This is a genomic window from Pseudomonas syringae, from assembly GCF_001698815.1.
Taxonomy (GTDB): domain Bacteria; phylum Pseudomonadota; class Gammaproteobacteria; order Pseudomonadales; family Pseudomonadaceae; genus Aquipseudomonas; species Aquipseudomonas syringae_A.
In genome coordinates this window covers 114,142-171,430 of sequence record NZ_LGSI01000005.1, presented here as the reverse complement: position 1 = coordinate 171,430, position 57,289 = coordinate 114,142, and the positions used below count along the sequence as shown (strand labels likewise).

Here is a 57,289-nt window from a genome sequence, read left to right as displayed (position 1 = left end):
CGTTTGCACCGGCGGCGGTATCTTTGGATATTGCGGTGTCTGAGCCATTGGATTCGGGGAGCCAATGCATTCGGGGACAAGCCCCCTCCTACCGGGTTCGCTTCGTTATATCTGCGCTTTCACCACCAACGGCGGTAACTTGGCCAGGCGCAATGCCACGGCCAGGGCCACCAGCAGCAGCGCGCCGATGAACAGGCCGATACCGTTCCAGCCCGCGTAATGCCAGAACACGCCTCCGCCGGTCCCGGCGACGCTCGATCCTACGTAATAACTGAACAGGTACAGCGATGATGCCTGGCCCTTGGCGGTGATCGCGCGGCGGCCGATCCAGCTGCTGGCCACCGAATGCGCGCCGAAGAAGCCGAATGTGAACAGCAGCACGCCGACAATCACCACCGGCAGCGGGGTGAACATGGTCAGGCTGACGCCGACCAGCATCATCACGATCACCGCCCATAACACCTGGCGACGGCCCAGCTTGTCCGCCAATGAGCCGATTTTCGCCGAGCTGTATATCCCTGACAGGTACACCACCGAAAACAACCCGACCACGGCCTGGCTCAGGTGATACGGCTCAGCCAGCAGGCGATAGCCGATGTAGTTGAACATGGTCACGAAGCTGCCCATCAGCAGGAAAGCTTCAAGAAACAGCAGCGGCAGGCCGGCGTCGCGAAACTGCACGACAAAACCTTCCAGCAGGCTGCGCGGATGCAGTGAGCGCGCACGGAAATTGCGCGACTCAGGAAGGATCCTCCAGAACACCGCCGCCGCAATCAACGCCAGCCCGCCAACTACCATGATCGCCGCGTGCCAGCTGACGTAATCGATCAGCACGCCGGTAATCACTCGACCGCTCATGCCACCGATGGCATTGCCGCCGATATACAGGCCCATCGCCAGGCCAATGTGATTGGGGTGAATCTCTTCGCTGAGGTAGGTCATCGCCACCGCTGCCAGCCCGCTCAGGGACAAACCCACCAGCGCCCGGGTAATCAGCACGCCTTCCCAGCTCGGCACCATGCCGCTGGCCAGGGTGAAGATCGCTGCGGAAAACAGCGACAGGACCATCACTGGCTTGCGCCCGAGTCGGTCGGAAATCGGTCCGGTGATCAGCAGGCCAAGGGCGAGCATCGCCGTCGAAACAGAGAGGATCAGGCTGCTCTGCGCGGCATTGATGGAAAACTCGCGGGACAATACCGGCATCATCGGTTGCACGCAGTACAGCAGCGCGAAGGTCGCGAAACCGCCGGAGAACAAGGCCAGCACCGTACGCATGAACATCGGCGTGTCTTTTTCGATGTAGGCGTCGCCCAGCGGAATGGCCGCTTGGATAGGTGTGGACGCAGTGTCGGATGGGGCAACAGCAGGATTCACAATGGACCTCGGAAACGATTGGGCAGGCGATGATGAAAAAGAATATAGCTCGCTAATGATTCTTTCCAATATATTGTTCGACCTGTTTGATATCTAAAACGACCTAATGGAAGGCTCATGGAATTACGCCATTTGCGCTACTTCATCGCCGTCGCCGAAGAGCTGCATTTCGGTCGCGCCGCGCAATTGCTGGGGATCTCGCAACCGCCGTTGAGTCAGCAGATTCAGGCGCTGGAACTGGAGTTGGGCGCGCGATTGTTCGACCGTACCAACCGGCGCGTTGAACTCAGTGAAGCGGGGCGTCTGTTCCTTGACGAAGCGCGTCTGGTGCTGGCGCAGGTGGACAAGGCCGCCGACGTCGCGCGGCGTGCGCAACTGGGCGAGCTGGGTGAACTGAAAATCGGCTTTACGGCTTCGGCGCCGTTCACGTCGAGCATCCCGCAGGCGATCTTTGCTTTTCGCCAGGCCTTCCCGGCAGTCCATCTCGCATTGCAGGAAATGAGCAGCAAGGAAGTCGCGGCGGGGCTTGAAGATGAGTCCATGCAAGTCGGCATCATGCGCCCGCTGCCGTTGCCCGAGTCGTTGATTGCCGTCGAGCTGATGCATGAGCCCTTAGTGGCGATCATTCGCGCCGATCATCCGTTGGCCCAAGGCAGCGAAAACGGCCTGCATCTGGCAGAACTGGCTGCCGAGCCATTTGTGTTCTTCCCGCGTTCCTATGGCAGCGGTTTATACGCCCAACTGCTCGACCTGGCACGGGCCGCAGGTTTCAGCCCGCTGATCACCCAGGAAGCGGGCGAAGCCATGACCATCATCGGCCTGGTTGCGGCAGGTCTGGGCGTCACTGTGCTGCCCGCCTCATACCGCCGCATGCGCATCGATGGCGTGGTCTACCGAACCCTGCTCGACCCTGCCGCCACCAGTGCGGTCTGGTTGGTGCAACGCAAAGACCAGCAGTCGCCCATGGCCAAGGCGTTTGTGGAGCTGGTGACGCGCAACGCGGGGAATCCAATGTAGGAGGGGACTTGTCCCCGAAGACGTCAGCTCAGGCGACGATAACGTCTGGCTTATCTCTTTTCCTGGCCAATCGCATTCGGGGACAAGTCCCCTCCTACCGATGTTTCGCTGTCTGGGTCGTGTGTCGCAGCGCCAACGAAAAACGCCCCGAACTGAAACCAGTCCGGGGCGTTTTGTTTGCTGCCTGCTTTGCTTAACCTTCGCGGTTGCGCGTCAGCAAGGCCGGCTTTTCACCGCGTGGGCGGCTTGGCAATTGATCGAGCTGTTCAGCGGACGGGAACCGATCGCTTTTCGACTCTTTGTGCATGATCTTCGGTGCTGGCTGACCGTCGCGAGGACCTGTGACTGCAGGTTCCTGGCGAGCTGGCTGGTCATCACGAGCCGGGCGGCGATTGCGGGGTTGCTCCTCGCGACGGGCCTGGCCGTCACGGGGTGCGCCGCTGCGCGGACCGTTACGCTTGGCCGGCGGAGTGCCGGTGGTTGCGCCAGCGCCGGTACGTGGACCACTTGGGCGTGGACCACGTGCGGCAGGTGCTGCGCCGGGTGTTGCTGCCGGAGCCGATGCCGGAGCACCAGGACGACGACCGCGACCCTGGTTTTTGCCCTGATAGGGACTGACGTAGTCAGCACGGTTGCCGAAGTTATCCACTTCGTCATCCAGAAACTCATCCGGAGCGCGATTGGCAGACTGCGGCTGCGCTGCGCGGGGCGTGGACGGCTGACGCTGTTCACGGGCCGGACCCGCTTCGCGAGGCTTTTGCTCACGGGCCGGACGCGGCGGGCGTTCGCCGGCAGTAGCCGTCGTGGACTTTTCCTTGCCCTTATCCTTGCCTTTGTCCTTGCGACCGCCACCGCCGCCATTCGGACCATCACCACGCGGGCCGCGCGGATTGCGTGGGTTACGCACGTCCGGACGTTCGCGAACTTCAGGCTTCTCGGCTTCGACTGCAGTGATGTCAAAACCCATCAAGTCGCCATCAGCAAGCTTCTGCTTGGTCATGCGCTCGATGCTTTTCAGCAGTTTTTCTTCGTCCGGCGCAACCAGCGAGATCGCTTCGCCGCTGCGGCCCGCACGGCCGGTACGGCCGATACGGTGCACGTAGTCTTCGTCGACGTTAGGCAGCTCGAAGTTGACCACGTGCGGCAACTGGTCGATATCCAGGCCGCGCGCGGCGATATCGGTAGCAACCATGATGCGAACGTCGCCAGCCTTGAAGTCGGCCAAGGCTTTGGTGCGCGCGTTCTGGCTCTTGTTACCGTGGATTGCCACAGCGCTGAGGCCGTGTTTGTCCAGGTATTCGGCCAGACGGTTGGCACCGTGCTTGGTGCGAGTGAAGACCAGAACCTGTTCCCAGGCGCCAGCGGTAATCAAGTGCGCCAGCAGCGAACGCTTGTGGTTCGAGGCCAGACGGAACACCCGTTGCTCGATACGCTCGACCGTGGTGTTCGGCGGCGTGACTTCGATGCGCTCGGGGTTGTGCAGCAGCTTGCCGGCCAAAGCCGTGATGTCGTTGGAGAACGTTGCCGAGAACAGCAGGTTCTGACGCTTGGCAGGCAGGCGCGCGAGGACTTTCTTCACGTCGTGGACGAAGCCCATGTCGAGCATCCGGTCGGCTTCATCGAGCACGAGGATTTCAACGTGGGACAGATCGACACTGCCTGAACCGGCCAGATCGAGCAGACGGCCAGGGCAGGCCACCAGCACGTCAACGCCTCTGGCCATGGCCTGGATCTGTGGATTGGTGCCGACGCCGCCAAAGATGCAGGCGCTGACGAACTTCAAGTCGCGGGCGTAGACCTTGAAGCTGTCATGCACCTGGGCGGCGAGTTCGCGGGTAGGGGTCAGGACCAGTACGCGCGGTTGGCGCGGGCCGTGACGCTGGGATTTGTCCGGATGACCACCGGGAAACAGCCGCTCCAGAATCGGAAGGGCGAAACCGCCGGTTTTACCAGTACCTGTCTGAGCCGCGACCATCAGGTCACGACCTTGCAACACGGCGGGAATTGCCCGCTGTTGCACCGGAGTAGGCTCGGTGTAGCCAGCTGCCTCGATGGCGCGGACTAAAGCCTCGGAGAGACCGAGGGAAGCAAAGGACATGAGTAATCCTGTTCTGGTTAGAGCTTTAGCTCAAAGGGATGATCTTGCCTGGCGCGAATGGCGGTCCGAATTGAACAGAAGCTGTCCGGGCGCCGATCATGCTGGTTGCCTGATCGCCGCTCGGTGACGTTTCGTTCGAATCCTGGAAGACGCAATCCCGTCCGGTCCTGCTGGTCTTTAGTACATCTCGTGACATGGGCGCGGGAAAAAGAAGTGCGCTGCTGACGTGATCGAGGTGCCTTCTGCAAGACCGAGCATCCGGGCGTAAGCCTGGCGGGAACGCGCAGTATAACAGAGCAATCGCCCTGCGCCGCGTTCCTGCTGCTCAACGGTGTCAGGACCGCGTTCACGCGCGGCTTCGGACAAGAATCAGCCGGCTTTGCGTTGCAGCAAATGCTCGTAGATGGCTCGGCGTCGGCGCCCCAGAATCTGCCGCACGACCCAGTGATTCAGCCAGTGTTCCAGCTGATGCGGTTCCAGGGGCTGATTCAGGCGTTGCTCGGCGTTATCCTGCGCTTTTTCCCACCACACCGTCGCGCAGGCACGGTCGAATTCATTGCTGTGCTGGCAGCAGCCGTAGAGGATTTCGCGCACGAACTGCCGCTGATGGGCCGGCACACCCAGGGTTGCGCCCTTGTACAGCATGCGTTGCCAGCTCGGAGGTCGCGGCAGGCGAGTGGTGACCTGCTGTGTGTCATCCAGCGCGTGTTCGCTTGTAGGATCGTCGCCATGCTTGCACAGCCAAGCACGAACCTTGGCGCGAAACAGCTGCTTGCGACTCCAATAATGGTGGATCAGATCCGGGCACTGACTGACGTTTTTGTTGCGATACGCCGCCACGCCGAGACAGAACTCTTCAAGGGTGTATGCACCTTTTGCCAGCGGATACAGCTCGTCCATCAGTGCAATCGACTGGTCCAGCAGATCTGCATCCTGGCGTTCCAGGCCGATGACACCGGAGTTTATGAGCGGCATGTCGTCATCTGCGAGCCCGCGCACCTTGAGGATCGGCGCGAGTTTGGTGTACAGCTCGGACTCCTGATACATGCCGTAGCGCAGGTTGAACGCATTGCAGAGCAACGTGCCGGGTTTGACCCGCTCGAACAGCTCCAGCGGCGAACCGTGGAAGAACGTATCGGTATCGATCAGCAAGGCGCGCTCGCATTCCTCCAGCACGGTGCGCAACGCGACGTGTTTGGTGCGGAAGTGATAACCGTGCGGGGCGCTCCAGGCTTTACGGGTCTGTTCGTCCAGCGTACGCACGCGAACCGGCAGATTTTCGTAAGGCTTCGGGTTGTCGCTGAAGACCTGGATGTCGAGGGCTTGATCGGGCGTCTTGCGCATGCCAGCCAAGGCGCTGGCGATGCTGAAGACAGCTTCCTGATGATAGGTCGGAGCGCCGAAGACCAGATAGACGAGTTGTGGGGTCGAAGTGAATGTAATGCGTGAAGTCAAAAATCTACACCGTTATCAGGGCAATGGCAGGTCTTCGGGTGAAGAAAACCTACCGGATGAACGTTGCCCGAATGTGACAGACCCGCTTCTACAAATAAACCCCGCGTTTATCGCGGCAGCTTGAGGTTATTCCAGATGGCAAGGCTAGGATCCGCCTGGTTCAAGGTGTAGAAGTGCAATCCGGGTGCGCCGCCTTGTAACAGCTGCTCACACATCTGCGTGATGACCTGCTCGCCGAACGCCTGAATGCTTTGCACGTCGTCGCCGTAGGCTTCCAGCTGTTTACGGATCCAGCGTGGGATTTCTGCACCGCAAGCGTCGGAAAAACGCGCCAGCTTGCTGTAGTTGGTGATCGGCATGATGCCCGGCACGACAGGAATGTTCACGCCCAGTTTGCGCACGCGCTCGACGAAGTAGAAATAGCTGTCGGCGTTGAAGAAATACTGGGTGATCGCGCTGTCGGCACCGGCCTGAGCCTTGTGCACGAAGTTCTTGATATCGTCTTCGAAGTTGCGCGCTTGCGGGTGCATCTCCGGGTAAGCGGCGACTTCGATGTGGAAGTGGCTACCGGTTTCTTCACGAATGAACGACACCAGATCGCTGGCGTAGCGCAGCTCACCGCTGGCCATGCCCATACCGGACGGCAAGTCACCGCGCAGGGCAACGATGCGTTTGATTCCGGCATCCTTGTATTGGGTCAGCAGGGCGCGCAGATCGGCCTTGCTGTCGCCAACGCAGGACAAATGCGGGGCCGCAGGAATCTTTACTTCACTCTCCAGCTGCAGCACGGTGTTGATCGTGCGGTCGCGGGTCGAGCCACCGGCACCGTAGGTGCAGGAGAAAAAATCGGGGTTGTAGCTGGCTAGCTGACGAGCAACATTCAGCAGCTTTTCATGGCCAGCATCGGTCTTCGTCGGGAAGAATTCGAAGCTGTAGCGACGGTCGAGGGACATGGACGCCGATCTCATTGTAGGAGCGAACTTGTTCGCGATAAGGTCGGAACGACCTTCAGATACTGAAGATCACCGGAGTGTCAGCCACTGCCGGTGAAGCTGGTTGCGACCGCTGCGCGCTCGATCGCGGACAAGTCCGCTCCTACAGGAGAAACGGACGTGCCTTGCTCAATCAGTAGCGATAAGCGTGCGGCTTGAACGGACCTTCGACGGTCACGCCGATGTAGTCGGCCTGAGTCTTGGTCAGTTGAGTCACAACGCCGCCGAAGCCGCGGACCATTTCCAGGGCCACTTCTTCGTCGAGTTTCTTCGGCAGTACTTCAACAGTCAGGCGCTCGGCTTTTTGAGCTGGCGACAGATCGGCGTACTTCTGACCGAACAGGAAGATTTGCGCCAGAACCTGGTTGGCAAACGAACCGTCCATGATGCGGCTTGGGTGACCTGTGGCATTGCCCAGGTTTACCAGACGGCCTTCGGCCAGCAGGATCAGGTAGTCGTCGTTCTGTGGGTCGAAAGCGCCAGCGCCGGTACGGTGAATCTTGTGAACCTGCGGCTTCACTTCTTCCCATGCCCAGTTCTTGCGCATGAAAGCCGTGTCGATTTCATTGTCGAAGTGACCGATGTTGCACACTACAGCGCGTTTTTTCAGCGCCTTGAGCATGTTCGAATCGCAAACGTTGACGTTACCGGTGGTGGTCACGATCAGGTCGATCTTGCCCAGCAGCGCTTTGTCGATGCTTGCTTCGCTGCCATCGTTGATGCCGTCGATGAAAGGCGAAACCAGTTCGAAGCCGTCCATGCAGGCTTGCATGGCGCAGATCGGATCGACTTCGGAAACCTTGACGATCATGCCTTCCTGACGCAGCGACTGAGCCGAGCCCTTGCCCACGTCACCGTAGCCGATTACCAGAGCCTGCTTGCCGGACAGCAAGTGGTCGGTACCGCGCTTGATGGCGTCGTTCAGGCTGTGACGGCAGCCGTATTTGTTGTCGTTCTTGCTCTTGGTCACCGAGTCATTGACGTTGATGGCCGGGATTTTCAGCTCGCCCTTGGCCAGCATGTCCAGCAGGCGGTGAACGCCGGTGGTGGTCTCTTCGGTAACGCCGTGGACGCGGTCCAGGATGGCCGGGTACTTCTTGTGCAGCAGCTCGGTCAGGTCGCCGCCGTCGTCGAGGATCATGTTGGCATCCCAAGGCGCGCCATCTTTCAGGATGGTTTGCTCAAGGCACCACTCGTATTCTTCTTCGGTTTCGCCTTTCCAGGCATAAACCGCGATACCGGCAGCAGCGATGGCCGCAGCAGCCTGGTCCTGAGTGGAGAAAATGTTGCACGACGACCAGCGAACTTCGGCACCCAGGGCAACCAGGGTTTCGATCAGCACAGCAGTCTGGATGGTCATGTGGATGCAGCCGAGGATCTTCGCGCCCTTGAGCGGTTGTTCGCCAGCGTATTTGCGGCGCAGACCCATCAGGGCAGGCATTTCGGATTCAGCGATGATGGTTTCGCGACGGCCCCAGGCAGCCAGGGACATGTCGGCTACTTTGTAGTCGGAAAAATCTGCGGGCGTGATTACAGCACTCATTGAGAGTCTCCATTCGTAGTGTGCGAATGGGCGCCGTTGTGCGTTTAAGGCCCGACGGAACAATCCGGTCGAACAACGCCCCATCCGAGCCTGACAGGAAAACCTGCTGCAGCGCCCCTCGGACAGGTGGCGGGAAAACGGTATCAAGGGAAGATGACCGTTGTGAAGCGGGGGGCATTATAGCCAAGCTGACGACGTAGCCCAAGGCTTTCCATCGAATAAATGGCGCTTGGTCAATCGATGTCATAGCCCATGGTCAATAGAGCTGAAGCTCGGGGTCTGCCATTATGGACGGCATCAATCGGCACAACGGTCAGGAGTGAGCATGAATTTCCACACCCGCAAGTGGGTTAAACCCGAAGACCTCAATCCAAACGGCACCTTGTTCGGCGGCAGCCTGCTGCGCTGGATCGATGAAGAAGCGGCGATCTACGCCATCGTGCAACTGGGCAACCAGCGTGTGGTGACCAAGTACATTTCCGAGATCAACTTCGTCAGCGCTTCGCGGCAGGGCGACATCATTGAGCTGGGCATCACCGCCACCGAGTTCGGCCGCACCTCCATCACCCTGACCTGCGAAGTGCGCAACAAAATCACGCGCAAGAGCATTTTGACGGTGGAGAAGATGGTGTTCGTCAACCTGGGCGAAGACGGATTGCCCGCGCCCCATGGCCGCACCGAGATTCTGTACGTGAAGGATCAGTTCAAGGAAGAAGCGATTAACGAGTAATAAAACACCGGATACAGCTCGTTGGAGCGAGGCTTGCCCGCGAAGGCTTCTTTCAGGCATCCAAACATCTGTTGGATGTACTGACCTCTTCGCGGGCAAGCCTCGCTCCAACGATGCGAATTTACGCTTTGGCCGCGCGCCAATCCCGCAACCACTGCAAACCTTCGCTGGTGTCACCCTTCGGCCGGTATTCGCAACCGATCCAGCCGGTGTAACCCAGCCGGTCGATTTCCTCGAACAACCATGTGTAGTTGAGTTCGCCCATGTCCGGTTCGTGGCGATCCGGCACACCTGCGATCTGGATATGACCCACACCGGCGAAATCCCGGCGCAGTTTGGAGATCACGTCGCCTTCGACAATCTGGCAGTGATAGAAGTCGAATTGCACCTTGAGGTTGGCTGCACCGACTTCCTTGCAGATCGCCTGCGCCTGATCCTGACGATTAAGGAAGAAGCCCGGCATGTCGCGGGTGTTGATCGGTTCGATCAAGACCGTGATCCCGGCCTTGGCCGCCTGCTCTGCGGCGTAACCGAGGTTCTCCAGATACACCGCCTGATGACGCTCACGCAGCGCTTCGCTTGGCAACAGGCCAGCCATGACATGTATCCGGTCATTGCCCAGCACGCTGGCGTAATCAAGGGCGCGTTCGATGCCGATGCGGAATTCGCTTTCGCGCCCCGGCAACGAAGCAATGCCGCGTTCGTCCGCCGCCCAGTCACCCGGCGGCGCATTGAACAGCGCCTGGACCAGACCGTTATCGCTCAGGTGTTGCTTGAGCTCCTGCGCGCTGAAGTCATAAGGGAACAGATACTCGACCGCTTCGAAACCATCAGCCGCGGCTGCAGCGAAGCGCCCGAGAAAATCGTGTTGCGGATAAAGCATGCTGAGGTTGGCAGCGAAACGAGGCATGTGAACTCCAGTCTTTATAAGATCAGACGAATGGCCAGATCACCAGGGTGGTCAGGAAGCCCAGCGTGCCCAGCACCGTTACCAGAACGGTCCAGGTGCGCAGGCCATCGCCGACGTTGAGTCCGGCCAGTTTGGTGAACATCCAGTAACCGGCATCGTTGATGTGCGACATCGCCAGACCGCCACCGCCCATGGCCAGACACAGCAGCGCCAGGTGGTTCGGGGTCAGGTTCAGGGTGGCAATCAATGGGCTGAGAATACCAGCGGTAGTCACCAGCGCAACGGTGGTGGAACCTTGCACTGCACGCAACAACAGGGTCAGCAGAAAGCCCAGGGCCAGCACTGGCAAGCCAGTAGTACGCAACGCTTCGGAGACCACCGCGCCGATACCGGTATCCACCAGCACCTTGCCGAACACGCCGCCCGCACCGGCGATCAGGATCACCATGGCGACACCCGGCAGCGCCGAACCGATCACGTCGGAAACCTGCGTGCGACTCCAGCCGCGACGCGAACCCAGCAACCAGGCGCACAGCAATGTGTCGAGCAACAGCGCCACCAGCGGTGCGCCCAGTACCGTCAGAATGCTGCGCAGGGTCGATTCAACCGGCAGCATGGTGGTGGCCAGCGTACCAAGCAGAATCAATACGATAGGCAGCAGAATCAGAGCAACGATCAGCCCGAAACCCGGTGCAGGCGCTGGCGGAAGGCTTGCGGCCAGGCTGCTGGCGCTTTCTTCCAGACCCAGTTTTTGCGCGTGAGCTGCTTCGCTGGTGTTGGAATAGTCATCACGTGCCCAGGCTTGCAGATCCTGATTGGTGATGTGCGGGCCGTAGACTTCGGCACGAATGTCGTCGGTCATCGGATAGGTGGTGCGCGTCATGCGCCCGGCGATGAAGTAACCGATCAGGCTCAATACGGCGACCATTGGAATGCCGAACATCAATACGCGACCCAGATCCGCACCCAGTTGACCGGCTGCTGCAACGGCGCCCGGATGTGGCGGCAGGAAGGCATGCACCGACAGCAATGCCGCACACATCGGCAGGGCGAAGATCAGCAGCGGTTTGCGCGCCGCGCGGGCCACACCATAGGCCAGCGGCATGAGAATGATCACGCCGACTTCGAAGAACACCGGAATTCCGACAATGAAACCCGCGACGGTCAGCGCCAGTGGCGTGCGCTTGTTGCCGAAGCGATTGATCAGGGTCTTGGCCAGCGCTTCAGCGCCGCCGGACAGCTCGATGATGCGTCCGATCATCGCGCCTAGGGCAATGATGATCGCAATGTGGCCGAGGGTCTTACCCATGCCGCCTTCAATGGTGGCAACCAGATCGGCCGGTTTCACACCCGCCACCAGCGCGACGATGATACTCACCAGCATCAATGCCACGAACGGCTGGAATTTGTACTTGAGGACCAGAAACAACAGCACTGCGATGCCGGCTCCGGCAATCAACATCAGCATTAATGGAGTCATGCCTGAGCACTCCCGCGCAGGTTGGGCGAGGCGGGGCGCAAGCAGATCCTGAAAGTGACGCGGTGTGGGTAAGTCATGCTCTAGTCCTGTTGTTATTGTTGTTGCCGAGCGTCGTCGGGCGACGCTCGATCACTTGTTGCGAATTACCATTTCGCCCCGAAAACCTGACGCAACTCTTCCAGTGCCGCTGCATCCAGCGGCTCAGGTTTGGGATCGGTCATCAGCCACAAACGTGCGGTCTCTTCCAGTTCTTCCAGGGCATAGGCGGCCTTGGCCACCGAACTTTCCCAGATCACCGGGCCGAGGCGTTCGAGCATCACGCCGCGCACGCTGTTGGCCAGTTGCGCGACGCGCTCGGCGACCTTCGGCGAACCCGGACGCTCGTAGCCGATCAGCGGAATCTGGCCGACTTTCATGACCTGATACGGGGTCAAGGGCGGCAGGATGTTGTCCTGCTGCCAGACGCCAGCCAGCGTCAGCGCCACCAGATGCGTCGAATGGGTATGCACCACGCCGCCCACGCCGGGATTGCGGTCATAGACTTCGCGGTGCAGCGCCAACGTCTTGGAAGGCTTGGCGCCGGAAACCCATTCACCGGCCAGATTGACCTTGGCGATTTGCGTCGGGTCCAGGCGACCAAGGCAGGCGTCGGTCGGCGTGATCAGCCAGCCGTCATCCAGCCGTGCGCTGATATTCCCGGCACTGCCGACGGTGTAACCGCGACCATAAAGCAGGCGGCCGATGTCACAGATCTCGTCGCGCAGGGCGTTTTCGGCACTCATGGCGCTTCCCCCGCCAGTTGCTTGAGGGCCTTGCTGAAGAAGTCGCGGCCACCGAAGTTGCCGGATTTGAGCGCCAGTGCCAGCGGTTGCGAGCCGCTGCTCACCGTGGCCGGAACACCCGGATCGATCTGCGCGCCGATGTGCAGCAAGTGCACGCCGAGGGCCTGAACTACCGCGCCGGAAGTTTCGCCACCGGCCACCACGAAACGACGCACGCCAGCGTTGAGCAAACCTTTGGCGATCTGCCCCAAGGCATCCTCGACCATGGCTCCGGCGCGTTCGACGCCCAGTTGTTGCTGCACGGCTTTGACTTCATCCGGCGTGCTGGTCGCGTAGATCAGCACGGTTTCGACTGATTTTCGGGCGAACTCCAGCGCTTGCTCGACAACGGGACGGCCCGCGGCGAGTTCCAGCGGATCAATGCGCAGGGCAGGGCGTTTGGCTTCCAGCCAGGCCGCAACCTGACCGTTGGTCGCCACCGAAGCGCTACCGGCCAGAACCACTTCACCGCCGCTGACTGATTCGAGCTGCGACGCGTCGATGTCGCGCAACTTGCCAGCCTTGCGGAAATTCCCCGGCAGACCCAGAGCCAGGCCCGAGCCGCCGGTCAGCAACGGCAAGTCAGCACAGGCTTCGCCCAGCGTGTACAGGTCGGCATCGGACAGCACATCGGCAATTGCCATGCTCACGCCATCGGCGCGCAACTCGGCAATCTTGCTGCGCACGCCTTCAACGCCCTTGGCGATGCTGTCGTAACGCAGCAGGCCGACTTTCAGTTCGGTTTGCGATTGCAGCACGCGCACCAGATTGGCATCGGTCATCGGCGTCAGCGGGTGATGCTGCATGCCGCATTCATTGAGCAGTTGATCCTGTACGAACAGATGCCCGCGAAAGATCGTCCGGCCGTTTTCCGGGAATGCCGGGCAAGCCAGGGTGAAGTCGCTGCCGAGTTGCTTCAGCAATGCCTCGCTGACCTGGCCAATATTGCCGGCGGCAGTGGAATCGAAGGTCGAGCAATACTTGAAGAAAATCTGCTCGCAACCGCGTTCGCGCAGCCATTCCAGCGCGGCCATTGATTCGGCGACGGCTTCGGCGGCAGGCGTGGTGCGGGATTTCAGGGCGATGACAATGGCGTCGGCGTCCAGGCCAGCGGCCATTTCCGCCGTGGGAATACCGATGCTTTGCACCGTGCGCATGCCGCCGCGCACCAGCATGTTGGCCAGATCGGTGGCGCCGGTGAAGTCGTCGGCAATGCAGCCCAGCAAAGGGCGCACAGGAGAATTACTCATCTAACGCTCCTCAGGCTTGATCAGGCTTGGCTTTAGGCAGTTCGATGCCTGGGAAAATCTTGATTACTGCGGAATCGTCTTCGCGACCGAAACCGGCGCTGGAAGCCTGCATGAACATCTGGTGCGCGGTGGCCGACAGCGGCAGCGGGAATTTGCTGGCGCGGGCGGTATCCAGGACCAGGCCCAGATCCTTGACGAAAATGTCCACGGCCGACAGCGGGGTGTAATCCGCCTTGAGAATGTGCGGCACGCGGTTTTCAAACATCCACGAGTTGCCGGCGCTGTTGGTGATCACTTCGTAAAGCGCGTCGGCGTCGACGCCTTCACGCAGGCCCAACGCCATGGCTTCGGCACTGGCGGCAATGTGTACGCCAGCCAGCAACTGATTGATGATTTTTACTTTCGAGCCCAGACCGTGAACATCGCCCAGGCGATAGACCTTGCCGGCCATGCCATCAAGGATGGCCTGCGCCTTGGCGTAGGATTCAGCCGGGCCGGAAGTCATCATGGTCATCTGGCCAGCAGCAGCCTTGGCTGCGCCGCCGGAGATAGGCGCGTCGAGATACAGCAGATTCTGCTCGGCCAGGCGTTCGCCCAGCTCAATGGCGAAAGTCGGCGCGACGGTGGCGCAACCGATTACCAGACTGCCGGGACGCAGCGCAGCAATGGCGCCGTTCTCACCGAACAGGACGGTTTCGGTCTGCTCGGCGTTGACCACCACAGTGATGATCACATCGCAATCCGCCGCCATCGCCGCCGGGGAAGCGCACGCGACGCCGCCTTCGCTGGCGAACTGCTCGGTCACGCTGGTACGCACGTCACAGGCATGCACGTTGAAGCCACTGCGCAGCAACGAGCGGGCAATGCCCAAACCCATCGCACCCAAGCCAATAACGCCGACATTCTTGTTATTCATGCTGTATTCCTCGGTGTGTGCCGATGCTCGTGGTGCCAGCAATCGGTCAGTATTGTTCTGTGCTGTGAACAGATAGTGAATCAGTGAGCAAATAATGTGAAGTATTTTTTGTTGTTCACATGGATTCACATCGATAGGTTTTTTGGATCACGGAAAATATCTCGCGCAGCCAAGCGCCGTCCCTGTAGGACCGGATTTATCCGGGAGAGCGGTGGGGCAGTCGATAAGGGTGTTGATAGTGCCGAAGTCTCGCGGATGAATCCGCTCCTACAAGAGCTCGCGCGGATCCCGGCCCGTTGGAGCGAGGCTTGCCCGCGAAGGCGTCAGGTCAGTCAATTGAGGTGTCGATGGGTAAACGATTCGCGGGCAAGCCTCGCTCTAACGGGTTTATTGCTCTACTCGACCGCCGCCAACAACAACTCCACCCGCTGCTTGCGAATCCCGTCGGCAGCCGCTTCCGCCAGGGCGGCGTCGCTGATGATGATGTCGAACTGTTCCAGCGCGGAGATTTTGTACATGCCGAAGGTGCCGTATTTGGAGCTGGTGGCGACCAGTACGGTTTGCGATGCGGACTGCATGGCCGCTTGCTTGACCTCGACCTTGAGCGCTGACGGCGTGGTGGTGCCGCGTTGCAGGTCCCAGGAACTGGTGGACATGAAGGCGATGTCGGTGGCCAGTTGGCGCAAGGTGGCTGCCGCGAGGCCTCCGACGCAGGAGCGGTTCGGGTGGTCGAGCAGGCCGCCGGTGTGGATCACGTCGACATGGCCGGCGTCAGCCAGGGCGCTGACGATGCCGAAGTCGTTGGTCACCACGGTCATGCCGGGCAGCGCGACGATGTGCGGGACAATTTCCAGCGTGCTGGTGCCTGCGTCGAGGTAGACCGTCATGTCCGGGTGCAGCAAGCCGGCCGCGAGGCGTGCCATGCCTTGTTTTTGCGGCAGTTCGACTACGGCCTTGGACTGATGGCTGGGTTCGCTGTGCAATTGACTGGCAATGCGCACCCCGCCAGTGACGGAATAGGCGCGGCCTTCCTGTTCCAGCAGGGCGATATCCCGGCGAATGGTCATGTGCGAGCAGTCGAACATTTCCACCAGTTGATGCACGCTGAGCACCTGCTGCTTGCGCAACTGGCGCAGCATCAACTCCCGGCGCTGGGCGGGAATCATGGGTGCGCCGCCGACAACGGCGGTCTCCTCTTCGCGGGACATGGGTGCTCCTGAGCATCAATAGAACCAACAGCGTGGGCTGGCGGTCGTGGCATCTTAGCCAATCGCAAGGGTCATGACAGCAATCGCAGAATCAGTGCCCGGCATTCTGCTCTTGCGGCTGGTCGCGGGTCACGGCCTTGACCAGTTTGCCAATCGTCAAACCCTGCAACAGGATCGACGACAGCACCACGATATACGTGATGCTCAGCAGCAGGTCGCGCTCCGGCCCCAAAGGCAGCGCCAAAGCCAGCGCCACGGAAACCCCACCGCGCAGGCCGCCCCAGGTCAGGATGCGGATCGTGCCTTTGGGCACGGTTTTCCAGCGGCGCAACAACAGGATAGCGGGCGCGACGGTGACGAAACGCGACAGCAGAATCGCCACCGCCAGCAGCCGGGCCGCCAGCAAGTGCGACCAGGAGAACGGCAACAGCAACAGCTCCATGCCGATCAGTGCGAACAGCAGGGCGTTGAGCATGTCATCGAGCAATTCCCAGAAACCGTCCATGTAGCGGCGAGTCATGTCGTTCATCGCCAGATTACGGCCCAGATTGCCGATGATCAAACCGGCGACGACCATCGCGATAGGGCCGGACACATGCAATTCGGTGGACATCGCCGAGCCGCCGATCACCAGCGCCAGGGTCAGCATGACTTCGATCTGGTACTGCTCGATGCTCTTGATCATCAAGTACACGGCGTAACCGATCAGGCCGCCGAACAGCGCGCCGCCCACAGCTTCGTGAACGAACAACATGGCGGTTTCGCCGACGGTCGGGGTTTCGCCCAGTTGCGCGATGCCCAGCAATACCGTGAAGACCACCACGGCGGTGCCGTCATTGAACAGCGATTCGCCAACGATGGTGGTTTTCAGCGGTTTGGACGCGTTGGCGGTACGCAGCACGCCGAGCACCGCGATGGGATCGGTAGGAGAAATCAGTGCACCGAACAGCAGGCAGTACAGGAAACTCACGTGCCAGCCGAACCAGCCAAAGATCCAGTACGCCAGCGCGCCGATCACGGTCGTGGCGATCAATACGCCAAAGGTCGCCAGCAACCCGATGGGCCAGCGATAGCTTTTCAAGTCGCCAAGGTTGACGTGCAGCGCCCCGGCGAACAGCAGGAACGACAGCATCCAGTTCATCAGCAGATCGCCAAAATCAATCTGGCCGATCAACTGTTGCACGTGCTCTTCCAGACCCGGATAACCCAAAAAACTCAGGCCTTGCAGGATCAGCGAGAACAGCAGCGCGGTGACCATGACGCCAATGGTGGGCGGCAGGCCGATAAATCGAAAGTTCACATAGGTGAGCAGCGAGGTGAGGCAGATAAAGCCAGCAGCGAGTTCAAGCATCGGTATTCCCGTCATTACGATTCAAAGCGTGCCCGCCTGACGTTGCACGTCAGCAGGCAAAGGTTTGATGGACCTGCGGCGGATGCAGGCACATTGCTTTCCCGGTAAAACCAGTCAGGCATTGACCCCGGCTGGGCGCGGACGTTGCACCGTGCGTTGCAAAGGATGCCGTGAACAAAGCGATCGGCTATGACCGCCGCTGTTAATGGAATCTTCCGCAGGCGAGATCGCCCTCCATCTGTAGGAGCCAACTTGTTGGCGATAGGCCGAGCGTTCGATCGTCAGGAACACCGCCTCGCGAACAAGTTCGCTCCTGCCAGGGACATATCTTCGCCCCATCCTTTATCCTCTGCGCTCAGGTACAAGGCGGATGTCGTCGGAACAGGGAGAGTGTTTTGCTGGCTACGGGTTTGGTGTTGATCGCGGCGTTTCTGCACGCGACGTGGAATACCCTGATCAAGTTCAGCGGTGAGCGTTTGCTGGTGATTGCCAGCATGGATCTGGTGGCATTGCTCTTCGCGATAGTGGCCGTGGCGTTTGTTGAACCGCCGCCTAGTCAGGTCTGGCCGTGGATAATTGCCTCAGCACTGTTCGAGCTGCTGTATCGCTATCTGCTGATCAAGGCGTATCGGGTCGGCGATCTCGGGCTGGTCTATCCATTGATGCGCGGTCTTTCGCCATTGGTGGTATTGGCCCTGACGCTTGTTTTTGCTGGCGAACAGCTGAGCACCCAGCAGATCCTCGGCATTTTGCTGATTCCCTGTGGCATGGCGTGCCTGTTGTGGCAGGGCGGTGGCGGCGATCGGCTACCCTGGTCGTTGCTGCCGGTGGTTGGATTGATCGGGCTGTGCATCGGCTGTTACACCTGGATCGACGGCCAGGCGCTGCAACTGGGCGCGCATCCGTTGGATTACCTGATCTGGCTGACGCTGATCAGCGCCTGGCCTTTCCCCTTGCTGGCGGTGGTCTACAAACGTTCGGCCTTCAGCCTGTTCTGGCGCGAACAATGGCGGCTGGGTCTGAGCGTCGGTCTGTGCGTGTTGCTCAGTTACGCGCTGGTGCTTTGGGCGATGCAACTGGGCTCGGTGGCGGAAGCGGCTGCGTTGCGTGAAGTCAGCGTGATTCTGGTGGTGTTGTTCGGGATGCGTTACCTGAAAGAACCTTTCGGCCGGCCTCGGCTCTTAGCTTGTGGGCTGGTTTTGCTCGGCATGCTTCTGATGAAGCTCAAACTCTAAGGATTCTGTTATGACGGTTGCTTTCTGGTGTGTGTTGATCGCGATTTTCCTGCCGATTGTGTGCGCAGGTATCGCGAAGTTTTCCAGCGGCAAGTTCAACGCCAAGCACAACCACAATCCGCGCAACTTCCTGAATAACCTCGAAGGCCTGCCCGCGCGGGCGCATGCGGCGCAGCTCAACAGTTTCGAGATCCTGCCGGGCTTTATTGCTGCGGTGGTCATTGCGCACATTGCGGGCAACGCGCAATTGGTCACCATCGATGTGGTCGCGGTGTTATTCATTACCAGCCGCCTGCTGTACATCATTTTCTACCTGGCTGACTGGGCCGCATTGCGCTCGCTGGCCTGGATCATTGGCATGGGCTTGATCGTCGGGCTGTTCGTGGCTTCGGCGACACCAATGCCTGCGTAACCCGGCGCAGTCACTGCGGCAACACAGCGCTTGGTCTTTGCCGGATGGCCGAGGATACTGGCCGCCGTTTCTCTCGGCCTATGTTGATCATGACTTTGAAAAGACTGTGCGTTGTAGTGCTGGCCTGCGCGACCTTGAGCGCCTGCGGTGGTCTGGACCCGAATTCACCCTTGGGTCAGCGCAAGGCGATCTTCAAGCAGATGCTCAAGACCAGTGAAGATCTGGGCGGCATGTTGCGTGGTCGCGTGGCGTTTGACGGGCAGCGCTTCACCGAGGGAGCGGTCAAGCTCGATAGCTTGTCCCACGAACCCTGGAAACACTTCCCACAAGTCAAGGAAGAAGAGCACACCAGCGCCAAGGACGATGTCTGGCAGAAGCAGGCGCGTTTTCAGGAGTTGGCCCGCTCGCTGGAATCAGCCACCGGCGCACTGGTGATCGCCACCAATGAAAGGCCGTTCAAATCCAGCAACCTGACGCCTGCAATGAGCAAGGTAGAAGGCGCTTGCGAGGCTTGCCATAAAGAGTTTCGGGATCATTAGGTTGACTCATTGTAGGAGGGAATTCATTCCCGAAGAGGCCAATACAACCGATACATATTCATCAGCCGGAATACCGCCTTCGGGAATAAATTCCCTCCTACAGAAACTTACGCTGACCTGTTAATCCTCCGGCTGCACCGTCTCCAGCTCGGTCTGAGCGTCCTGCAATTCCTTGCGGGACTCGGCGAGTTTGTCCTTGCGCTTGTTGATCTTCTCCGGATCACCCTTGGTCATCGCCTTGTTCAAATCCGCCTGACGACGGCTGACTTCGCGCTTGGCATCCAGCACTTTCTGCTCGTGTTGTTTGACCAGCGTGGCCTCGCTGCAGTTGGCGTTCACTTCGCTCAGGGCTTTTTCCAGTTCAGCCTGCTGTTGTTTGTTGCCTTCGGCCTTGGCCTCTTCGAGCTTGGTGCTGATTTCCTGACTCTTGGCCACACATCCAGAGGCTTGCGGCGGCAGTTCAGCGGCAAAAATCGGCGTGGCGAACAGGCCGACCAAGGCCAGCAGGGCCCGTGGTGACAAAAACTTCATATGAACTCCTTTTGAAAAAAAGATGGCGGCCGAGCGTGACGATGAAATCCCCGGCGCTGCAGTAATTAATTAAATCTAAAAGCCTTCGACGCCATAAACCCGAAGCTGTTCGCTCAGCGCCTGCACCTCTGGGTGCTGAAAAAAAGCCACCAGTTGCAGCGCGCGTCCCGGACCTACGCCCGGCTCTGCTTGCCACCGCTCAGCGCTGCGCGTCGCCAGCTCCTGCCAGTCAGGCCCCAATTGCGCGTTACCGGCGGGCGGCAGACCGATAGCCGTAAGCCATGTTGAGAACGATCGTTGCCGCGCGCTGCGCAGACTGTCGAGCAGTTTAGCGCTGCTGCGCTCGCCGAGGCCGGGAATGTTAACAAGCTGATCACGATCAAGGGCCATCCAGTCGAGCAGACCGTTGATCTGGCCGGCATTTATCAGCTTGTCCCAGCTGCCGGGGCCGACGCCACTCAAGGCCAGGCCTTTTTTGCCGCTGAGCCAGACCAGTCGCGCCCGGAACTGGTTTTCGCAGCCTGCCGTGGGTTGAAAGCAACTAAGGCCGTGAAACGCATCGGGGTTGGGTATCTTCAGTTGCGCGCGCTCGAGGTTGCGCGAGACGACGCTGTCCAGCCGTGGAATGGTCAGGCCGGCCAGGCTTACCGCGATCTGATCGCCGGGACGAACATCCAGTTCCTGCCAGCGTTGCAGGGAGCCGACGCTGACCCGACTGATCTTTCGGTCGTCCAGCTGCACCGGCTTCAATTCCAGCACCGGCGTGATTCGACCGCTTCGACCAATGTTGAAGTTGACCTTGCGCACCTCAGTCAGCGCCTGGGCATAAGGATATTTCCAGGCAGCGATCCAATACGGAGCCTTGGCCTGCCAGCGCTGGGCCGGCGGCCGTTGACCCTGTCGGATGACCACGCCGTCGGTGGCGAACGGCAGCGGTTGGCGATACCAGTGATCGCGCCATTGTTGCGCCTGGGCAAAGTTCGCCAGCGGCTCGCTGTAATGCGCGCTGGACTCGAACCCCAGAGCTTTTAGGCCTGCCATGCGCTCGGTCATGCCTGCGGGGCCATCTGGCCAGTCCCAGACGAACAGGCCAAGCGCCCCGGCTTCGTCGGCGCTGATGACATTGCGCGCCAACAGCCCGGCCACTTTGCTGCGTGCGTTCAGGCTGCCTCGTGTGGCCTGCACATGATTCTCCAGCCGCCAGTACAACTCGCCCTGCAACACCAGGGTTTCTTCCCACGGCAGATGCGCCGGTATCGCCGGAATCAGTCGCCCATGAGCCGTCCAATCCTGGCCTCGAACACCATCGCCGCGACTGATCACCCGCGCCAGCACGCCTCGCTCATACACCAGCGTCACAGCCACGCCGTCGACTTTCGGCTGAATCCACAGATCGCTGCGTCCGTTGAGCCAGGCCCGCACGGCGTTTTCGTCCGCCAGTTTATTCAGGCCGGTATGCGGTATTGGATGGAGGATCGGGCCGCTGGCGGTCTTGAGCGGGTTGTCGTCGAGTGGCGCCGCTTGCGCGAAACAGGTGCGCAAGAAGTGCAGGCGCTGGCGGGATTGGTCGTACAGCTCGTCCTTGATCAGCGCAACGCCCTGGCGATGGTAACTTTCGTCCCATCGCTCGATCTGGCCTTGCAGGTCGATGATCTGGCTTCGCGCCTTTGTAGGCGTCCAGCCGGGGCATTTGATCGCTTGGGCGTTGACGGCGAACAGGGCAAAAACCACGCAAATTACGGCACGCAGGAGAGGCAGCATCGAAGCATCCTTGCTTGAAGAGGTGGCTCACAGGCTAGCCGCTGCGCTTCAAGGATGACGCGTGGCGTGGTTACCGGGTTTTTCTGCTGGGTGTGATTGGCGTGCCTGACACACCGTATTCGCGAATGAATTCGCTACAAGAGCTCGCGCGGATTCCGGCCAGTTGGAGTGCGGTCAACCTGTAGGACCGGATTTATCCGGGAGGGCGATGGGTTAGTCGATAAAGGTATCGAGGGTGCCGACGCCTCGCGGATGAACTCCTACTCGTCATTCCCACATAGATGATGGTGGATGTGCGGACGGATTCCCGGATGAATCCGGTCCTACAAAAAAAACGTATGTGCATGAACCAAAAAGCCCCTGACGACCACAGTCGCCAGGGGCTTTTCTTACGCCTGAAGCTTAAGGCGTATTACAGGCCGGCAGCGGCGCGCAGGGCGTCGGCACGGTCGGTTTTTTCCCAGGTGAAGGCGGTGAAGGTGTCATCGCCAACCGTCATTTCAACCGGGGTACGACCGAAGTGGCCGTAGGCCGCAGTGGCTTGGTACATCGGGTGCAGCAAGTCGAGCATGGTGGTGATTGCGTATGGACGCAGGTCGAAGTTATCGCGAACCAGCTTGATGATCTTGTCATCGGACAGCTTGCCGGTGCCGAAGGTGTTCAAAGAGATCGAAGTCGGTTGCGCGACGCCGATTGCGTAGGAAACCTGAATCTCGCAACGCTCGGCCAGGCCGGCAGCTACGATGTTCTTGGCAACATAACGACCGGCGTAAGCCGCAGAACGGTCAACCTTGGATGGATCCTTGCCGGAGAACGCGCCGCCGCCGTGACGAGCCATGCCGCCGTAGGTGTCGACGATGATCTTGCGACCGGTCAGGCCGCAGTCGCCAACCGGGCCACCGATGATGAAGTTGCCGGTCGGGTTGATGTGGAACTGGGTGTCTTTGTGCAGCAGTTCAGCTGGCAGCACGTGCTTGACGATCAGCTCCATCACGCCTTCGCGCAGGTCTTTGTAGGAAACTTCCGGGTTGTGTTGGGTCGACAGAACGATTGCGTCGATGCCAACAACCTTGCCGTTTTCGTAACGGCAAGTGACCTGGGATTTCGCGTCCGGGCGCAACCAAGGCAGCAGGCCGGATTTACGGGCTTCAGCCTGGCGATGCACCAGTTGATGCGCGAACGTGATCGGTGCAGGCATCAGCACGTCGGTTTCGTTGCTGGCGTAGCCGAACATCAGGCCCTGGTCGCCAGCGCCCTGATCTTCAGGCTTGCTGCGGTCAACGCCCTGGGCGATGTCCACGGACTGCTTGCCGATGATGTTCATCACGCCGCAGGTCGCGCCGTCGAAGCCGACGTCGGAGCTGTTGTAGCCGATGTCGAGAATGACTTTGCGAACGATGTCTTCCAGATCGACCCAAGCCGATGTGGACACTTCGCCAGCAATGATCGCCACGCCGGTCTTGACCAGCGTTTCGCACGCTACACGGGCGAATTTGTCTTCAGCGATGATTGCGTCCAGAACCGCGTCGGAAATCTGGTCGGCGATTTTGTCTGGATGCCCTTCGGACACGGACTCGGAGGTGAAAAGGGAGTATTCGCTCATCTCTACGGGTTTCCTGAATTTTACCGATGGTGAGTGTTGCCAGCCGGTCGCTGAAAGTGGCGAACCTGGATCTGGAAACCATTACGTAAGCCTACATAGAGGCTTTCCCCGGGAACTAGCCCCGCAGCGATGGCCCAACGGGCCAGATCATCCTGTTCAAAACCCAACCAGAGATCGCCACAGGCTTCCTTTGCCCAGCTCTGGTCGTGGCTACATAACTCTGTCACCAACAGGCTACCGCCTGGTTGCACCAGGTTGGCCAGTTGTTTGAGTGCTTCGGCCGGTGCGGCGAAGTGGTGAAGCACCATGTTCAAGACCACGCAATCGGCGCACACATTGGCGGCGCTTAATGCATCGGCCAGTTTCAGCTCGACGTTAGCCAGTTGCTCGCGCGAACAGACCTGACGGGCCAGTTCGAGCATTGCCGGGCTGTTGTCCAGTGCCGTCACATGCTTGAAGCGCCGCGCCAGTTCCGGCAGAAAACCGCCATCGCCGGGGCCGACTTCCAGCGCTGTGGCTTCAGGGCCGAAGCTTAGTTTGTCGAGCAGCGACAGCAAGCTGTCGCGGTACTGCGCCAGGCCGGCGATCAAATCCTGCTGGGCGCGAAATTTCTCGGCGGTGCGAGCGAAAAAATCCTGGCTGGCACTGGCCCGTTGCCGATGTACCAGACCGATACGGGCCTGAACATCATCCGGCAGCGCCAGCGAGTCCACTTCATCAAGCAGCGCCGCGTGCAACCGGCCGCCGGTCTGGTCGGTGTGGGGCAGCGCGCGACGATAGAAAATCGCATTGCCTTCGCGACGAGTCGCCACCAGATCGGCCTGGGCCAGCACTTTAAGGTGATGACTCATGCCGGATTGGCCGATGGCGAAGATCTGCGCCAGCTCCAGCACGCCGAACGAATCGTTGGCCAGGGCGCGCAAGACGTTCAGCCGCAGTGGATCGCCGCCGGCCTTGCACAAGGCAGAAAGGTCGTCGCAATCGTCGTGGCGAATGGCTGGTACGCGAAGGTTCATATGGCTGGCAGTCTAGTTAGCGACCTCGCTTGTCGCAAGAGCAATATCAAAAAGTTTTGATATTGGGTGATGGGTGGCAGTTCTCAGGCGTCATGAATCCGCGATTGGCACTAGCAGAAAGCCATAGGTGAACAAATAACGAACAGCCAGCAGGAAAAACAACCACAAGCCGTTATCTTCCATTGCCCCCAGGCAGTGCCTGAGGGAAAATGCTCGCCTTTTTCAGATCCATTCTTTTCCCAGTTCCCAGGAGATCAGCGATGCCCAGCCGTCGTGAGCGTGCCAACGCCATTCGTGCACTCAGCATGGATGCCGTGCAAAAAGCCAACAGCGGCCATCCCGGTGCCCCTATGGGCATGGCGGATATCGCCGAAGTACTTTGGCGCGACTATCTGAAACACAACCCTGCCAATCCGGCATTCGCCGACCGCGACCGCTTCATCATGTCCAACGGTCACGGCTCGATGCTGGTTTATTCGTTGTTGCACCTGACCGGCTACGACCTGTCTATCGACGACCTGAAAAACTTCCGCCAGCTGCACAGCCGCACGCCGGGTCACCCGGAATACGGTTACACCCCTGGCGTCGAGACCACCACCGGTCCATTGGGCCAAGGCTTGGCCAACGCCGTTGGTTTTGCCATCGCCGAAAAAACCCTGGCCGCCCAGTTCAACCGTCCTGGCCATAACATCGTTGATCACCACACCTACGTTTTCCTGGGTGATGGCTGCATGATGGAAGGCATTTCCCACGAAGTCGGCTCTTTGGCCGGCACGTTGAACCTGAACAAGCTGATCGCCTTCTACGACGACAACGGCATCTCCATCGATGGCGAAGTCGAAGGCTGGTTCACCGATGACACGCCAAAGCGCTTCGAAGCCTACGGCTGGCTGGTGATCCGCAACGTCGACGGCCATGACGCCGACGAAATCAAGACCGCTATCGACACCGCTCGCAAGAGCGACCAGCCGACGCTGATCTGCTGCAAGACCACCATCGGTTTCGGTTCGCCGAACAAGCAAGGCAAGGAAGAATCCCACGGCGCGCCACTGGGTGCCGATGAAATCGCCTTGACCCGCGCAGCCCTGAAATGGACCCACGGTCCGTTCGAAATCCCGGCTGACATCTATGCCGAGTGGAGCGCGAAAGAAAAAGGCCTGGCGGTTGAAGCCGAGTGGGATCAGCGTTTCGCTGCCTATTCTGCTGCGCACCCTGAGCTGGCCAACGAGCTGATCCGTCGCATGAGCGGCGAGTTGCCAGCTGACTTCGCCGAGAAATCCGCAGCGTATGTTGCTGAAGTCAACGCCAAGGGCGAAACCATCGCCAGCCGTAAAGCCAGCCAGAACGCCTTGAGCGCTTTCGGCCCGCTGCTGCCGGAAATCCTCGGCGGTTCCGCTGACCTTGCCGGTTCCAACCTGACCATCTGGAAGGGCTGCAAGAGCATCACCGGCGAAGACGCCAGCGGCAACTACCTGCATTACGGTGTGCGTGAGTTCGGCATGGGCGCCATGATGAACGGCATCGCCCTGCACGGCGGGTTCGTGCCTTACGGCGCGACCTTCCTGATCTTCATGGAATACGCCCGTAACGCGGTGCGCATGTCCTCGTTGATGAAGAAGCGTGTGATCTACGTGTTCACCCACGACTCCATCGGTCTGGGCGAAGACGGTCCGACTCACCAGCCAATCGAGCAACTGACCAGCCTGCGCACCACGCCGAACCTTGATACATGGCGTCCAGCGGATGCGGTGGAGTCGGCGATTGCCTGGAAATACGCCCTTGAGCGTAACGACGGCCCATCGGCGTTGATCTTCTCGCGTCAGAACCTGACTCACCAAGCGCGCAACGCAATCCAGCTGGCGGATGTCGCCCGTGGTGGTTACGTGCTGCGTGATTGCGTCGGCGAGCCTGAGCTGATCCTGATCGCTACCGGTTCGGAAGTCGGTCTGGCCGTGCAGGCGTTCGACGCGCTCAGCGCGCAAGGTCGCAACGTGCGTGTGGTTTCCATGCCATGCACCAGCGTGTTCGATGCCCAGGACGCGATGTACAAGCAAACCGTTCTGCCGTTGCAGGTCAGTGCGCGTATCGCCATCGAAGCTGCGCATGCGGACTTCTGGTACAAGTACGTCGGTCTGGAAGGTCGCGTCATCGGCATGACCACGTTCGGCGAATCGGCGCCTGCGCCGGCCTTGTTCGAAGAGTTCGGCTTCACCCTGGAAAACATCCTGGGTACGGCTGAAGAGTTGCTGGAAGACTGATAGCGATCTGTTGGAGCGAGGCTTGCCCGCGAAATTGGGCGATACGGTTTGTCTGACAGACCGTATTGCTGCCTTCGCGGGCAAGCCTCGCTCCAACGCGTCTTGGTGACTTGCCCACGAGAACCCCATGCCCCAGCACCGTCCTTATAAAGTTGCACTCAACGGCTACGGCCGTATCGGTCGTTGCGTCGTTCGCGCGCTTTGCGAGCGGGGGGCGAAGGCCGGGTTCGAAGTGGTTGCCATCAACGATCTGGCCGACATGGCCAGTCTCGAATACCTCACGCGCTTTGACTCCACACATGGCCGGTTCCCCGGCGAAGTGCGGGTTGAAGGGCAATACCTGCACATCAATGATCACAAGATCAAAGTATTGCGCAGTGCAACTCCCGAAGGCATTGACTGGGCCGCGCTGGACATTGATCTGGTGCTGGAGTGTTCCGGGGTCTACAACACCCGCGAAGACGGCCAGCGCTTTCTCGATGCCGGCGCGCCGCGTGTGCTGTTTTCCCAGCCCATGGCCAGCGAAGCCGATGTCGACGCCACCATCGTGTTCGGCATCAATCAGCAGAACCTGACCGGCAATGAGCTGCTGGTTTCGGCGGCGTCCTGCACCACCAACTGCAGCGTGCCATTGCTGCGCCTGCTGGATCAGGCCATCGGTCTGGAATACGTGACCATCACCACGATCCACTCGGCGATGAACGACCAGCCGGTGATTGACGCCTATCATCATGAAGACCTGCGCCGCACGCGCTCGGCCTTTCAGTCGATCATTCCGGTGTCCACTGGTCTGGCACGTGGCATCGAGCGGCTGCTTCCGGAACTTGCCGGCCGAATTCAGGCCAAAGCAGTGCGTGTGCCGACCGTCAATGTGTCGTGCCTGGATATCACGCTGCAAAGCGCGCGCGATACCGACGCCGTTGAAATCAACCGCATTCTTCGCGAGGCCGCCACGGGCGGACCGTTGAAAGGGTTGCTGGCCTATACCGAACTGCCGCACGCCAGTTGTGATTTCAACCATGACCCTCATTCGGCCATCGTCGATGCGAGTCAGACCCGCGTATCCGGCCCACGGCTGGTCAATCTGCTGGCCTGGTTCGATAACGAATGGGGTTTTGCCAATCGAATGCTTGACGTCGCTGATCATTTTTTGCGCGTCGCAGACCAACAACAGTAAAAACAGGGATTCACTCATGACCGTGTTGAAGATGACCGACCTCGACCTGCAAGGTAAGCGCGTATTGATCCGCGAAGACCTCAACGTCCCGATCAAGGACGGCGCAGTCAGCAGTGATGCACGTATTCTCGCGTCGTTGCCGACCATCAAGCTGGCACTGGAAAAGGGCGCGGCCGTGATGGTCTGCTCGCACCTTGGGCGCCCGACTGAAGGCGAATTCTCCGCTGAAAACAGCCTCAAGCCAGTCGCCGAATACCTGAGCAAAGCCCTGGGCCGCGACGTGCCGCTGGTGGCTGATTACCTGGACGGCGTTGACGTCAAGCCCGGCGATATCGTGCTGTTCGAGAACGTGCGCTTCAACAAGGGCGAGAAAAAAAACGCTGACGAGCTGGCGCAGAAATACGCGGCCTTGTGCGACGTGTTCGTGATGGACGCTTTCGGCACCGCGCACCGCGCTGAAGGTTCGACCCACGGCGTGGCCAAGTTCGCCAAAATCGCTGCGGCAGGTCCGCTGCTGGCTGCCGAGCTGGATGCCTTGGGCAAAGCCCTCGGCGCTCCGGCCCAACCAATGGCGGCCATTGTTGCCGGCTCCAAGGTTTCCACCAAACTCGACGTACTCAACAGCCTGAGCGCCATCTGCAATCAGCTGATCGTCGGCGGCGGCATCGCCAACACCTTCCTGGCCGCAGCCGGTCACAACGTCGGCAAGTCGCTGTACGAACCTGATCTGCTGGACACTGCCCGGGAGATCGCCGCCAAGGTCAGCGTGCCTTTGCCGGTCGACGTGGTGGTCGCCAAGCAATTCGCCGAAAGCGCCGTAGCGACTGTCAAACTGGTCGGCGACGTTGCCGATGACGACATGATCCTGGATATCGGCCCGCAAACTGCAGCGCACTTCGCCGAACTACTGAAATCTTCCAAGACTATTCTGTGGAACGGCCCGGTTGGCGTGTTCGAGTTCGACCAGTTTGGCGAAGGTACCAAGACCCTGGCCAAGGCCATCGCAGAAAGCTCGGCATTCTCCATCGCGGGCGGCGGCGACACTCTGGCGGCAATCGACAAATATGGCATTGCCGATCAAATCTCCTACATTTCAACCGGTGGTGGTGCGTTTCTGGAGTTTGTCGAAGGCAAAGTCCTGCCGGCCGTAGAAATACTGGAACAGCGCGCCAAGGCTTGAGAGCCGGCTTTGGACAAAGGGAATTCACATGCTTAAGCCGATACCGCTGTTGATTGTCGCGGGTTTGCTCAGCGGATGCGCCAGCGAGCCGGAAGCCGGCGAGGTGGATCGTGCGCCTGATGTGCTGCAAGTCAGCTGCTATCAGGCTCACTGGCAGGCTGAAACCGTGCCGATCCTCTACAAGAGGGGCGGCGAAACGGCGCTGGATAAATACGAATTCATGCCGACCGTCGGGCCGGTGGGCTGTCGGTAAAAGCTCTTCCGGCAATTGATTTGGCAACAACCGGGTACAAAAGTGGTCATTAGCAGGTGGATAACTTTTCTGAATAAGGAACTTCACCATGAAAATCTCCGCTCTGGCCCTGGTCAGTTGTTTGGTATTGGCCGGTTGCAGCGGGTCTGGAGCTCACTCCAAGGCCTGTGAAGTATTTACTCCGGCGGCCGTGAATGTGCCGACGACCCAGAACGAACAACGGGTCGAAGCGCAGGCAACGGGTGAGCCGGCCGATGATCGGAATCAGGAACAGAACTGCCCCTGATAGAACGAAGCAACTGGCATCTGCCGTGCTTCACGGGGCAGGCCAGGAGATGTAATGAAAGGCGTGATTGCTCTTGCGACACTTGCAGTGCTTGGTGGTTGCGCCAGCATGAAGGCACCGGAACAAGGCGACACCTGGACCCATTGGGTGTGCGACAGCAAAGCCCAGGTTCACTGGCGTTTTGTGGGTCAGGCCAAGGCCGAGGTTGATGTCCGGCTCAATGAGAGCGATCAGGTTTTCAGGCTCAAGGCCGAGCCGGGTACGCCGTCGTTGTACAGCAACGGTGTGCTGGCGTTTAACGACAAAGGTGATGAAGGCCTGGTTTACTGGGAAGCCACCAATGATTTGATCGGTCGCGGCTGCAAGGCCCGATAAACACCGGGTTACACCTGCGCCGATGATCGAGCGCACGGCCTTCGGGCCGGAGCTTAGAACTTGAACAGCAGCCGCCGCTACGGCAGGTTTGCACGATTAACGACCCTACCGGGAGAGACACATACAATGGCACTTATCAGCATGCGCCAGATGTTGGACCACGCAGCCGAATTCGGTTACGGCGTTCCAGCTTTCAACGTCAACAACCTGGAACAAATGCGCGCCATTATGGAAGCGGCCGACAAGACCGATTCCCCGGTGATCGTTCAGGCTTCGGCCGGCGCTCGCAAATACGCCGGCGCCCCGTTCCTGCGTCACCTGATCCTTGCTGCGGTGGAAGAATTCCCGCACATCCCGGTGGTCATGCACCAGGACCACGGCACCAGCCCTGACATCTGCCAGCGTTCGATCCAGCTGGGCTTCAGCTCGGTGATGATGGACGGCTCGCTGGGTGTCGACGGCAAGACGCCGACTACCTACGAATACAACGTTGAAGTGACGCGCCGGGTTGTTGCCTTCGCTCACGCGTGCGGTGTTTCGGTCGAGGGTGAGCTGGGTGTTCTGGGCTCGCTGGAAACCGGCATGGCTGGCGAAGAAGACGGCGTTGGCGCAGAAGGCATGCTGGATCACAGCCAGATGTTGACCGATCCGGAAGAAGCCGCTGACTTCGTGAAGAAGACCCAGGTCGATGCCCTGGCCATCGCCATCGGCACCAGCCACGGCGCATACAAGTTCACCAAGCCGCCTACCGGTGACATCCTGGCGATTGATCGCATCAAGGAAATCCACAAGCGCATTCCGAACACGCATCTGGTCATGCACGGTTCGTCTTCGGTGCCGCAAGAGTGGCTGAAAATCATCAACGAGTTCGGCGGTGACATCAAAGAAACCTACGGCGTACCGGTCGAAGAAATCGTTGAAGGCATCAAGCACGGCGTGCGCAAGATCAACATCGACACCGACTTGCGTCTGGCGTCCACTGGCGCAATCCGCGAGTTCATGGCCAAAAACCCAAGCGAATTCGACCCGCGTAAATACCTGGCCAAGACCGTAACGGCCATGCGTGACGTGTGTATCGCTCGCTACGAAGCATTCGGCACCGCCGGCAATGCCTCGAAGATCAAGCCAGTGTCCCTGGATGTGATGTTCGAGCGTTACGCCCGAGGCGAGCTGGATGCCAAGATCAACTGAGTCCGGTTGATCCAGCAATGAAAAAGCCCGCAGCGATGCGGGCTTTTTTGTGGGTTTTTCGCGGGTATTTGTAGGAGGGGATTTATCCCCGAATGCGGAGCATCAGACGATGTAAAAGATCCGGTGGTTCTCTAGCACCGGTTGGCCTCTTCCCGGATAAATCCGGTCCCACAGATTTCACGCTTCAGGCTTGGCTTGGCAACCCAATCACCCGCCCCACATACCTCGGCACCGGCAAGTCCTTCTGGTTTTCCACGATCCCCAGCAACGCATTCAACACCGCCTCATCGAACGGCGCGGAACGTGGCCCGGCTGCCAGATCCACATGCAGCAGCATTTGCTCACTGGCCGCCAGCGGCTCGTCGATGTCGACCTTGTGCAGGCTGTGGTAGAGGTGCACGCGCTTGTGATCATGGGCGACGATTTGCGTGCGGACTTCGACCAACTCGCGCAGCTTCACTTCGTTCAGGTAATTGATATGCGCTTCCAGGGTAAACAGCGAATGGCCGCTGGCGTCGCGGTTGTCGCAGGTCAGGCCGATGCGGTCCATGAAGGCGTCCGTGGCGTAGCTGAAAATCAGCAGGTAAAAGGCATCGCGCAGATGCCCGTTGTAGTCGACCCAATCGGCGAGAATCGGGGTTTTGTAGGTGATGAGGTTGGGCATTTGGATGTTCCTTGGAAATGCTTGGTCTACCTCGATCCTGTGGGAACCGAGCTTGCTCGCGAAAGCAGTCGCAACGTTAAATCTGGCACACCGCGTTATCGTTCTTCGCGAACAAGCTCGCTCCCACAGGGTCTTGATGTTGGTTCTGGTTTGGCGCTAGTCGTTGAACGGCATTCCATGCTTGAGCTTGGTCACGCGCACCGCTTCCATCACCGCCAGCAGGCAGTCATCGCGATAACGTTCCAGCGCGGCGATGCTGTGGTTGCCCAGTTGATCGCTGGTGCCATCGACCACATCGTCGATCAGCTTGTCGGTGAGTTCCGGTGCAGGCAGGTAAGTCCACGGCAGCTTCAGGGCCGGGCCGAACTGGTTCATGAAATGCCGCATCCCGGCGTCGCCGCCCGCCAGTGTGTAGGTCAGGAACGTGCCCATGAACGACCAGCGCAGACCGGCGCCAAAGCGAATCGCATCGTCGATTTCACCCGTCGTCGCCACGCCGTCGTTGACCAGATGCAACGCCTCGCGCCACAGCGCTTCCAGCAAGCGGTCGGCGATGAATCCGGGGACTTCCTTGCGCACATGCAGCGGACGCATGCCGAGCGACTCATACACTTTGATCGCCGCCTGCACCGCTTCCGGCGCGGTATTGCGGCCGCCGACCACTTCCACCAGCGGCAGCAGATAAACCGGGTTGAACGGATGACCGACCACGCAGCGTTCCGGATGCGTCGCGCCTTCGTAGAACTCGCTGGGCAACAGGCCCGACGTGCTGGAGCCAATCAGCGCATTGGGCTTGGCCGACGCGCTGATCTTGCCGTGCAGCTCAAGCTTGAGATCAAGGCGTTCCGGGGCGCTTTCCTGAATGAAATCGGCATCGCGCACGCATTCCTCGATGGTCGCGACAAAGCGTAGGCGATCCTGCGATGCCCCGGACGCCAGGCCTTTTTGTTCAAGCGCGGGCCAGGCAGTGGCAACACGTTTGCGCAAGGCGGCTTCAGCGCCCGGAGCCGGATCCCAGGCGATAACGTCCAGGCCGTGGGCCAGCGCGCGCGCAACCCAGCCGCTGCCAATGACGCCGCTGCCCAGGGCCGCGAAGGTTTTGATGTCGGTGATGAAGGTCATGGGTATTCCTGAATTGAATAGAATGCTGGGGGCGCCGTTATGCCTTGACGCTGCGCAGGCTCCGTAGGACCGGCTTCAGCCGGGAGAGCGCCCTCCCGGCTGAAGCCGGTCCTACGGAAACAAGACAGTCAGTGGCTCAACCGCGCTTGGTCAAACCCATCTTCACGCGGCCTTCTGCCGGGGTCATGACGCGGGCGCCGAGGCGGCTGAGGATTTCGCTGGCGCGTTCCACCAGCGCACCATTGCTGGCCAGCACGCCACGGTCGAGCCAGATGTTGTCTTCCAGCCCGACCCGCACGTTGCCGCCCAGCAGCACCGCTTGCGCCGCCATGGGCATTTGCATGCGGCCGATGCCAAAGCCAGCCCACACCGCATCGGCGGGCAAATTGTCGACCATGGCTTTCATGGTGGTGGTGTCTGCTGGCGCGCCCCACGGAATACCCAGGCACAGCTGGAACAGCGGGTTGTCGAGCAGGCCTTCCTTGATCATCTGCTTGGCGAACCACAGATGACCGGTGTCGAAGATTTCCAGCTCCGCCTTCACGCCCAGCTCCTGAATGCGCTTGGCGCCAGCGCGCAGCTGGGCGGGCGTGGACACATAAATGGTGTCGCCATCGCCGAAATTCAGCGTGCCGCAATCCAGGGTGCAGATTTCCGGCAGCAACTCTTCGACATGCGCCAGGCGGGTCAGCGGGCCGACCAGATCGGTATTCGGGCCGAACTCCAGTGGGCGCTCGCCGGGGCCGATTTCCAGATCGCCGCCCATGCCAGCGGTGAGGTTGACGATGATGTCGATGTCCGCCTCGCGAATGCGCTCCATCACCTCGCGATACAGCGCCACGTCGCGGCTGAACTTGCCGGTTTGCGGGTCACGGACGTGGCAGTGGACAACCGTCGCGCCGGCTTTGGCGGCTTCAACCGCTGCCGCTGCGATCTGTTTGGGCGTGACCGGAACAAGATGGCTTCTTCCGGTGGTGTCGCCAGCACCGGTGAGTGCGCAGGTGATGATGACGTCATGGTTCATTGATCAGGTTCCTTGCAGGCTTGGCGTGATTTGTTTTGATGGTGCAAAACTACGCAGCCAACGCCCCGCAAAAGCGCACAGCGGCGACCCGCTCTTGCACAGCAGCGACCTGTGCTATTGCCATGCTCGTGCAACCGGCGTATCTCAATGCGCACTGCCCGGCGATATCGTAGGAGCGGCTTTAGCCGCGAGCCGCAAAAGCGTCCTCCCGGCTGAAGCCGGTCCTACGGTTTTGCGCTCTTCATCAAACGGAAACCATGAATGTCCCAGGATTTCTACTTTCTGCTCATGCCCGGTTTCTCCGTGATGGGTTTTGTGTCGGCGGTGGAGCCGTTGCGGGTCGCCAATCGGTTTGGTGGCGAGCTGTACCGCTGGCATGTATTGAGCGTGGATGGCGGCGCGGTGATAGCCAGCAACGGCATGTCGGTCAATGCCGATGCGGCGCTGGAGCCGCTGAAAAAAGGCGCAATGGTGTGGGTCGTGGCTGGGTTCGAGCCGTTGAAGTTCTGCACGCCGGCACTCGAACACTGGCTGCGGCGCCTGGACAACGAAGGCGTGACCCTGGGGGCAATCGATTCGGGGAGTTTTGTGCTGGCCCAGGCCGGGCTGCTGGATAACCATCGGCTGACCATGCATTGGGAAGCCATCGATGCCTTCAAGGAGTCATGGCCGAAGCTGCAGGTTACCCAGGAATTGTTTGAGATCGACCGGCGACGCATCACCTGTGCGGGCGGCACCGCGTCCATCGACATGATGCTCGACCTGATTGGCCAGGCCCACGGCCCGGAACTGGCGATCAAGGTGTCGGAGCAATTCGTGCTCGGGCGCATTCGTCCGCGCAAGGATCACCAGCGCATGCAGATCGCCACGCGTTATGGCATCAGCAGCAAAAAACTGGTGCAGGTGATTGGTGAAATGGAGCAACACACCGAACCGCCATTAAGCACGCTGCAACTGGCCGAAGGCATTCAGGTCACGCGACGCCAACTGGAGCGGCTGTTCCGTTTGCATCTCAACGACACACCGAGCAATTTCTATCTCGGCCTGCGCCTGGAAAAAGCCCGGCAGTTGCTGCGTCAGAGTGACATGAGCGTGCTGGAAGTGAGCATCGCCTGCGGCTTTGAGTCGCCGTCGTATTTCACCCGCAGTTACCGGGCGCGATTTGCCCAATGCCCGAGGGAAGACCGGCGCGCAATCAAACTCTCGTAGGAGCGAATTTATTCGCGAATAGGCCAGCACATCCAATACATTTTTCGCGGCTGAAATCGCGCTCCCGGATGAATCCGGTCCTACGATTACCTCTTCATCAACCCCGAACACGCCGCCTTGTACGCCTCATGCTGATATTTATTCAGCGACGCGGGCAGAGCGAAGTCGTGTTTCTTGTTTTGCGCATTGATGGTCTGCGGCGACATCAGCGTCACCTCGCAATCGGACAACAGCTGAAAAATCGTTTCGATCTTGAATGTGGTCGGTCCGCCAGCGAACTCGCCTTTCTTGCTGCGCTTCTTGATCACGATATGGCTGATGCCGTTCTGACGCACAAAGCTGGCGATCTGCGTCGCGAAGGCTTTGACGCTGGCTGACTCGTCGTCGTCTTCCAGGGCGATCTTCTTGATCGCCAGCGGCAAGTGTTCGATGCCGCCATGCTGCAGGGTCGCGAGGGCGAAAATAGCCTCGCTGCCTTTGATTTCCACGCCGCAAATAATCATGAGAAAGCCTTAACTACACAGTCCGAAATTTATAAGGCCGACACGATAGCCCATCGAAAAACGTTATTCCTGGGCGATCGACTCCAGGTATTCCGAGCGCTCATCGCTCATGCGCGCCAGGCAGTCATTCTCGGCGATGGTGAATGCCTTGCTGCCAGCGGCGGCCGGGAAGACTTCCACGGCGCAGTCAGCGTCGCGCAGTTTTTGCCAGGCTTGCTGGGCGGTCTTGAGCTTACCGGTGAAATAGTCGAATTGCGCCTTGTTGGCACCGAATTGGGTCTGCACCCGCTGCAACAGGTTCTGGAAATTCTCGTTGAGCAGCTGCTCGGCGGTTTCGCGGCTGTATTTCGAGCACTCAAGGGTCTGCTTATCCTCGTCTACGCCGTCGCAAGGCGTTGCATCGGGGTTTTGTGCAGCGTGAGCGCCAGTAATGCCGGTCGCCAGAAGAGCCAAAGTCAGGAAAACGGTTTTCATCGAGTCGCTCCGATCCATTGATGCGTTGAATTCTGGCCCATGCGCGAGGCAAAGAACAGGTTTGCGACACAGACGGCAGCGGCGTCCTGTCGCCCTTTGTCGTTTCTTGACGCTTTCGGCAAACCCCCTGTCGTTTTTGCACCCGGCTCGCCTGACCCTCCGGCATATGCTGGCCTCAATAGCGCCGACACACGTTTCGGCGCGCAAGCACCTATAAGGGGACAGCCTGATGAGCCCAGCCGAACTGCACGCCGACAGCATCGTTATTGACGGGCTGATCATTGCCAAGTGGAACCGTGAGCTGTTTGAAGACATGCGCAAAGGCGGCCTGACCATGGCCAACTGCACAGTCTCGGTATGGGAAGGTTTCCAGGCCACCATCAACAGCATCTGCACCAGCCAGAAACTGATGCGCGAAAACAGCGACCTGGTTATGCCGGTGCGCACCACTGCTGACATCCGCAAGGCCAAGGAGCAGGGCAAGACCGGCATCCTCTTCGGTTTCCAGAATGCCCATGCGTATGAAGACCAGATCGGCTACGTCGAGATCTTCAAGCAGCTGGGCGTCGGTATTGTGCAGATGTGCTACAACACCCAGAACCTGGTCGGCACCGGTTGCTACGAGCGTGACGGCGGATTGTCCGGCTTCGGTCGCGAAATCGTCGCCGAAATGAACCGCGTCGGCGTCATGTGCGACCTGTCCCACGTGGGTTCCAAGACTTCCGAAGAAGTTATCCTCGAATCGAAAAAACCGGTCTGCTATTCGCACTGCCTGCCGTCCGGCCTGAAAGAGCACCCGCGCAACAAGTCTGACGAAGAGCTGAAGTTCATCGCCGATCACGGCGGGTTCGTCGGCGTGACCATGTTCGCGCCGTTCCTCGCCAAAGGCATCGACTCCACCATTGACGATTACGCCGAAGCCATCGAATACGTGATGAACATCGTCGGCGAAGACTCCATCGGCATCGGCACCGACTTCACCCAGGGTCACGGCCAGGACTTCTTCGAATACCTGACCCACGACAAAGGCTACGCGCGCCGCCTGACCAGCTTCGGCAAGATCATCAACCCGCTGGGTATCCGCACCGTGGGCGAGTTCCCGAACCTGACCGAAACCCTGCTCAAACGCGGCCATCCCGAGCGCGTAGTGCGCAAGATCATGGGCGAAAACTGGGTGAACGTGCTTTCCGACGTCTGGGGCGAATAAGCCGCCGACGCAAGACCGCAACCCTCAATGAATTGAATATCCCACTGCCATTTTCGCAGTGGGCGACCCCCGAATTTCTGGAGTTTGACCCCATGGCTAAAATCGCCCCGCAACTGCCTATCGAAGTCGACAGCGAAACCGGTGTCTGGACCTCCGACGCATTGCCGATGCTGTATGTGCCGCGCCACTTTTTCGTCAATAACCACATGGGCATCGAAGAGGTGCTGGGCGCTGATGCCTACGCCGAGATTCTCTACAAGGCCGGCTACAAATCCGCCTGGCACTGGTGTGAAAAAGAAGCCGAATGCCATGGTCTGGAAGGCGTTGCGGTGTTCGAGCACTACATGAAGCGTCTGTCGCAGCGCGGCTGGGGCCTGTTCAAGATCCAGGACATCGACCTGGAAAAAGGCACCGCCAGCATCAAGCTTGAGCACTCGTGCTTTGTGTACGTCTACGGCAAGGTCGGTCGCAAGGTCGATTACATGTTCACCGGCTGGTTTGCCGGTGCCATGGACCAGATTCTCGCCGCCAAGGGCAGTTCGATCCGCACCGTGGCCGAGCAGGTTTACGGCGGCTCGGAAGAAGGTCACGACGACGGCCTGTTTATCGTCAAGCCGTTGTAAGTCGAGGTACGCAAAATGGCTTTCGAAGCGATGTTCCAGCCGATTCAGATCGGCAAGCTCACAATCCGCAACCGCGTATTGAGCACGGCCCATGCCGAGGTCTACGCGACCGATGGCGGCATGACCACTGACCGCTACGTGAAGTACTACGAAGAGAAAGCCAAGGGCGGCATCGGCCTGGCGATCTGTGGCGGCTCGTCAAGCGTCGCTATCGATAGCCCGCAAGGCTGGTGGAAATCGGTCAATCTGGCGACTGACAACATCATCCCGCACTTCCAGAATCTCGCTGACGCCATGCACAAGCACGGCGCCAAGATCATGATCCAGATTACCCACATGGGTCGCCGTTCCCGCTGGGATGGCGATCACTGGCCGACTTTGCTGTCGCCGTCGGGCATCCGCGAGCCAGTGCACCGCGCGACATGCAAAACCATCGAGCCGGAAGAAATCTGGCGTGTGATCGGCAACTATGCCAGCGCCGCTGGGCGTGCCAAGGCCGGTGGCCTGGATGGTGTTGAGTTGTCCGCCGTGCACCAGCACATGATCGACCAGTTCTGGAGCCCGCGCGTCAACAAGCGTACCGACGAATGGGGCGGCAGCTTCGAAAACCGCATGCGTTTTGGTATGGAAGTGATCAAGGCCGTGCGCAAGGAAGTCGGCCCCGATTTCTGCGTCGGCCTGCGTCTGTGCGGCGACGAGTTCCATCCCGATGGCTTGAGCCACGAAGACATGAAGGAAATCGCCAAGTACTACGACGATACCGGCATGATCGACTTCATTGGCGTCGTAGGTTCGGGTTGCGATACCCACAACACCCTGGCCAACGTTATCCCGAACATGAGTTATCCACCGGAGCCGTTCCTGCATTTGGCTGCGGGTATTAAAGAGGTGGTCAAGTCCCCGGTACTGCACGCGCAGAACATCAAGGACCCGAACCAGGCAACGCGGATTCTCGAAGGCGGCTACGTGGACATGGTCGGCATGACCCGCGCCCACATCGCCGACCCGCACTTGATCGCCAAGATCAAGATGGGCCAGATCGACCAGATCAAACAATGCGTCGGCGCCAACTACTGCATCGACCGCCAGTATCAGGGCCTGGACGTGCTGTGCATCCAGAACGCTGCAACCTCCCGTGAATACATGGGCGTGCCGCACATCATCGAGAAATCCACCGGCGTGAAACGCAAGGTCGTGGTGGTCGGTGCCGGTCCGGCGGGCATGGAAGCGGCGCGGGTTTCGGCCGAGCGCGGGCATGACGTGACGCTGTTCGAGAAGAAGGAATTCATCGGCGGGCAAATCACCACGGCCTCGAAAGCGCCGCAGCGTGACCAGATCGCCGGCATCACCCGCTGGTTCCAGCTGGAACTGGCGCGCCTGAAAGTTGATTTGCGTCTGGGCACGGCCGCCGACGCGGCGACCATCCTCGACCTGCGCCCGGATATCGTGGTGCTGGCGGTGGGCGGTCATCCGTTCCTGGAGCAGAACGAACACTGGGGCGCGGCGGAAGGTCTGGTTGTCAGCAGCTGGGACATCCTCGACGGCAAGGTTGCGCCGGGCAAGAACGTGCTGGTCTACGACACCATTTGCGAATTCACCGGGATGTCCACTGCCGACTTCCTCGCGGACAAGGGTTGCCAGGTCGAGATCGTCACTGACGACATCAAGCCGGGCGTTGCCGTCGGCGGCACGTCGTTCCCGACGTACTACCGCAGCATGTACCCCAAGGAAGTGATCATGACCGGCGACATGATGCTGGATAAGGTCTACCGCGAAGGCGACAAGCTGGTGGCGGTGCTGGAGAACGAATACACCGGCGCCAAAGAGGAGCGGGTGGTGGATCAGGTGGTCGTCGAAAACGGCGTGCGCCCTGATGAAGAAATCTACTACGCCCTCAAGGAAGCCTCGCGCAACAAAGGCCAGATCGACATCGAAGCCTTGTTCGCCATCCAGCCGCAGCCATGCTTGAGCGAGCCGGGTGATGGGTACTTGCTGTTCCGCATCGGTGACTGTGTGGCGCAGCGCAATACCCACGCGGCGATCTATGACGGCTTGCGTCTCTGCAAGGATTTTTGAGTCCGGCCTCCGCGCCGTCGGACTTATCGCGGGGTCTGGTTTGACGCCTTCGCGAGCAGCTCGCTCCCACGGGATTGTGGGAGCGAGCTTGCTCGCGAATGAGGCACCTCGATTTCGTTGAGGCTATTGAATTCAGGATCCACCCGGTTTTGATGGGAGCTCCACATGTTAAACACTCTTCTTCCCATCCTGCTGTTCGCCGCCCTGGGCCTGGCTGTCCTCGGCGCTGTGCGGCGGGTAAGAATGTGGCGCAACGGCCGAGCCTCGGCAGTCGACCTGCTCGGCGGTCTGCTGGCCATGCCCAAACGCTACATGGTCGATCTGCACCATGTGGTGGCTCGCGATAAATACATCGCCAACACCCACGTCGCCACGGCTGGCGGCGCGGTGGCGTCCATTGCGCTGGCGATTCTGGTGCATGGTTTCGGCCTGCATAACCGCATTCTCGGCTTCGCCCTGTTGGCGGCTTCGGCAGTGATGTTCGGCGGCGCGATCTTCATGTATCTGCGTCGGCTCAACCCGCCAGCCCGCCTGTCCAAAGGCCCGTGGATGCGCTTGCCGAAAAGCCTGCTGGCGTTCTCGGCAAGTTTCTTCCTGTTGACCTTGCCGGTGGCGGGCATCCTTCCGGAAAACTTCGGCGGTTGGGTATTGGCTGCGATTCTGGGCGTCGGCGTACTGTGGGGCGTCTGCGAATTGTTCCTCGGCATGACCTGGGGCGGGCCGATGAAGCACGCCTTCGCGGGTGCTTTGCATCTGGCCTGGCACCGTCGCGCCGAGCGTTTCGGCGGTGGTCGTTCAACCGGCCTCAAACCGCTGGACCTGAACGACAAGTCCGCACCGCTGGGCGTGGAAAAACCCAAGGATTTCACCTGGAACCAACTGCTCGGTTTTGACGCCTGCGTGCAGTGCGGCAAATGCGAAGCCGCGTGCCCGGCGTTCGCGGCCGGTCAGCCGCTGAACCCGAAAAAACTCATTCAAGATATGGTCGTCGGTCTGGCGGGCGGCACCGATGCGAACTTCGCTGGCAGCGCCTATCCGGGCAAAAAAATCGGCGAGCACAGCGGCAATCCTCATCAGCCGATCGTCAACGGTCTGGTGGACGCCGAGACCTTGTGGTCGTGCACCACCTGCCGCGCGTGCGTCGAAGAATGCCCGATGATGATCGAGCACGTGGACGCCATCGTCGACATGCGCCGCCATCTGACCCTGGAAAAAGGCGCGACCCCGAACAAGGGCGCCGAGGTGCTGGAAAACCTCATTGCCACCGACAATCCCGGCGGTTTTGCGCCGGGCGGCAGGATGAACTGGGCGGCGGATCTGAACCTGAATCTGCTCAGCGACAAGCACTCTGTCGACGTGCTGTTCTGGGTCGGCGACGGCGCGTTCGACATGCGCAACCAGCGCACCTTGCGCGCTTTCGTCAAAGTCCTCAAAGCAGCGAAAGTGGACTTCGCGGTGCTCGGCCTGGAAGAGCGTGACAGCGGCGACGTGGCGCGGCGTCTGGGTGACGAAGCGACGTTCCAGATGCTCGCCAGACGCAACATCCAGACCCTGGCCAAATACAGCTTCAAACGCATCGTCACCTGCGACCCGCACAGTTTCCACGTATTGAAAAACGAGTACGGCGCATTCGACGGCAACTACCTCGTGCAGCACCACAGCACGTATATGGCCGAACTGATCCAGGACGGCGCGCTGAATCTGGGCCAGCACAAAGGCACCAGCGTGACCTATCACGATCCGTGTTATCTGGGCCGCTACAACGGCGAGTACGAAGCGCCGCGTGATGTGCTGCGTGCGCTGGGCATCGAGATCAAGGAAATGCAGCGTTCCGGTTTCCGCTCGCGCTGCTGCGGCGGTGGCGGCGGTGCGCCGATTACCGACATTCCCGGCAAGCAGCGGATTCCCGACATGCGCATGGAAGACATCCGCGAAACCGGCGCCGAACTGGTGGCCGTGGGTTGCCCGCAATGCACGGCGATGCTCGAAGGCGTGGTCGAACCGCGTCCGCTGATCAAGGACATTGCCGAACTGGTCGCCGACGCGCTGTTGGAAGAAGTTATCCCCAGCAAGCCCGCGCCGATCAAACGTGAACCTGCGGAGGTGCATTGATGAGCGACATTATCCGCCGCGACCCTCGTGCCGAATGGATCGCCCGCAACCGCTTGCATCCATTGCACGCGGCCATGCAGCCGACTCAAAGCAGCTGGATGGGGCCCAACGGCCTGATGCGCAAGAATGTGCACGGCATTGGTTTCATCGGACCCAACGGCATTAAACGCATTGACCGCAGCGGCGCGCAGCAGGGCGGCGTGGTCAAGCGCTCGGCCGCGGCCGAAGTGCAACTGCCGTTGCATCAGGTTCTCGAACCGGCCTTCTATATAAGCGTGGTGCCGGACATGGTCGGCGGACGCCTGAGTGCGCATGACCGCGACCTGCTAGGGCTGGCCCATCAACTGGCCGGGCAGAGCGGCGCGGTGCTCGCCGTTGTATTCGGAGAACACAAGGAAACCACCTTCGCCACGGCAGGCGTTGATCGTCTGCTGGTGCTGGATGGTTCTGAGTTCAGCGGTTATTCGCCGGAACAACGGGTTCAGGGCCTGCGGGCTGTGGATAACCAATTCAGCCCACGCCATTGGTTGCTGCCCGACAGTCGCAGCGGCGGCGGTGAGTTGGGACGTCGATTCGCCGCCCGTCTGGGCGAGCGTCCGGCGACGCGGGTCTGGCAAGTCACCGATAACCACTGCATCGGCCGCGCCGGTGCGGGTCGTGAGGATCTGGCCAGGCCATTGGCTCGACTGATTCTGGCCGGTGTCGAATGCGCCGAGCCGGTCAGCGAAACCCGTCATGAAGCTTTGCCGGTGGAGTTATCCACAGCCGTGGCGCGCAGCCTGTCGCGTATTGAAGATCTGGGCGCGGTCGCGGTTGATCCGGCGGTCATCCCCATGGCCGAAGCGGAGTTCATCTTCTCCGGCGGCAACGGCGTCAAGGACTGGAGCCTGTTTCACCAGACCGCTGCGGCCCTCGGCGCCACCGAAGGTGCTTCGCGGGTCGCGGTGGACGACGGCTTCATGGCCCGTGATCGTCAGGTCGGTGCCAGCGGTACCTGGGTTACTGCGCGGGTGTATGTCGCGGTCGGTATTTCCGGCGCGATCCAGCATCTGCAAGGGATCGGCGCGTGCGACAAGGTCGTGGCGATCAATCTTGATCCGGGTTGCGACATGATCAAACGTGCGGATTTGTCGGTGATTGGCGAAAGCGCGGAGATCCTCAAAGCGCTGATCGAAGCGGTCGAAACCTGGCGCAATGGAGCAAAACGAGATGCGGCCTGAGCCTATTGCTGCAACCAACAACAGCCTGCCTGTGGATAAAACCACTTTGCACGTCATCAGCCTGGTGTCGATTGGCGCGCACCCGACTTCCGGTCGCGCCCGCCGCGCCGAGCAGGACGCCCGCGCCGTCGAGCTGGGTTTGCAACTGGCCGGCAATAACCTGCACGTGCTGCATGCGGGCAACGCCGAAGAACCCGCTTTACGCGCTTATCTGGGCATGGGCCTGGATGAATTGCATGTGCTGGAGCAACCGGAAAATGCCGACGCACTGCCCACGCTGACCGATTACATCCGCGAGTCCGGCGTGCAGATGGTGCTGACCGGCAGCCAGGCGGAAACCGGCGAAGGCTCGGGCATGCTGCCGTTCCTGCTGGCGGAAAACCTCGGGTGGCCGTTGGTGGTCGGCATGGCGGAAGTGGAATCGATCAGCAATGGCGTCGCGCAGGTGCTGCAAGCCTTGCCTCGCGGTCAGCGTCGGCGCTTGAAAGTACGCCTGCCGTTTCTGGCAACCGTGGACAACGCCGCGCCCAAACCCCGACAAAGCGCCTATGGCCCGGCGCAACGCGGCGGGCTGGACGTTGAGCACGTCGAGATCGTGACGGATGAGCTGCTCACCGGCTCATCGCTGCAACCGGCCAAACCCCGGCCTAAACGCCTGAAAGTGATCAAGGCCAAAAGCGGCGCGGATCGCATGAAAGCCGCGACGGCCAAGGCCAGTGGTGGCGGCGGGCAAGTGCTCAAAGGCGTTTCCCCGCAAGAAGGCGCTGAAGCGATACTCAAATTGTTGATTGAAGAGGGTGTGGTTAGGTAACTGGATTGAAAGGCACTCCGTAGGACCGGCTTTAGCCGGGAGGAGGCTGATTCATTCGCCGCAGCTCCGTCGCTAGAACGATTGCCCTCCCGGCTAAAGCCGGTCCTACGGATCCAACCGACAAGCGCTAATTGCCAGCATTCACTGGCTCTGACACAATCGCGAATAATTCTCGTTAGTTAATGCAATTCTTCGGGGTCGTTCGTGTCATCAGCCCAAAGCACTCAAAGTGAGATCGTTGGCGCGTTGTATCGCGACCACCGTGGCTGGCTGTTGGCTTGGCTGCGGCGCAACGTGGCTTGCCCGCAACGAGCGGAAGATCTGAGCCAGGACACTTTCGTGCGGCTGCTGGGGCGCGACGAGCTGCGCAGCCCCAACGAACCTCGCGCTTTTCTGGTGGCGGTCGCCAAGGGCCTGCTGTTCGATTACTTCCGGCGCGCTGCGCTCGAACAGGCGTACCTCAACGAACTGATGCTGATCCCCGAAGCTGAGCAGCCGTCGCTTGAGGAGCAGCACCTGATTCTCGAAGACCTCAAGGCCATCGACCGTTTGCTCGGCAAGCTGTCGAGCAAGGCGCGGGCGGCGTTTCTGTATAACCGTCTGGACGGCCTGACCCACGGTGAAATCGCCGAGCGGCTGGGGGTTTCCGTGCCACGGGTTCGGCAATATCTGGCTCAAGGCATTCGCCAATGTTACGTAGCGTTGTACGGCCAGCCGACATGAGCAGTTTCAATTCCCGCCCGGTTGCTTCCCACGTTCTGGACGCCGCCATCGACTGGCAGTTGTGCCTGGATCGCGGCAACGGCAGCGACGCGGAGCGCGAAGAGTTCGCCAAGTGGATGGCGGCACACGAAGAACACGCCCGCGCCTGGGTGCAGCTGGGCATGCTCGACCAACGCTTCGCAGTCGCCAATGGCCCGGCGCGCAAGGCCTTGCTGCAATCCCATGGCACCGCGCGTCGCCAGTTGCGCAAGCTGGGTGGCGGCCTGGCCAGTGTGCTGATGGCCTGCGGTTTGGCGTTGTTTGTCGGTGATCGTTATCTGCCGCTGGATTACTGGCTCGCTGATCAACGCACCGCCACCGGCGAACAGCGCAGCGTGCGTCTGGCCGACAACACCTTGATCCGTCTCAATACCCACAGCGCCATCGACGTGCGTTTCGACGCCAAACAGCGCCGGGTGATTCTGCAGGACGGCGAAATCTTCGTCGAAACCGGCAGCCATGACGACCCGCGCCCGTTCATCGTGGAAACCCGCGATGGTCAGATGCGCGCGCTGGGCACCCAGTTTCTGGTCCGTCGGGAAAGCGACGGCACGCTGCTGAGCGTGTTGCAATCGGCCGTCGCCGCCCATACGCAACACGACCCGCAAGAGCAGATCCTGCGCGAAGGTCAGCAAATGTTCATGAGCCGCGACGGCCTTGGCCCGATGCTCGCACTCAAGCCCGGCGCGGATGCCTGGACGCGCGGGATGCTGGTGGTGGAAAACGCGCGTCTGGCCGATCTGGTGGCGGAACTGGGGCGTTATCGCGCTGGGTATCTGGGCGTAGCGCCCGAGGTCGCCGACCTGCGCATCACCGGCAGCTTCCCGCTCGCCAACACTGATCTGGCGCTTATGGCCCTGACGCCGACCTTGCCGGTGCAAATCGTGCAGCACGCGCAATGGTGGGTCACGGTCACCGGTAAAGCCCCGAAACCTGACGCAGCGGCTCCAGTAAAACTTTGAAATATAAATCTGAATCAGAATTATTTTCGATTGGCTCTATCACTTTTTGAATTTCGTTCGGCACATAGACATTGAGAACCGTTTCCATTCAGGAGCCGTATATGTCCCGCACGCTTGAAACCCTGTTACGACCCAGCCTGTTGGCTGTGGCGATTGCTCTGGCTGCCCCTTTGGCCAGCACTCAACTGATCGCTGCAGAACAGGCCACGAGCGTGCGCGCTTACAACCTGCCTGCCGGGCCGCTGTCCACCACCCTGAATCAGATCGCCAGTCAGGCCGGTCTGACATTGGCGGTGGATCCTTCGCTGGCTTCCGGTCGCAAATCGGCACCGGTTCAAGGCCAATTCGATGCTTCTGGCGCGTTGCGTCAGGCGTTGCGCGGCACTGGCTTGCAACTGGTGCAAAGCACTGTGGGCAGTTACAGCCTGATGGCCTCGCCGGAAGGCACCGTGGCGTTGCCGGAAACCACCATTCAAGGCCAGGGCGTTGCCAGCGAATCGGCCTGGGGGCCGGTGGCAGGTTATGCCGCGACCCGCACCGCGTCGGGCACCAAGACCGACACGCCGATTCTTGAAGCGCCGCGTTCGATCTCGGTCGCGACTCGCGATCAGATGGCTGATCGCGCCGTGCAGAACCTCGACGACGCCGTGCGCTACATGCCCGGTGTGACGGCCAGCAGCTATGGCAGCGACAGCCGCGCCGAGTGGCTGAAGATTCGTGGCTTCGAACCCACCCAAGTACTCGATGGCTTGCCATTGCCGAAAGGCGTGTACGTCATGCCCAAGCTGGAAACCTGGGATCTGGAGCGCGTCTCTGTTCTGCGCGGACCGGCCTCTTCAGTCTATGGCCAGACCCCGCCCGGCGGCATGCTGGATATGGTCAGCCGTCGTCCGGAAGCCACTGCCAGTCACGAGATTCAGGCTCAGGTCGGCAGTTACAACCGCAAACAGATCAGCTTCGACAGCACCGGCCCGATCGATGACGCGGGGGTTTTCGAATATCGCGTCAGCGGCGTAGTGCGTGACAGCGGCACGTCGGTCGAGCACATCGACGACAAGCGCTACAACCTGGCGCCGAGCCTGACCTGGAATATCGATCCGGACACCAAACTGACCTTCCTCAGCCAGTTCAACCGCGACGATACCGGCATCACCAGCCAGTTCCTGCCGCTGGAAGGCACCAAGCTGTCGACCCCGGCCGGCGAAGTGAAATACCACAAGAACCTTGGCGATCCGCAGTGGGAGTTCTACGACAAGACCTATTACGCGCTGGGTTACGCCTTCGAACATCGCCTGAATGACGTGTGGCAGTTCAAGCAAAACCTGCGTTACACCAAGAGCGATTTGTCATTCCAGGGCATCACGGCCGGTGGTTTCTACGGTTCGGTTGCCGCCGATGGCACCTTGTCGCGCGGCGCCAACGTGGTCAACGAAGACATCAGCCAGTTCGCCGTGGACAACAACTTCCAGGCCGACTTCGATACCGGCGTGCTCAAGCACACGCTGTTGATCGGCCTGGATCACCAGCGCATCAATCACAACTACAAATGGTTGTATGGCAGTGCGCCGACCAGCAACATCATCAATCCGGTCTACGGTCAGGACTTCAGCAACGTCGCCTACACCGCTTACCAGAACTACAGCCAGAAAACCCGCGACACCGGCCTGTATCTGCAAGACCAGATTGCTCTGGATAACTGGCGTCTGACCCTGGGCGGGCGTCAGGACTGGTTGGACACTGACACCGACTTCCATGAGTCCGGTATCAAGGACACCCGCAGCGATAACGCCTTCAGCGGCAACGCAGCGTTGAGCTATGTGTTCGATTCCGGTTTCGCGCCGTACATTTCCTACGCCGAGTCGTTCCAGGCCGAGCAGGGCGGCAACACCGCCACCAGCGAAGCCTACGAACCGAGTACCGGCAAGCAATACGAGCTGGGCATCAAGTACCAACCGCCGGGCAGCAGCATGTTGTTCACTGCGGCGTTGTACGACCTGACCCGTAAGAACATCGTGCTCAGCGACACCTTTGGTGTCAGCCGTCCATTGGGTGAAGCCCAAGTGCGTGGCGTCGAGCTGGAAGCGGTCGGCAACGTCAACGAAAACCTCAAGCTGACCGCGTCCTACACCTACGCCAACAGCAAGATGACCAAGGTCGGCGATCCATTGGACAAGAACCGTCCATTGCCGCTGACCCCGGAAAACCAGGCATCGATCTGGGCTGATTACACCTGGCACACCGGCGTGCTCGACGGTTTCGGCCTCGGCTTCGGCGTGCGCTATATCGGCGAAACCGACAACGTGGCGCTGGGCAGCCTGGCCTATGTACGCGATAAGTCCGACGGTCATACCGATTCCTACACCGTGTACGATGCCGCCGTGCATTACGACCTGGGTCGCCTGAACAATTCGCTCAAAGGCGTCAGCGTCGCAGTCAACGCCAACAACGTGTTCGACAAGGAATACCTGTCGACCTGTGATGGCTTCTATTGCTACTACGGCGACCGTCGCAACGTACTGGCCAGCGTCAATTACAAATGGTGAATTAACGGATTCGCCAGTGAAGACAAAGGCCTCCGCACACGCGGCGGCCTTTTGCATTTGGAATGAAACACATGAAAAGCCAAACCGTGCGCCGCTGGTCGTTCATCCATACCTGGACCAGCCTGATCTGCACCCTGTTCCTGCTGATGCTGGCGGTGACCGGGTTGCCGTTGATTTTTCACCATGAAATCGATCACCTGCTGGGCAACGAGCCGGAATTCAAGGAGATGCCGGCCGACACGCCGCACCTGAATCTGGAGAAATTGGTCGAAGCCGCCGAAGCGTATCGGCCGGGCGACGTCATGCAGTATTTCGGCTGGGACGAGGATAACGCCAACGGCGTCTGGGCGATCATGGCCAAGACGGCGGGCACCGAGCCCAACTCCTCACACTCGTTCATGATGGATTCGCGCACCGGCCAGGCCTACGAAATACCGTCTGCCAACGGCGGGTTCATGATGGTCATGCTGCGCCTGCACGTGGACATGTACGCCGGGCTGACCGGCAAATTGCTGCTGGCGTTCATGGGTTTCCTGTTCGTGCTGGCGATTATTTCCGGGACGGTGCTGTATGCGCCGTTCATGCGCAAACTCAAGTTCGCCACCGTGCGCGCGGACAAATCCACGCGCATGCGCTGGCTCGACCTGCATAACCTGATCGGCGTCGTGACCCTGACCTGGGCCTTGGTGGTGGGCGTTACCGGCGTAATCAGCGCCTGCGCCGACCTGTTGATTTCGTCATGGCGCAACGACAGTCTGGCGGCGATGATCGCCCCTTATAAAGATGCGCCCGCGTTGACCCAGCGCGCCCCGGCGACAAATCTACTGAGCATCGCCGAAGCTGCCGCGCCGGGCATGGAAGCGGATTTCATTGCGTTCCCCGGCACACGCTTTTCCAGCGAGCACCATTACGCGGTGTTCCTCAAGGGCAATACGCATTTGACCAAGCACCTGGCGACCCCGGTGTTGATCGACGCGAAAACCCTGGACGTCACCGCGGTAGTCGAGCGGCCGTGGTACATGGACGCGCTGGGCATGTCGCAGCCGTTGCACTTCGGTGATTACGGCGGCATGCCAATGAAAATCCTCTGGGCGGCGCTGGATGTACTGACCATTATCGTCCTCGGCAGCGGCGTTTACTTGTGGTGGGTGCGGCGCAAGGCCGCGCGGCCGGTCAGCGTCCCGCAAGCGGAAACCGTGCAATGAAGCGTTCGACCATGCGCCACGTGTTTGCCATGCCGCTGCTGATCGGCATATTGATCGCGTTCGGGCTCTTCGCCGCATTGCTCGGTGACGGCTGGTGGGACACGCTGGCCTGGCTGGGAATGGGCATTGCGGCAGTATTGAGCTTTCGGGGTTTGCTGGTGCGCAGGACCTGAAACCAGCCATTGCGGACGGGCAGGGCGCTGGCTAGTCTAGACAGCCGTCTCATTCGAGGAACACCCATGTCCGCACCGACCATGACGTTGTACACCAACGCAGCCTCTCCCTTCGCCCGCAAGGTTATGGTCCTGCTGCATGAAACCGGCCAGCTGGACCGAGTGGCACTGCTGCCGACGGCGTTGACGCCGGTTAATCCGGTTGCCGAGCTCAACCTCGATAACCCGGCCGGCAAGATCCCGGCCCTGCGTCTGGCCGACGGCAACGTGATCTACGACAGCCGGGTGATTCTCGATTACCTGGACCACCAGCACGTCGGCAATCCACTGATCCCTCGCGAAGGCTCCGCGCGCTGGCGGCGTCTGACCCTGGCATCCCTGGCCGATGCACTGCTGGATGCTGCACTGCTGATCCGTTATGAAACCGCCTTGCGCCCAGTGGAAAAACATTGGGATCTGTGGCTCGACAACCAGCAGCAAAAAATCGCCCGCAGTCTCAGTTATTTCGAGCAGGACGCCATCACCGAACTCAGTTCAGCCTTCGACGTGGCGTCCATCAGCGTCGCGGCAGCCCTGGGTTATCTGGACTTCCGCCAGCCTGACCTCGGTTGGCGCAGCAGCTATCCGCGCCTGGCGAGTTGGTATGGCGAAGTCAGTCAGCGGCCTTCGATGTTGGCGACTCAGCCCAGCGTCTAATTGAGCGGCCGCCTCCAGATCGCTGAACACCCGTTGTTGGAGGCGGCGCAGGAAACAGACTGGCAATTCTGAGCACCAGATTTCTCGCCTGGGCCTGATCTTCGCGTAATCCGAGCCAGTTACTCATGGGCGGCCTCGATGTCGAACGCCAGTGGTTTGGCGGGTTTGTTTGGCGTGAGGCCATACCAGTCGAGTTTGCGGGTCAGCACCATGAACACACCGAGCAGGCCGAACAGCAGCAGCGAACCCATCAGCAGCGCGTAGTCTTCGGCACTCAACAGGCCGTAAAGCAAGCCATAAAGCGCCGCTAGCCCCAGTGCGAAACCCAAGCCGTGGCGCACACTGCGCAACACGTGACACACATAAAAGCCAATCAACAACACGCAAGCGCTGGCCGACAGCAGATACGCCAAGGCAAAGCCCAGGTGTTCCGACAGCGACAGCAGCATCAGATAAAACAAGGCCAGCGCGGCGCCGACCAACGCATATTGGATCGGATGTACCGCCAGGCTCTTGAGCACTTCGAACAGGAAAAAACCGGCGAACGTCAGCGCGATGAACAGCAGCGCATATTTGATCGCGCGGTCGCTCTTCAGGTATTGATCCACCGGATCGATGAAGCTCACGCCCAGGGTGCGCTGGTTGAAGTCGTTGCACTGCAACGTTTCCAGGCAACGGCTCAGGGCTTCTTCAAGGTTGGTGGAGAAGAACGAAGCCTGCCAGCTGGCGTTGAAACCTTCAGCGGAAATCTCCCGTCGCGTCGGCAGATAGTTGCCGATAAAACTCGGGTGCGGCCAGTCGGCGGACAACTGCACTGTGCTGGACTTGCCCACCGGCAGCACCCGCAACGATTCGGTGCCTTGCAGCTTCAAGTCGAAAGCGAAGTTGAGTTGTTTCGCGTGTTTGCCATCCAGAATGGGCAAGCTGGCACTGACGCCTTCGCCGAGCCATTGCAGGCGCGATCCGGGAACGAAGTCCAGTTGCTGATCGTCGAGCTGCAACTTCAGGGCATTTTCGATGCCGCGAATATCGCTGATCCCGACTGACAGAAACGGCGCGTCAAACTGGTAGTCGGCGAAGTCCTCGGTAATCCCGAAAAATTCCGGCACTTGGAAATGGCCGCTGACCCGGTTATCCGCGTGGAACAGCCGCGCCTCGTAAATCCCCCGGGAGCGCAGTTCGGTCTGCACCTTGCCGTCGAGCTCAAAGCGGTCCGGCAAAAAATGCAGATCGCCGCGTTCCTGGGCGGTTTCCTGAACGCGTTCGTTGGTCTTGGGGTCGGTCTTCCAGATGCGCACGGTCTTGCGAAAAGGCACCACCAGAATTGGCCCGGCCAACTGCTGACTGAAGCTGGAGCTGCGCGCGATATCCCGCAACACACCGTCGCGCTGCGCCTGTCGGTCACCAATCAGTCCGCCGATCATCAACAACGGAATCAGCAGCAGGACGATCAACAGCGCAATCATTCCCAGTTTTACAGCCAGACTTCGATTCATGGGTCTCTCCCTGTTTTGATGGGGAGAGTCTGCGAGCCGCGTGTGGAGGGTTGATGAGGGGTTTGTGGGGGTTGTGTGGAGATGCGCAGACGTAGATCCCGTTGGAGCGAGGCTTGCCCGCGAATCGGTTTAGCTGGCGACACATCATCGCCTGACGTTACGCTTTCGCGGGCAAGCCTCGCTCCCACAGGTAGGATTCAGCGCAACAGCACCGTTACCAAAACCCCACCCTCAACGTTGCCGATCTGCATCTCGCCGCCGTGCAGCTGCACCACCTCTTCGACGAAGTTAAGCCCCAATCCGGTGCTTTTGCGGCCGCTGTCGGGGCGGGGCAGGGAGTAGAAGCGCTCGCTCAGGCGCGGCAGGGCGTAGTCGGGGATCGGTGCGGCGCTGTTGAACAGGCTGAATTGAATCCCGCCGGCACTTCGCTCAGCGCTGAAGCGTAAAAGCCCGCCTTGGGGCGTGAAGTCCAGAGCGTTTTCCAGCAGATTGGCCAGCGCCTGGCGTAACAGGAAGCGCTCGCCGATCAGTTGTAGATCGTTGGCGATGTCTTTTTCAACCCGCAGATCCAGCCGTTCGATGCGCACGCTCTGCGCGTTGAGCAGTTCATCGATCAGTTCGCTCAGCGGCACGGCGACCCGTTCTTCCAGCCCTTGACGCTGCTCGACCATCGCCAGATTCAGCAGGCGTTCGATCAACTGCTGCATGCGGGCGCTTTCACCTTCGATGTTGCCGATAAAGCGCTGGCGCTGGTCGGCGGGCATGTCGTCCTGCAACAGCTCGGCCGCGCCACGAATCGCCGCCAGCGGGCTTTTCAATTCATGGGTCAAGGTATGCACGTAACGCTCGACGTAGGCCTTGCCCTCCAGCTGCGTGCGCATGTGTTCCACGGCGGTGGATAACTGCTCGAACTCGCCGCCGCGATAATGAGGCAACTCGGCGCGCCGCCCTTCGCTGACCGCCTGAGCGTAATGGGTCAGGCGTCGCAACGCCGAGCTGAGCCACCAGGAAAACAGCGCGCCGAGCAGCAGCCCCAACGCCATCAAGCCGCCGCCGTACCACAGCAACCGCCGCTCGGCGCGGTCGACATAAGGCTGCAGCGAACTGTTGGGTTTGGCCACGGTGACCACGCCGATGATCGTGCCGTTATCGCGAATCGGCGCGCCGACATGCATCACCGACGAGTTCGGATCGTTGGCATCGCTGCGGGTCGAGCGCGCGCCATACTCGCCGCGCAACGTCAGCAGCACATCGTTCCAGCGCGAATAATCCTGGCCGACCGCTTCACCACTGGAATCGAGCAGCACGATGCCTTTGGCGTCGGTCACGTAGATGCGGTTATTGACCTGATTCTTCGGCAAACCCCAGATGGTCGCGGCGGGCTGGCGCAAACCATAGGCCTGGAGCGCGTCGGGAAAGCGGCTCTGGCTCAAGGTGCCGGACTTGACGTCGTCATGCAGGATTTCCGCCAGCAGGTTGGCCGTATCCACCAGGGTTTCTTCGGTCGACTGGCGCACGCCGGGGCGCACTTCTTTCATCACGGTGCTGAGCACGAAATAGCCGGTCAGGCCGATGAACACCGCGTACACCAGAAAAATCCGCAGGCTGAGGGACATCAGCTATGTCCAGGGCTGAAGCTGTAGCCGAGGCCGCGATGGGTCTGGATCGGCTCGGCGTCGGCGGCAATCAGGCGCAGCTTGGCGCGCAGGCTTTTGATGTGGCTGTCGATGCTGCGCTCGTAACCGGCATCAGCGGCCACGCCCACTGCATCCAGCAATTGCTCGCGGCTGAATACCCGTTCGGGTTGATCCAGCAAACAGTGCAGCAAGCGAAACTCATGGCGGGTCAGGCTCAGCGGCTGGCCGCGATAGCTGATCTGCACACGTTCGGAGTCGATCTGAAACAACTCGCTCGACACGGCAGCAACCGGGCGCGGCAGCATGCGCTTGAGAATCGCCCGAACCCGCGCCGTCACTTCACGCGGGCTGAACGGCTTGACCACGTAATCATCGGCGCCGATCTCCAGCCCGACCACCCGGTCGATCTCGCCATTGCGTGCGCTGAGGAACATCACCGGGACTTCGCTGAAACGCCGCACTTGCTTGCAGGCCTCGAAGCCGGTGATATCCGGCAAGCCGATGTCGAGGATGATCAGGTCCGCCGGCGTGCGCCGTTGATGCTCCACTGCCGCCTGACCGAGGCCCAGCCAGGACGTGGTGAAACCGTCACTTTGCAGGGCATAGATCAGGGTGTCGGCAATCGCCGCTTCGTCTTCGACAATCAAAATATGCGGCATGGCATCCGAGCGCTTGAGGTGAGGACGAAACGGTGCCGGGATCAGGCGCGAACGTCAATCAGCAATCGGGTTTGTCGGCGGTATAGCGTCGGGCCGGATTCACCGCCGCGCCGAACTCGCGCAGGGCCTTGGCGCCGATCAACAGTGGATAGTTGAAATGGCTGCGGTCGACCAGGTTGACCTCGACGGTTTGCTTTTTATCACCCAGGCACAGCTCCAGGTCGACGACCGGGCGCTTGGTCGGGTCAACCACTTCGTCGTCGTCCTCGCCTTCGGAGCGACCTTTGATCTTGCTGATGCGCGAGACCTTGTGCTCGTACACCTTGTTGCTGGCGTCCTTGGTGGCCAGACGGAAGCGCACCCAGTCATCGCCGTCGCGCTGGAACAGTTCGATGTCCTTGGCCGACAACGACGCGGTCAGCGCGCCAGTGTCCATCTTGGCTTTGAACGTCTCGCCGAACTCCGCGACCTTGATGTATTCGTAACGACCATACAAGGTCGGCTCGGCGGCCATGACCGGCAGGGCCAGCAGAGACAATAACGCCAGGATTGATTTCACGTGGGTGGTACCTTTTCTCAGTTGGAATACGGTTACCTGTTGGAGCGAGGCTTGCCCGCGAATCAGACGCCTCGGTGAAACAGGTATACCCCGTTATCGTTCTTCGCGGGCAAGCCTCGCTCCAACGAAAACATGCTTGCTTTAGACCGGAGGACTCAACTTCGTTCGCTGCCCACAGCTTAACCGTAACCTCGTGAAACATTTGTCGACGACCAATGGATTTGGCGTTGATCCCCGGTCTCTTTATGATGGCGGCCCGAAAAATTGTAAGAGTTCTTTATGCGCCGCCTGCTCACCGGCTGTTTTGTCACGCTGCTGTTGCTGCTCAACACGCTGGTCATGATCGGTCCGCTGCTGATTTTCGCCTTGCTCAAGCTGATCTTTCAGGGGCACATGCGCGATCACATGTCCGCGGCGGTGATGTGGATCGCCGAGACCTGGGCCGAGATCGACAAGCTGATTTTTGCCCTGTGCATCCCTACGCGCTGGGAAGTGCGCGGCGATGAAAATCTGCGCAGCGACACGTCTTATCTGGTCATCAGCAACCATCAGTCCTGGGTGGACATTCCGGCGTTGATTCAAGCGCTGAACCGCCGCACGCCGTTCTTCAAGTTCTTCCTGAAAAAGGAACTGATCTGGGTGCCGTTGCTGGGCCTGGCCTGGTGGGCGCTGGATTACCCGTTCATGAAGCGCTACAGCAAGGCGTTCCTGGCTAAACACCCGGAACTGAAAGGCCACGATCTGGACATCACCCGACAAGCGTGCGAGCTGTTCAAGCGTCAGCCGGTCACAGTGGTCAACTATCTGGAAGGTACGCGCTTCACAGCGGCGAAACAGGCGCAGCAGCACTCGCCTTATTCGCACTTGCTCAAACCCAAGGCCGGCGGCGTGGCGTTCGTCCTTGCTGCCATGGGTGAACAACTGGATGCGATTCTGGATGTCACCGTGGTTTACCCGAGCGAGCGGATTCCGGGCTTCTGGGATTTACTCTGCGGAGGCGTGCCGCGCGTGATCATCGATATCCAGACCCGCGAACTCGATCCCGCGTTGTGGCAAGGCGATTACGAGAACGATCCGTTGTTTCGCGAGAAGGTGCAGGGCTGGGTCAACCAGCTGTGGCTGGACAAGGATGCGCGCATCGCCCTGTTGCGGGGCGATGCGCTGGCAGACTGAATCAGCTGCCGGTGCCCCACAGGCTGCCGAGACTTTGCAGCGCAGAGCCACCGGCGCCTTGCTGGCCGAGGTATTGCAGAATCAGCGGGGCAAACTGGCTGACCATCGAACTGTCCATGCCCAGCGCGGTGAACGCCTTGTTCACGTCAGCCATGCTTTGCACGTTGCCCAAAGCGCTATTAAGGATTGAACTGCTGGCGCTGTTGCCAGAACCGCCCAACACATTGCCCAGCCCATTGAGGCTGCCCAGACTGTTCAAGGCGCTGGTCCCGGCCAGTTGATCCAGGCCCGGCACCGATTTGGTCAGTTGGCTGTAATCGTTGCCGGCGAGTTTGTTCTTTGCCAGACCCAACAATGCACCGGTGCCGCCCACGGCTTGTTCCGGAGTGACATTCAGATTGCTGCCCAGCACATTCAGCAGGCCGGCAGCTTCCGGCGCAGCGGTCGCTTTTTGATTGCCATTGGTGGCGTTGGAGACAGCATTGGCTGCGTCGTTCAGGTTGAAGGCGAACACCGGACTTGCGGCCAGAGCCATCAACGATGCCAGTGCTACACCGCGTGAAATCTTCATTGAAACAACCCCTCAAACGGAAAAAATCCGGCAAGCCGGTAAAAACAAGTGTTTGACAGGGTTGGCCGGGGGAATGTTCCTTGCGTTCGTCTGTTGGGGCGAAGTTCATCCTGTGGGAGCGTTCGGAGGTTACGACGGCCGCGAAGCGGTGGGTCAGGCAAACCCGCTGTTGCACAGACTGTGTGAAAACGTCACGAGCGAAGGCAAGACAAGGCAAGACAAGGCAAAAACAGGCGGAAAAGCGGAGTCTAGGTGTTCTAAATGAGCATTTTCCGCCTGTTTTTAACGCAGTATTGCCGNAAGGCAAGACAAGGCAAAAACAGGCGGAAAAGCGGAGTCTAGGTGTTCTAAATGAGCATTTTCCGCCTGTTTTTAACGCAGTATTGCCGAGCGCAGTAGTTTTCACACAGTCTGTACAGCTTCGCACTGCTCGCAAGCGCCTATAAAACCTAGTAGTTCTGCTAGGTAGGCAGTGGGTGAAAAGCGGTTGAAACTGAACCACCGCTATTGGAAGGACTGGTTGCCATGACTTCTTCAAACGCTGTCGTGCTGTGTACTTACGCTTACGACCCGCTGGATCGTCTGGCCGCCGTATCACCTGCGGGATCAGACAGCATTCAGCGTTTCTATCAGAAGAGTCGCCTGACCACGGAAATTCAGAGCGAGATACAACGCGCCGTGTTTCAGACCGAGGATCACTTACTGGCACGACAGCAGCGCCAAGGCAGCACCACCGATTGTGCCTTGCTCGGCACCGACCAACAGCGCTCGGTGCTACACGCCCTGGATGCTACGCAGGGGCAAGCATTTACCTACTCGCCTTATGGTTTTCGCCCGCCGCATCTG

The 57,289-nt window shown here is 60.0% G+C and carries 53 protein-coding genes and 1 riboswitch (1 of these 54 cut by a window edge); of the genes, 27 read left to right on the top strand and 26 right to left on the bottom strand.

The genetic code is table 11. The annotated features are described in order from the left end of the window. Positions 1-105 precede the first annotated feature (105 nt). On the bottom strand, positions 106-1,332 hold the full coding sequence (locus AFK24_RS01705) for an MFS transporter (RefSeq protein WP_065831666.1): 1,227 nt from the start codon (positions 1,330-1,332) through the stop codon (positions 106-108). 159 nt (positions 1,333-1,491) lie between these two features. Between AFK24_RS01705 and AFK24_RS01700 the strand changes: the two genes are divergently transcribed. Then, positions 1,492-2,391, top strand: coding sequence for a LysR family transcriptional regulator (locus AFK24_RS01700; RefSeq protein WP_065831594.1), 900 nt, complete (start codon positions 1,492-1,494; stop codon positions 2,389-2,391). 193 nt (positions 2,392-2,584) lie between these two features. On the opposite strand, the gene AFK24_RS01695 is transcribed toward AFK24_RS01700, so the two are convergent. From AFK24_RS01695 to ahcY, 4 genes are all read right to left on the bottom strand, one after another. Further along, the gene (locus tag AFK24_RS01695) at positions 2,585-4,489 is read right to left on the bottom strand and encodes a DEAD/DEAH box helicase (protein WP_065831593.1); all 1,905 of its coding nucleotides are present in this window, start codon (positions 4,487-4,489) and stop codon (positions 2,585-2,587) included. A gap of 369 nt (positions 4,490-4,858) precedes the next feature. Then, complete coding sequence (locus AFK24_RS01690) at positions 4,859-5,944, bottom strand: hypothetical protein (RefSeq protein ID WP_065831592.1); 1,086 nt, start codon at positions 5,942-5,944, stop codon at positions 4,859-4,861. 107 nt (positions 5,945-6,051) lie between these two features. After that, positions 6,052-6,897 carry a methylenetetrahydrofolate reductase [NAD(P)H] gene (metF, locus tag AFK24_RS01685; RefSeq protein WP_065831591.1) on the bottom strand — a complete coding sequence of 282 codons (846 nt, stop codon included), beginning with the start codon at positions 6,895-6,897 and terminating at the stop codon, positions 6,052-6,054. 172 nt (positions 6,898-7,069) lie between these two features. Further along, complete coding sequence (gene ahcY / locus AFK24_RS01680; RefSeq protein ID WP_065831590.1) at positions 7,070-8,479, bottom strand: adenosylhomocysteinase; 1,410 nt, start codon at positions 8,477-8,479, stop codon at positions 7,070-7,072. Positions 8,480-8,500: 21 nt separating this feature from the next. Beyond that, positions 8,501-8,605, bottom strand: a riboswitch (S-adenosyl-L-homocysteine riboswitch). 199 nt (positions 8,606-8,804) lie between these two features. On the opposite strand from ahcY, the gene AFK24_RS01675 reads away from it, so the two are divergent. Further along, positions 8,805-9,209 (top strand): acyl-CoA thioesterase, encoded by a 405-nt coding sequence (locus AFK24_RS01675; protein WP_065831589.1) that lies wholly within the window; start codon positions 8,805-8,807, stop codon positions 9,207-9,209. Positions 9,210-9,330: 121 nt separating this feature from the next. Here AFK24_RS01675 and otnI read toward each other — a convergent pair whose 3' ends face one another. The 7 genes from otnI to AFK24_RS01640 form a co-directional block, all read right to left on the bottom strand. Beyond that, a complete protein-coding gene (gene otnI / locus AFK24_RS01670) occupies positions 9,331-10,119 on the bottom strand; it encodes a 2-oxo-tetronate isomerase (protein ID WP_065831588.1) in 789 nt (262 codons plus the stop codon). Positions 10,120-10,141: 22 nt separating this feature from the next. Beyond that, positions 10,142-11,599 (bottom strand): SLC13 family permease, encoded by a 1,458-nt coding sequence (locus AFK24_RS01665; protein ID WP_065831587.1) that lies wholly within the window; start codon positions 11,597-11,599, stop codon positions 10,142-10,144. Between the two features lie 143 nt (positions 11,600-11,742). Then, a complete protein-coding gene (locus AFK24_RS01660) occupies positions 11,743-12,381 on the bottom strand; it encodes an aldolase (RefSeq protein WP_065831586.1) in 639 nt (212 codons plus the stop codon). Further along, positions 12,378-13,670: a 3-oxo-tetronate kinase gene (gene otnK, locus AFK24_RS01655; RefSeq protein WP_065831585.1), complete on the bottom strand. Its 1,293-nt coding sequence runs from the start codon at positions 13,668-13,670 to the stop codon at positions 12,378-12,380. Before otnK ends, AFK24_RS01660 begins: the two co-directional genes overlap by 4 nt. A gap of 10 nt (positions 13,671-13,680) precedes the next feature. Continuing rightward, positions 13,681-14,625 (bottom strand): L-threonate dehydrogenase, encoded by a 945-nt coding sequence (gene ltnD / locus AFK24_RS01650; protein ID WP_276204926.1) that lies wholly within the window; start codon positions 14,623-14,625, stop codon positions 13,681-13,683. Positions 14,626-14,981: 356 nt separating this feature from the next. Further along, on the bottom strand, positions 14,982-15,794 hold the full coding sequence (locus AFK24_RS01645) for a DeoR/GlpR family DNA-binding transcription regulator (protein ID WP_065831583.1): 813 nt from the start codon (positions 15,792-15,794) through the stop codon (positions 14,982-14,984). Between the two features lie 91 nt (positions 15,795-15,885). Continuing rightward, positions 15,886-17,145 (bottom strand): cation:proton antiporter, encoded by a 1,260-nt coding sequence (locus tag AFK24_RS01640; protein ID WP_065831582.1) that lies wholly within the window; start codon positions 17,143-17,145, stop codon positions 15,886-15,888. 395 nt (positions 17,146-17,540) lie between these two features. Between AFK24_RS01640 and AFK24_RS01635 the strand changes: the two genes are divergently transcribed. The 3 genes from AFK24_RS01635 (at position 17,541) to AFK24_RS01625 (ending at position 19,331) form a co-directional block, all read left to right on the top strand. After that, entirely contained in the window at positions 17,541-18,380 is an 840-nt protein-coding gene (locus tag AFK24_RS01635) for a DMT family transporter (RefSeq protein ID WP_065831581.1), read from the top strand. Between the two features lie 10 nt (positions 18,381-18,390). Continuing rightward, positions 18,391-18,792, top strand: coding sequence for an MAPEG family protein (locus AFK24_RS01630; protein ID WP_065831580.1), 402 nt, complete (start codon positions 18,391-18,393; stop codon positions 18,790-18,792). Between the two features lie 89 nt (positions 18,793-18,881). After that, entirely contained in the window at positions 18,882-19,331 is a 450-nt protein-coding gene (locus tag AFK24_RS01625; RefSeq protein WP_065831665.1) for a c-type cytochrome, read from the top strand. 120 nt (positions 19,332-19,451) lie between these two features. Here AFK24_RS01625 and AFK24_RS01620 read toward each other — a convergent pair whose 3' ends face one another. The 4 genes from AFK24_RS01620 to AFK24_RS01605 form a co-directional block, all read right to left on the bottom strand. Next, complete coding sequence (locus tag AFK24_RS01620; protein WP_065831579.1) at positions 19,452-19,862, bottom strand: DUF1090 domain-containing protein; 411 nt, start codon at positions 19,860-19,862, stop codon at positions 19,452-19,454. 75 nt (positions 19,863-19,937) lie between these two features. Continuing rightward, positions 19,938-21,623 carry an NAD-dependent DNA ligase LigB gene (ligB, locus tag AFK24_RS01615; protein WP_065831578.1) on the bottom strand — a complete coding sequence of 562 codons (1,686 nt, stop codon included), beginning with the start codon at positions 21,621-21,623 and terminating at the stop codon, positions 19,938-19,940. Positions 21,624-22,035: 412 nt separating this feature from the next. Beyond that, entirely contained in the window at positions 22,036-23,226 is a 1,191-nt protein-coding gene (gene metK / locus AFK24_RS01610; RefSeq protein WP_020293568.1) for a methionine adenosyltransferase, read from the bottom strand. 20 nt (positions 23,227-23,246) lie between these two features. After that, positions 23,247-24,242, bottom strand: coding sequence for an ArsR/SmtB family transcription factor (locus AFK24_RS01605; protein ID WP_065831577.1), 996 nt, complete (start codon positions 24,240-24,242; stop codon positions 23,247-23,249). A gap of 260 nt (positions 24,243-24,502) precedes the next feature. On the opposite strand from AFK24_RS01605, the gene tkt reads away from it, so the two are divergent. From tkt to fba, 7 genes are all read left to right on the top strand, one after another. Next, positions 24,503-26,500 carry a transketolase gene (tkt, locus tag AFK24_RS01600; RefSeq protein ID WP_065831576.1) on the top strand — a complete coding sequence of 666 codons (1,998 nt, stop codon included), beginning with the start codon at positions 24,503-24,505 and terminating at the stop codon, positions 26,498-26,500. Positions 26,501-26,627: 127 nt separating this feature from the next. Then, on the top strand, positions 26,628-27,677 hold the full coding sequence (gene epd / locus AFK24_RS01595) for an erythrose-4-phosphate dehydrogenase (RefSeq protein WP_020293572.1): 1,050 nt from the start codon (positions 26,628-26,630) through the stop codon (positions 27,675-27,677). A 16-nt stretch (positions 27,678-27,693) separates the two neighbouring features. Then, positions 27,694-28,857: a phosphoglycerate kinase gene (locus tag AFK24_RS01590; RefSeq protein WP_065831575.1), complete on the top strand. Its 1,164-nt coding sequence runs from the start codon at positions 27,694-27,696 to the stop codon at positions 28,855-28,857. Positions 28,858-28,885: 28 nt separating this feature from the next. Then, a complete protein-coding gene (locus AFK24_RS01585) occupies positions 28,886-29,110 on the top strand; it encodes a hypothetical protein (RefSeq protein ID WP_065831574.1) in 225 nt (74 codons plus the stop codon). Between the two features lie 88 nt (positions 29,111-29,198). After that, positions 29,199-29,396: a hypothetical protein gene (locus AFK24_RS01580; RefSeq protein WP_065831573.1), complete on the top strand. Its 198-nt coding sequence runs from the start codon at positions 29,199-29,201 to the stop codon at positions 29,394-29,396. A gap of 54 nt (positions 29,397-29,450) precedes the next feature. Beyond that, positions 29,451-29,771: an MliC family protein gene (locus AFK24_RS01575; RefSeq protein ID WP_065831572.1), complete on the top strand. Its 321-nt coding sequence runs from the start codon at positions 29,451-29,453 to the stop codon at positions 29,769-29,771. Between the two features lie 126 nt (positions 29,772-29,897). Then, a complete protein-coding gene (fba, locus tag AFK24_RS01570) occupies positions 29,898-30,962 on the top strand; it encodes a class II fructose-bisphosphate aldolase (protein ID WP_020293577.1) in 1,065 nt (354 codons plus the stop codon). Between the two features lie 184 nt (positions 30,963-31,146). Here the strand turns inward: fba and AFK24_RS01565 are convergent, their stop codons facing one another. The 3 genes from AFK24_RS01565 to AFK24_RS01555 all read right to left on the bottom strand — a co-directional run bounded on the left by AFK24_RS01565 (position 31,147) and on the right by AFK24_RS01555 (position 33,772). Further along, the gene (locus tag AFK24_RS01565) at positions 31,147-31,626 is read right to left on the bottom strand and encodes a thioesterase family protein (protein WP_065831571.1); all 480 of its coding nucleotides are present in this window, start codon (positions 31,624-31,626) and stop codon (positions 31,147-31,149) included. Between the two features lie 156 nt (positions 31,627-31,782). Continuing rightward, positions 31,783-32,748, bottom strand: a complete 966-nt coding sequence (locus AFK24_RS01560; protein WP_065831570.1) for an L-carnitine dehydrogenase — start codon at positions 32,746-32,748, stop codon at positions 31,783-31,785. Between the two features lie 136 nt (positions 32,749-32,884). Then, positions 32,885-33,772 carry a 3-keto-5-aminohexanoate cleavage protein gene (locus AFK24_RS01555; protein ID WP_020293580.1) on the bottom strand — a complete coding sequence of 296 codons (888 nt, stop codon included), beginning with the start codon at positions 33,770-33,772 and terminating at the stop codon, positions 32,885-32,887. Positions 33,773-34,033: 261 nt separating this feature from the next. On the opposite strand from AFK24_RS01555, the gene AFK24_RS01550 reads away from it, so the two are divergent. Continuing rightward, entirely contained in the window at positions 34,034-34,981 is a 948-nt protein-coding gene (locus AFK24_RS01550) for a GlxA family transcriptional regulator (protein WP_065831569.1), read from the top strand. 86 nt (positions 34,982-35,067) lie between these two features. Here AFK24_RS01550 and AFK24_RS01545 read toward each other — a convergent pair whose 3' ends face one another. Further along, the gene (locus tag AFK24_RS01545; protein ID WP_065831568.1) at positions 35,068-35,484 is read right to left on the bottom strand and encodes a DUF3010 family protein; all 417 of its coding nucleotides are present in this window, start codon (positions 35,482-35,484) and stop codon (positions 35,068-35,070) included. A 63-nt stretch (positions 35,485-35,547) separates the two neighbouring features. Continuing rightward, positions 35,548-35,958, bottom strand: coding sequence for a lysozyme inhibitor LprI family protein (locus tag AFK24_RS01540; RefSeq protein ID WP_065831567.1), 411 nt, complete (start codon positions 35,956-35,958; stop codon positions 35,548-35,550). 229 nt (positions 35,959-36,187) lie between these two features. Here AFK24_RS01540 and AFK24_RS01535 point away from each other — a divergent pair, with 229 nt between their 5' ends. From AFK24_RS01535 to AFK24_RS01485, 12 genes are all read left to right on the top strand, one after another. Beyond that, positions 36,188-37,165, top strand: a complete 978-nt coding sequence (locus tag AFK24_RS01535) for a dipeptidase (RefSeq protein ID WP_065831566.1) — start codon at positions 36,188-36,190, stop codon at positions 37,163-37,165. A 92-nt stretch (positions 37,166-37,257) separates the two neighbouring features. Beyond that, complete coding sequence (locus AFK24_RS01530) at positions 37,258-37,788, top strand: DUF5943 domain-containing protein (protein ID WP_065831565.1); 531 nt, start codon at positions 37,258-37,260, stop codon at positions 37,786-37,788. A 15-nt stretch (positions 37,789-37,803) separates the two neighbouring features. Continuing rightward, a complete protein-coding gene (gene dgcA, locus AFK24_RS01525) occupies positions 37,804-39,864 on the top strand; it encodes a dimethylglycine demethylation protein DgcA (RefSeq protein WP_065831564.1) in 2,061 nt (686 codons plus the stop codon). A gap of 165 nt (positions 39,865-40,029) precedes the next feature. Continuing rightward, entirely contained in the window at positions 40,030-41,976 is a 1,947-nt protein-coding gene (gene dgcB / locus AFK24_RS01520) for a dimethylglycine demethylation protein DgcB (RefSeq protein WP_065831563.1), read from the top strand. Continuing rightward, positions 41,976-43,196: an electron transfer flavoprotein subunit alpha/FixB family protein gene (locus AFK24_RS01515; protein WP_065831562.1), complete on the top strand. Its 1,221-nt coding sequence runs from the start codon at positions 41,976-41,978 to the stop codon at positions 43,194-43,196. Before dgcB ends, AFK24_RS01515 begins: the two co-directional genes overlap by 1 nt. Beyond that, entirely contained in the window at positions 43,186-44,007 is an 822-nt protein-coding gene (locus AFK24_RS01510; protein WP_080482012.1) for an electron transfer flavoprotein subunit beta, read from the top strand. Before AFK24_RS01515 ends, AFK24_RS01510 begins: the two co-directional genes overlap by 11 nt. A gap of 204 nt (positions 44,008-44,211) precedes the next feature. Next, a complete protein-coding gene (locus AFK24_RS01505; RefSeq protein ID WP_065831561.1) occupies positions 44,212-44,730 on the top strand; it encodes an RNA polymerase sigma factor in 519 nt (172 codons plus the stop codon). Then, positions 44,727-45,731, top strand: a complete 1,005-nt coding sequence (locus AFK24_RS01500) for a FecR domain-containing protein (RefSeq protein ID WP_065831560.1) — start codon at positions 44,727-44,729, stop codon at positions 45,729-45,731. Before AFK24_RS01505 ends, AFK24_RS01500 begins: the two co-directional genes overlap by 4 nt. Before the next feature lie 101 nt (positions 45,732-45,832). Then, positions 45,833-48,274, top strand: coding sequence for a TonB-dependent siderophore receptor (locus tag AFK24_RS01495; protein ID WP_065831559.1), 2,442 nt, complete (start codon positions 45,833-45,835; stop codon positions 48,272-48,274). Between the two features lie 71 nt (positions 48,275-48,345). Continuing rightward, entirely contained in the window at positions 48,346-49,479 is a 1,134-nt protein-coding gene (locus tag AFK24_RS01490) for a PepSY-associated TM helix domain-containing protein (RefSeq protein WP_065831558.1), read from the top strand. Then, positions 49,476-49,652 (top strand): hypothetical protein, encoded by a 177-nt coding sequence (locus AFK24_RS30460; protein ID WP_139110431.1) that lies wholly within the window; start codon positions 49,476-49,478, stop codon positions 49,650-49,652. Before AFK24_RS01490 ends, AFK24_RS30460 begins: the two co-directional genes overlap by 4 nt. A gap of 66 nt (positions 49,653-49,718) precedes the next feature. Continuing rightward, on the top strand, positions 49,719-50,348 hold the full coding sequence (locus AFK24_RS01485) for a glutathione S-transferase family protein (protein ID WP_065831557.1): 630 nt from the start codon (positions 49,719-49,721) through the stop codon (positions 50,346-50,348). A gap of 119 nt (positions 50,349-50,467) precedes the next feature. Here the strand turns inward: AFK24_RS01485 and creD are convergent, their stop codons facing one another. The 4 genes from creD to AFK24_RS01465 form a co-directional block, all read right to left on the bottom strand. Then, positions 50,468-51,844, bottom strand: coding sequence for a cell envelope integrity protein CreD (creD, locus tag AFK24_RS01480; protein ID WP_065831556.1), 1,377 nt, complete (start codon positions 51,842-51,844; stop codon positions 50,468-50,470). A 197-nt stretch (positions 51,845-52,041) separates the two neighbouring features. Next, positions 52,042-53,460: a two-component system sensor histidine kinase CreC gene (creC, locus tag AFK24_RS01475; RefSeq protein ID WP_065831555.1), complete on the bottom strand. Its 1,419-nt coding sequence runs from the start codon at positions 53,458-53,460 to the stop codon at positions 52,042-52,044. After that, positions 53,460-54,140 (bottom strand): two-component system response regulator CreB, encoded by a 681-nt coding sequence (gene creB, locus AFK24_RS01470; protein ID WP_065831554.1) that lies wholly within the window; start codon positions 54,138-54,140, stop codon positions 53,460-53,462. Before creB ends, creC begins: the two co-directional genes overlap by 1 nt. Before the next feature lie 58 nt (positions 54,141-54,198). After that, a complete protein-coding gene (locus AFK24_RS01465) occupies positions 54,199-54,699 on the bottom strand; it encodes an ATP-dependent zinc protease family protein (RefSeq protein ID WP_065831553.1) in 501 nt (166 codons plus the stop codon). A 279-nt stretch (positions 54,700-54,978) separates the two neighbouring features. Here AFK24_RS01465 and AFK24_RS01460 point away from each other — a divergent pair, with 279 nt between their 5' ends. Then, the gene (locus AFK24_RS01460; RefSeq protein ID WP_065831552.1) at positions 54,979-55,872 is read left to right on the top strand and encodes an acyltransferase; all 894 of its coding nucleotides are present in this window, start codon (positions 54,979-54,981) and stop codon (positions 55,870-55,872) included. A gap of 1 nt (position 55,873) precedes the next feature. Here the strand turns inward: AFK24_RS01460 and AFK24_RS01455 are convergent, their stop codons facing one another. Beyond that, a complete protein-coding gene (locus tag AFK24_RS01455; RefSeq protein ID WP_065831551.1) occupies positions 55,874-56,443 on the bottom strand; it encodes a DUF2780 domain-containing protein in 570 nt (189 codons plus the stop codon). A gap of 525 nt (positions 56,444-56,968) precedes the next feature. Between AFK24_RS01455 and AFK24_RS31120 the strand changes: the two genes are divergently transcribed. Next, positions 56,969-57,289, top strand: partial view of an RHS repeat-associated core domain-containing protein gene (locus AFK24_RS31120; protein WP_080482011.1) — the beginning only. 732 nt of this gene lie beyond the right edge of the window; the window shows 321 of its 1,053 coding nt (coding positions 1-321); the start codon lies at positions 56,969-56,971; the stop codon falls past the right edge of the window.

Bases quoted from the DNA above. Each gene is read 5' to 3' on its own strand.
- AFK24_RS01700 (WP_065831594.1), top strand. From the start codon at position 1,492: ATGGAATTACGCCATTTGCGCTACTTCATCGCCGTCGCCGAAGAGCTG.
- AFK24_RS01695 (WP_065831593.1), bottom strand. From the start codon at position 4,489: ATGTCCTTTGCTTCCCTCGGTCTCTCCGAGGCTTTAGTCCGCGCCATC.
- metF (WP_065831591.1), bottom strand. From the start codon at position 6,897: ATGTCCCTCGACCGTCGCTACAGCTTCGAATTCTTCCCGACGAAGACC.
- ahcY (WP_065831590.1), bottom strand. From the start codon at position 8,479: ATGAGTGCTGTAATCACGCCCGCAGATTTTTCCGACTACAAAGTAGCC.
- AFK24_RS01675 (WP_065831589.1), top strand. From the start codon at position 8,805: ATGAATTTCCACACCCGCAAGTGGGTTAAACCCGAAGACCTCAATCCA.
- otnI (WP_065831588.1), bottom strand. From the start codon at position 10,119: ATGCCTCGTTTCGCTGCCAACCTCAGCATGCTTTATCCGCAACACGAT.
- AFK24_RS01665 (WP_065831587.1), bottom strand. From the start codon at position 11,599: ATGACTCCATTAATGCTGATGTTGATTGCCGGAGCCGGCATCGCAGTG.
- AFK24_RS01660 (WP_065831586.1), bottom strand. From the start codon at position 12,381: ATGAGTGCCGAAAACGCCCTGCGCGACGAGATCTGTGACATCGGCCGC.
- otnK (WP_065831585.1), bottom strand. From the start codon at position 13,670: ATGAGTAATTCTCCTGTGCGCCCTTTGCTGGGCTGCATTGCCGACGAC.
- AFK24_RS01645 (WP_065831583.1), bottom strand. From the start codon at position 15,794: ATGTCCCGCGAAGAGGAGACCGCCGTTGTCGGCGGCGCACCCATGATT.
- AFK24_RS01640 (WP_065831582.1), bottom strand. From the start codon at position 17,145: ATGCTTGAACTCGCTGCTGGCTTTATCTGCCTCACCTCGCTGCTCACC.
- AFK24_RS01630 (WP_065831580.1), top strand. From the start codon at position 18,391: ATGACGGTTGCTTTCTGGTGTGTGTTGATCGCGATTTTCCTGCCGATT.
- AFK24_RS01625 (WP_065831665.1), top strand. From the start codon at position 18,882: ATGACTTTGAAAAGACTGTGCGTTGTAGTGCTGGCCTGCGCGACCTTG.
- AFK24_RS01620 (WP_065831579.1), bottom strand. From the start codon at position 19,862: ATGAAGTTTTTGTCACCACGGGCCCTGCTGGCCTTGGTCGGCCTGTTC.
- ligB (WP_065831578.1), bottom strand. From the start codon at position 21,623: ATGCTGCCTCTCCTGCGTGCCGTAATTTGCGTGGTTTTTGCCCTGTTC.
- metK (WP_020293568.1), bottom strand. From the start codon at position 23,226: ATGAGCGAATACTCCCTTTTCACCTCCGAGTCCGTGTCCGAAGGGCAT.
- AFK24_RS01605 (WP_065831577.1), bottom strand. From the start codon at position 24,242: ATGAACCTTCGCGTACCAGCCATTCGCCACGACGATTGCGACGACCTT.
- tkt (WP_065831576.1), top strand. From the start codon at position 24,503: ATGCCCAGCCGTCGTGAGCGTGCCAACGCCATTCGTGCACTCAGCATG.
- epd (WP_020293572.1), top strand. From the start codon at position 26,628: ATGCCCCAGCACCGTCCTTATAAAGTTGCACTCAACGGCTACGGCCGT.
- AFK24_RS01590 (WP_065831575.1), top strand. From the start codon at position 27,694: ATGACCGTGTTGAAGATGACCGACCTCGACCTGCAAGGTAAGCGCGTA.
- AFK24_RS01585 (WP_065831574.1), top strand. From the start codon at position 28,886: ATGCTTAAGCCGATACCGCTGTTGATTGTCGCGGGTTTGCTCAGCGGA.
- AFK24_RS01580 (WP_065831573.1), top strand. From the start codon at position 29,199: ATGAAAATCTCCGCTCTGGCCCTGGTCAGTTGTTTGGTATTGGCCGGT.
- AFK24_RS01575 (WP_065831572.1), top strand. From the start codon at position 29,451: ATGAAAGGCGTGATTGCTCTTGCGACACTTGCAGTGCTTGGTGGTTGC.
- fba (WP_020293577.1), top strand. From the start codon at position 29,898: ATGGCACTTATCAGCATGCGCCAGATGTTGGACCACGCAGCCGAATTC.
- AFK24_RS01565 (WP_065831571.1), bottom strand. From the start codon at position 31,626: ATGCCCAACCTCATCACCTACAAAACCCCGATTCTCGCCGATTGGGTC.
- AFK24_RS01560 (WP_065831570.1), bottom strand. From the start codon at position 32,748: ATGACCTTCATCACCGACATCAAAACCTTCGCGGCCCTGGGCAGCGGC.
- AFK24_RS01555 (WP_020293580.1), bottom strand. From the start codon at position 33,772: ATGAACCATGACGTCATCATCACCTGCGCACTCACCGGTGCTGGCGAC.
- AFK24_RS01550 (WP_065831569.1), top strand. From the start codon at position 34,034: ATGTCCCAGGATTTCTACTTTCTGCTCATGCCCGGTTTCTCCGTGATG.
- AFK24_RS01545 (WP_065831568.1), bottom strand. From the start codon at position 35,484: ATGATTATTTGCGGCGTGGAAATCAAAGGCAGCGAGGCTATTTTCGCC.
- AFK24_RS01540 (WP_065831567.1), bottom strand. From the start codon at position 35,958: ATGAAAACCGTTTTCCTGACTTTGGCTCTTCTGGCGACCGGCATTACT.
- AFK24_RS01535 (WP_065831566.1), top strand. From the start codon at position 36,188: ATGAGCCCAGCCGAACTGCACGCCGACAGCATCGTTATTGACGGGCTG.
- AFK24_RS01530 (WP_065831565.1), top strand. From the start codon at position 37,258: ATGGCTAAAATCGCCCCGCAACTGCCTATCGAAGTCGACAGCGAAACC.
- dgcA (WP_065831564.1), top strand. From the start codon at position 37,804: ATGGCTTTCGAAGCGATGTTCCAGCCGATTCAGATCGGCAAGCTCACA.
- dgcB (WP_065831563.1), top strand. From the start codon at position 40,030: ATGTTAAACACTCTTCTTCCCATCCTGCTGTTCGCCGCCCTGGGCCTG.
- AFK24_RS01515 (WP_065831562.1), top strand. From the start codon at position 41,976: ATGAGCGACATTATCCGCCGCGACCCTCGTGCCGAATGGATCGCCCGC.
- AFK24_RS01510 (WP_080482012.1), top strand. From the start codon at position 43,186: ATGCGGCCTGAGCCTATTGCTGCAACCAACAACAGCCTGCCTGTGGAT.
- AFK24_RS01500 (WP_065831560.1), top strand. From the start codon at position 44,727: ATGAGCAGTTTCAATTCCCGCCCGGTTGCTTCCCACGTTCTGGACGCC.
- AFK24_RS01495 (WP_065831559.1), top strand. From the start codon at position 45,833: ATGTCCCGCACGCTTGAAACCCTGTTACGACCCAGCCTGTTGGCTGTG.
- AFK24_RS01490 (WP_065831558.1), top strand. From the start codon at position 48,346: ATGAAAAGCCAAACCGTGCGCCGCTGGTCGTTCATCCATACCTGGACC.
- AFK24_RS30460 (WP_139110431.1), top strand. From the start codon at position 49,476: ATGAAGCGTTCGACCATGCGCCACGTGTTTGCCATGCCGCTGCTGATC.
- AFK24_RS01485 (WP_065831557.1), top strand. From the start codon at position 49,719: ATGTCCGCACCGACCATGACGTTGTACACCAACGCAGCCTCTCCCTTC.
- creD (WP_065831556.1), bottom strand. From the start codon at position 51,844: ATGAATCGAAGTCTGGCTGTAAAACTGGGAATGATTGCGCTGTTGATC.
- creC (WP_065831555.1), bottom strand. From the start codon at position 53,460: ATGTCCCTCAGCCTGCGGATTTTTCTGGTGTACGCGGTGTTCATCGGC.
- creB (WP_065831554.1), bottom strand. From the start codon at position 54,140: ATGCCGCATATTTTGATTGTCGAAGACGAAGCGGCGATTGCCGACACC.
- AFK24_RS01460 (WP_065831552.1), top strand. From the start codon at position 54,979: ATGCGCCGCCTGCTCACCGGCTGTTTTGTCACGCTGCTGTTGCTGCTC.
- AFK24_RS01455 (WP_065831551.1), bottom strand. From the start codon at position 56,443: ATGAAGATTTCACGCGGTGTAGCACTGGCATCGTTGATGGCTCTGGCC.